Here is a 46,500-nt window from a genome sequence, read left to right on the forward strand (position 1 = left end):
TGTGGGAGCGGCCCCCGACCGCGAACCGAGCCGAAGGCGAGGCGGACCTAACAGCGCCGATTCGCGGTCAAGGACCGCTCCCACAAAAGACCCCGCCAATCCGGCACAAGCCCCGCTACAGAGCCGCTGTGGGAGCGGTCCCCGACCGCGAACCGAGCCGAAAGCGAGGCGGACCTAACAGCGCCGATTCGCGGTCAAGGACCGCTCCCACAAAAGACCCCGCCAATCCGGAACGAGCCCCGCTACAGCGCCGCTGTGGGAGCGGTCCCCGACCTCGAACCGAGCCGAAAGCGAGGCGGACCTGGCGGTGCCGATTCGCGGTCAAGGACCGCTCCCACAAAAGACCCCGCCAATCCGGAACGAGCCCCGCTACAACGCCGCTGTGGGAGCGGTCCCCGATCGCGAACCGAGCCGAAGGCGAGGCGGACCTGGCAGCGCCGATTCGCGGTCAATCAAACCCCGGCGCGAGCCCTGTTCCCTTCATCCCGTTTCCTGCTCCCTGCTCCCCCATCAAGCCCCAAAAAAAAGGGCACCCGAAGGCACCCTTTTCCTATCCGACTGACGGTTACTTCTTCAGTTCGGACATGCGGTGCAGAACCACTTTGCCGTCTTTGACCTCGGCGATTTGCGGATCGGCGTTCAGGTCGCCCTGAGCGGAGATCTCGTGCACGTCGTAGGGGTTGAACTCGCCGGGCAGCTTGTTGAGCGCGGCGGGGATGGCGGCGCGGATCTTGGCGGCGTCATCAACGCTGCCGGCTTCCTGCATGGCCTGGGCGATCAGGTGCAGCGCGAAGTAGTTGTAGGCGGTTTCGGAAGTGGCCACGTTTTTGTGGTCCTTCTTGTACTTCTCTACAAACTGAGTCGCGCCTTTGGTGTCGTAATCGGCCAGCGGAACCACGCCCACGGAGCCTTCCAGGGATTCAATACCGCCGGAAACCTTGGCGACTTCGTCGATCTTGGCCTGGTCCATCAGGATGAAACCACCCTTGAAGCCCAGTTCGCGGGCCTGACGGGCCACCAGACCGGTGGGCTCGGAGGCGCCACCAATGAACATGACGTCCGGGTTGGCGGACAGCGCCTTGCTCACGCCGGTGTAGAAGTCGGCGGACTTGTTGTAGTCCATCGCGTTGTTGGAAACCACTTCACCACCGAGCTTTTCCCAGGCCGGAACGAATTCCTTGGTCCAGTATTTGGCGTAGTCGTGGGTGGCGTTGGCCACCGCCAGTTTCTTGCCGAAACGCTCCATGGTGATCTTGGAGAACGGCTCGATGTAGTCGGTGAAGTTGGGCGGGATCTTAACGGTGAGCTTGTTGCCCTTGGCGGTTACCGCCGGCACCGAGGTGTAGGACATGACGATAAAGCCGTCACGCTCGTTGAACGCCTGCAGCGCGAAGGTGCCGCCGGAGTGCGGGGTAAAGATCACCGGTGACTTGTACTGCTGCACCAGACGCTTGCCGTTCACGGCCGCCTGGCTGGGCGAGTATTTGTCGTCCAGGCTCACCAGGTTAATGGTGTAGGTCTCGCCGTCGACTTTGAAGCCGCCAGCGTCGTTGATGTCCTTGGCGGCCATTTTCAGGCCTTCAAGGGTGTTTTCACCGTACAGCGCGGCGCCGCCGCTGAGCGGGCCGGTGAAACCGATGGTGACTTCTTCGGCGGCCTGCGCGGCACCGCTGATCGTCAGGGCAATGGCGCTGGCCGCGGCCAGACGTCGGAACGTTTTCATCAGGGTCATGGATACTCTCCCACTTGTTGTTGTTCGAACCAGTTGTAATAAATCAACTATCGACGGATAAGGAAACATCTTGAACATATCGTTGGTCCGTTTCCTCATTTTTTTCTCTTTTCGGGTCAAGCGCCGATGTAGGCCTTGCGCACCGCTTCGTTGCCGAGCATGGCGTCACGGTCGCCTTCCATCACCAGGCGACCGTTTTCGATCACGTAGGCGCGGGTGGCGATTTTCAGGGCAGCGAAGGCGTTCTGCTCGGCGAGCAGCACCGTGGTGCCTTCCTTATTGATTGCCTGAACCGCCTCGAACACCTGCTTGACCACCAACGGCGCCAGACCCAGCGACGGCTCATCCAGCATCAGCAGCTTGGGCCGGCCCATCAGGGCACGGCCGATGGCCACCATCTGTTGCTGGCCACCACTGAGGGAACCGGCGGCCTCGTCCTTCTTCTCTTGGAGAATCGGAAACATCTCCATGACGTGGCCAAGGGTCTTTTTCATGCCGGCTTTGTCGCGGCGGTGCACATAACCGCCCAACATCAGGTTCTTCATCACCGACATTTCGGGAAACAGCTTGCGGCCCTCCGGGCACTGCACCACCCCGGCTTCCACCAGCGACGACGGTTTCTTGCCGGTCACGTCCAACCCGTTCAAGGACACCTTGCCGGCGGAGGGCTTAAGCAACCCGCTGATGGTGTTGAACAGGGTGGTCTTACCGGCGCCATTGGCGCCCAGCAGCACCACCAGTTCGCCCGGCGCCACCTGCATGGACACGCTGTCCAGCGCCTTGAAGCTGTCGTATTTGGCGTCGACGTTTTCAAGCTTCAACATCTTGATCGCTCCCCAGGTAGGCTTCGATAACCACCGGATCGTTCTTGATCTGATCGGGGGTGCCTTCGGCGATTTTCTCGCCGTGGTCCAGCACCAGGATCTTGTCCGCCAGACTCATGATCATGTCCATCTTGTGCTCGATCAGACAAACGGTGATGCCGTGATCCACCATCTTGCGGATCAGCGCCGCCAGATTCACGGTCTCTTCCGGGTTGATACCGCCGGCGGGCTCGTCCAGCAGCACCAGTTCCGGGTCGGTGGCCATGGCCAGGGCAAAGGCGACCCGCTTGCGCTCTTCCTGGCTGATGTCGGCGATGTAGCGATCAGCGATGTGGCTCAGGCCGACGAAATCCAGGGTTTCCCGGGCCTTGGCGCGGCATTTCTCTTCTTCCACGCGCAGGCGCTTGGAGTTGATGATGACGTCCCACAGGCGCGATTGGGTGCGCAGGCGGTGGCCAACGATCAGGTTGTCCAGCACCGTGGATTTGTCGAACAACATGGTGGTCTGGAAGGTCCGCGCCACGCCCAGGCGGGCGATGCGGTCCGGGGCCAGGCCGGTGATGTCGACACCGTTGAACTCGATGCTGCCCTCGGTGGGCGGCATGGCACCGGCGACCAGGTTGAAGAAGGTGGTCTTGCCGGCGCCGTTGGGGCCGATGATGGCGTTGATCTGGTTAGCGGGGAATTCCACGCTGACATTGTTGACCGCCGCCAGACCGCCAAACCGTTTGGTCAGATTATTGATCTTAAGCATTGTTGCCGGCCTCCCGGTTCTTGTCGTCCTGGTCGTCCTCGGTGACCCGGGACAGGGTTTTGTGCGCCGGCGAACGGCGCGCCGCGCGACGACCGCGCCAGGACAGGAACGAGCCGATAATGCCCATCGGGAAGAAAATCACCAGCAGCACCAGCAGCGGACCGAACACGATCATGCGGTACTCTTCCAGCGACTGCAGGAACTGGGTCAGCCACATGATGATCAGGGTGCCCAACAGCGGCCCCATCAGGGTGCCGATACCGCCTACCAGCATGTAGGTGATCAGATCGAAAGTGTGCTGGATTTCCGCCTCGGCGGGGCCGATAAAACGCACCACGCCGGCGTACAGGCCACCGGCGCCGGCGGCGTAGACGGTGGAAAGCACGAACGCCAGCACCTTGTTGCGCATCAGGTTGATGCCCAACGATTGCGCCAGATCGTCGCTGGTGCGGATGGCGCGGAAAGTGCGGCCCACCAGCGAGTTGGAAATGCGGCTGCACAGCCAGATCGCCAGTACCAGGAAGAACAGCACCAGGTAATAGAAGGGAATGGTTTCGGTGAAATCGATCAGCCCGAAGCCTTCCGGCGGCGTGATGTTAATGATGCCCAGGGAACCGTGGGTGACTTCTTCCCATTTATCCAGCAGCAGGTAAATGATGTAACCCACGCACAGGGTAAAGATGGCGAAATAGTGTTCCTTGAGGCGCAGCGACACCACGCCCACCAGGAAGCCAAACACCGCGCCGGCGACCATCGAGGCCACGAAAGCGGGCCAAAATGCCCAGCCGTGATCGACGGTCAGGATCGCCACCACATAGGCGCCAATGGCGAAGAAGCCACCGTGGGCCAGGTTCAACTGGCCGCAATAGCCGGTGATGATGTTGAAGCCGTAGGCGGCGATGGCCCAGATAAACGCCAAAGCCATGACATAGATCTGGTACTCGTCGCCAGCGACGAACGGAAACACCAGCGCCAGCGCGATCAGCAGGATCTTCATGGCGGGGCTGACGAGAAACTCAACCAGGCGATTCATCAGCGCACCCCCTTGGTGAACAGGCCGGTGGGTTTAACCGAGAGGATAAACACCAACAAAGCGAAGGCGATCAGGTCCTTATAGGTGCCGGAAATGTAGAAACCGCCAAGCGCTTCCGCGAACCCGATGATCAGCGCACCAATGATGGCGCCAGGGATGCTGCCCATGCCGCCGAGAATAATGATCACGAACGCCTTGGTCAGCAGCAGGTGCCCCATCGCCGGGTACACCAGGTTGATCGGCGCGAACAGGCTGGCGGCCACGGCAGCCAGGCCACCGGCAATGGCGAACGTCATCATCGCCACCCGGTTGGCGTTAATGCCGACCAGGAACGCCCCTTCGCGGTTCTGAGCCATGGCGACGATGGTCGAGCCGGTCATGGTTTTCTTCAGATACAGGTGCAGCAGCCCCATCAGGCTGAACGCGGCGACGATGATCAGCAGACGCTGGGCGGGCAGCGTGATGTCACCGAAGTGCAGGATCGAGGTGTAAGGCGTGGGCATGCGGCGGAAATCCGCGCCCCAGTGCATCTGCACCACCGCCTCCAGAAACAACATCACGCCGATGGCGGCGATCTTGTCGTGGATCGGCGGTGCGTGCCGCAACGGGTGAAAAATAAGGCGTTCGCAAAGAACGGAAATCAACGCCACCACACCGGCGGCGGCGATCATGGCAACCCAATAGTTGAGCCCCATATCCACCATCACGAAATAGGATATGTAAGCCCCCACCATATAGAGCGCGCCATGGGCAAAGTTGGGAACGTGCAAAATGCCATACACCAAGGTCAGACCCAGGGCCACGAGCCCATAGATACTGCCCAGGGTGAGGCCATTGAGCACTTGCTGGAAAAACAGGTCCAAGGCTGAGCCTCCTGTAGTTGTTATGAGCCAGCCCACCGAACAGCGATGAACGACCCATGAAAAACGGACCAGGGTCCCATCCACGGCAGCCGGCCGCCGTGAGGTCCGTTTTCTTTCTGCGTTGTTATAAAAAGGCGCCCAAAGCGGGGCGCCCAGTGCTCTCCCGAACGTCTATACAGAACGTTTCAGAGTGGGAGACGCTAACAGTGGCGACCATTAGCGTCAATATGCGAAATAACATTCCATTTTTTGGACTTTATCTGGCCTCAAATGACCGGAAACGCCCCATAAGAATGGCAAACGAGTCGGACCTCGGAGACCGGGGCGGACGCCGAATAACGATGCACCCGATCAGCGCCCACCCTTGCCTCCACGGCCACCTTCAGGCCTGCTTCTCTTGCTCGGCCCACTCCTGCTCCTGCATCGCCCGCCACATCACCTTGCCGGTGGGCGAACGGGGCAGCTCATCGCGAAACTCGACGATCTGCGGGACTTTATAGGCGGCCATCTGCTCTTTGCACCAGTCGATGATGTCCTGCTCGGAGACCTTCCCTTTCTCGCTGCTGGTCAGCACCACACAGGCTTTCACGGTCTCGCCACGGCGCTCGTGGGGCGAGGAGATCACACAGCTTTCCTGGATCGCCGGATGCCGGTACATAAGGCTTTCGACCTCAGCGGGCCAAACCTTGAATCCGGAGGCGTTGATCATGCGCTTGACGCGATCGACGATGAAGAAATAGCCCTCTTCGTCGTAGTAGCCCATGTCGCCGGTGCGGAAGAAGCTTTTGCCGTCGATCTCGATGAAGGCTTTCTTGGTTTCCATCGGCCGGTTCCAGTAGCCCTGGAAGATCTGCGGCCCATGGGAGACGATCTCCCCGACTTCGCCCACGCCCATCTCTTTACCGCTGTCCACGTCGACAATACGGGAATCGACATCGAACACGGGGATGCCCAGACACTGTTTCTTGGGCTTGTCGGACGGATTGATGTGGGTGGCGGCGATGGTTTCGGACAGGCCATAACCCTCGATGTAACGCAGCCCGGTCAGCTTGAACAGCTTGTCGGACACCGCTTCCGGCATGGCCGCGCCGCCACCGCCGATGTTCTTCAGGCTGGAGAGATCAAACGATTCCACATCCGGGTCGGAGAGCAGGTCAATCGCCATGGTGACGATGTTGGTCCAGCTGGTGACCCGGTAGCGGCCGATCAGCTTGGCGGCGGTGCGGCGGTCCCAGCGGGTCATCAGCACAATGCAGGAGCCCATGTAGATCGGGCCGTTCATGGCGCCCTGCATGCCGGTAACGTGGAAGTAAGGCAGGGTCGACAGGGTCACCCCTTCACGGCCGCCGCCGCTGCGCCATTCGGCGCCGTGCACGCAGGTGGCCATCACCGAACGATGGGTATGCATGCAGCCCTTGGGCGCGCCGGTGGTGCCGGAGCTGTAGGGAAACACCGCCAGGTCATCCGGGCCCACCAGCAGCTCGCCCGGCGCGTGGCCGGCATTGAGGGCGTCGTTCCAGGCGATCACGCCCTTGCCGGACACCGGCTCGGCCGGGGCCTGCACTTCCGCGGGCAGAGTCAGGTCGGTGTCGCTGGCGATGTAGTCGCTGTAAGCGGCCACGATCACATGTTCCAAGCGCTCATGGCCGATCAGCGTTTCGATCTGGGAGAACACTTCCTGGCTGCACAGGCAAACGCCGGCCTGGGTATCTTCCAGATAGTGCTCCAATTCCGCTGTGCGGTTCATCGGATTGATAGGCACAACAATCGCGTTGGCGCGCAGAATCGCGTAATAGCCGATGATGAACTGGGGCGCGTTCTGCATAAACAGCAAAACGCGGTCACCCCGCTCCACGCCGAGATGCTGAAGCTCACCGGCCAGAGCATCGACCTGGCGCTTCAATTCGCCGTAGGTAATCGGCTGATCGTAGTAAATGATCGCGTTCTGATCCGGATAGCGCAGCGCGGAAATATCCAGGTTGCTATAGAGGCTGGTTTCCGGAAGCGTCAGCTGATGGGGCAACCCCTCCGGCCAGACGGCAAAATGCCGATCAAACATGCCTTTACTCTCCCTTATTAGCGTTAGGGCGTGCCCTGGTTAGTCGCGTCGGTTAGCGTCGGAGGCGACCAGAGCCGCTTTATTGCGCCCCGTGGCGCAGACCGCCACCGCGAGTGGGCGCTGGTGAAAACACAAACACAAAGAAGGAGGCCACGCCGAAGCCCCGCTCCGGCCTGTCTCCAGGGGTTTATCCAGGGAACCAAAGCGACCGTCAGTGAGGCGACGCTGCGGGGCCGCAGGTTCGGCGGTCAATCTGACACGGCACCCGGAGAGCGTCAATACTATTTCGGAATATGGTTTCATTTCCGACGGATCCCGGCGCGCAGCCGGGATCGGCGGTGAAATCGCGGAGACGATGCCCTGACACTACCCCATCCGGGCGGCTTTGCATTGTATAAAACAGCCGCGCTCGCCGGAGCGGGAAGTTGGGTAAAGCCGATTCAGGATTCAGGTGCAGGATACAGCGCGGAAGGGGCGCGGTGTACGAGAGACCGTGCCCGCGTTGCGACACTGGCAAAGAGCAGGCCCAGCCAGCGCCCTGCTTTGATTTTCATGTGAGAGCGGCCCTGACCGCGAATGGCGCTATTAAGCCCGCCTCGCCTTACAGGCTCGGTTCGCGGTCAAGGACCGCTCCCACAGCGGCGTTGTAGCAGGGTTTGGTCTTATTCTGAACACTGAAAACCGATCACCTCCTCCCTACAACCGCAGCTCACCCGCCTGGAAGCCGCTGTCGGCGAGGTTGTCGTCGCATCGGGACGGATGCAGCGGCATGACCGAGACATAGCCGTCGCGCAGGGCCACCACGTCGGATTGCGGGTCGGTGATGGCGCTCGGGTCGCGCTCGAACGACAACCAGCGGTAGGGCAGACCACGGCCGTCCGTGCCGGCCACCAGGCGCGGGCCGACAATACCGCCGCCAATCTGCCGGGTGATGCGGCCGCCGTGGATCTGCTCGATGGGCAGTTCCGGATAATTGATGTTCCAGCAGGCTCGGCTGTAGCCGGTGCGATCGGCGCCCTGCTCCCACAAATCGCGAATCAGACCCGCGGAATAATGACGGGTGGGGGTGAAGTCCACTTGGTCGCGATCGCGGAAGGCCTGGCTCAGGGCGATGCCGGGCAGCCCCAGGTGGGCGGCCGCCAGCACCGCGCCCACGGTGCCGGAATACATCACCGAATCGCTCAGGTTGGCGCCGCAGTTGACGCCGGAGAGCACCAGATCCGGCGCCGATTCGGAGAACCATTCCGCCATCGCGAACATCACGCAATCCGCTGGCGTGCCAGACACCGCGAAGCGACGCTCGCCATGGTGATAGGCGCGCAGCGGCGTGTGCAGGGAAATGCCCTGCCCGACCCCGCTCTGATCGTGCTCCGGCGCCACCACCCAGACTTCGTCGGCCAGCTCCGCGGCGATTTGTTCAGCGATCAACAGCCCCGGCGCGGCAATGCCGTCATCGTTGGTCAGCAGGATTTTGCGGAAGGGTTTGGACATGATGATTCTCTCGATTCGTTTCTAGCGTCATGGATGTTATGAGTTGAACGTTACAAGTTAAAAGTTGAAAGGGCGGCTTCGGTGCGGCGTTTGTGCGTGGACACCGCGATCAATGGGGCTGCCCACTGGGCTCGCGTTTCAACTTTCAACCTTCAACTTTCAACTGGCTCTATTTATACGCCCTGGCGATCTGCCAGCCGCGTTCGGCCATCAGGCCGGCGCGTTTGCCCACTTCCAGGGCGTCGCGGTTGCTGGCGTTGCCCTGCAAGGCGCGGGCGTATACGCCTTGCAGAATGGCGGCGGTGCGGAACAGGGCGAAGGCCAGGTAGACCGGCCAATCGCTGATGCCGTCCCGGCCACTGCCGAGGCAATAACGTTCCAGCAGGCTGCGCTCGTCCGGGATGCCGCGCGCCGACAGGTCCAGGCCGTCGAGCCCGCGCACGCCCTGAATGCCGTGGGGCAAATGAAACGGCAGGCAATAGTAGGCCAGGTCGGCGAGCGGGTGGCCGATGGTGGCCAGCTCCCAATCCAGCACCGCCACTACTCGGGCGGAATCCCGTGCCACCAACAAATTGCCCAGCCGGTAGTCGCCGTGGGCGATGGCGGCGGAATCCTCGGCGGGAATGTGCTCTTGCAGCCAGTCGATCAGATTGTCCATGGCTGGCAGCTGGTCGGTTTGCGAGGCCTGGTACTGGGCGCTCCAGCGCTTCACCTGACGCGCCACGTAGCCCTGCGGGCGGCCAAAATCACCGAGGCCGGCGGCCTGATAATCCACCCGGTGGAGCTTCGCCAGGGTGTCGACACTGGAATGGTAGAGATCGGCGCGCTGCTCTTTGGGCAACGCCTCCAACTGCGGGTGGCTGTAGACCCGGCCGGGCACGAAATCCATTACGTAAAAGCTGGTGCCGACCACGTCCTCGTCGTCGCTGAACAAGCGCATTCGCGGCACCGGCACGTCGCTGTGCTCGCCGAGCGCCTTCATGACCCGGAATTCGCGGTCCACCTGATGGGCGGAAGGCAGCACCTTGCCCGGCGGCTTCTTGCGCAGCACGTAACGGCGCTCGCCGCTCTCCAGCAAATAGGTGGGATTGGACTGGCCACCCTGGAATTGCCGCACCTTGAGCGGGCCATCGAGCAGATCTTCCCGCCCCAGACAGTCCGCCAAACGCCCCTCATCAATGCGGTGCGCCTCCAGAACGGGCACCAGCTCCGGCTGACCTTCCATAAGAACCTCGAACACAAGTTTAAAGTGGAAAGTTAAAAGTTGAAGGACAGACTGGTCTTTGCCCCTTTCAACTTTTCACTTTCTTCTTTCAACTTTGTTTAACAAATCGTCTCGCCACCGTCGGCGACGATGGTCTGGCCGGTGACATAGCCACTGGCGGCGCTGGCCAGGAACAGGGCCACGCCGGCGATGTCCACCGGCTCACCGATGCGGCGCACCGGGGTGCGCTCTTCGGCGCGCTGCCGGCGGACCGGATCGTCGGTCAGTGCCTTGGCGAAATCGGTGCGCACCAGGCCGGGGGCGATGCTGTTGACGCGAATGTTGCGCGGGCCCCACTCCACCGCCAGGTTGCGGGCCAGCGCCGCCTCGGCGGCCTTGGACACACCGTAGGCGCCAATCACCGTATTGCCACGCAGACCGGCGATGCTGGAAATAATGATCACGTTACCGCCGCCGACTTTGTCCATCTCGGGCAGTACCCGGTTGCACAGCCAGAAGGTGCCCTTGGCGTTGGTGTCCATGATTTTGTCCCAGGCCTCGTCGGTGAGCTCGGCGGTGGGGCCATAGACCGGGTTGGTGGCGGCGTTGCACACCAGAATGTCGATGCGGCCGAACGCGGCCAGCGTCTCGTCGACCAGGTTCATCAAATCGTCTTTGTTGCCCACGTTGCAGGGCACGGCGATGGCTTCATGGCCTTCCGCCTTGATCGCCTCGCACACTTGGTGACACGGCTCCGGTTTACGGCTGGAAATCACTACCTTGGCGCCGGCGCGGGCCATTTCCTCGGCGATCGCCTTGCCAATACCCTTGGTGGACCCGGTGATCAATGCCACTTTACCGGTCAGGTCGAAAAGTCTGCTCATTTTTTTTCTCCTTCGGAGAGCGACAAGCTTCAGGCCGAGACCAATCAGCTTGTGGCTTGTGGCTTGTCGCTGGCTATCGTTTTCCAGAAACGCTGCATCGTAGTAAGGTCGGCGTTGCCGTTGTCGGCAATGCGCATACGACGCGCACGGGCGGAACATTACGCCGTGCGAGGGGTCAAGGAATGTGCCATGACCGGCGGGTCGCGTCAATTATCTGGAATCCGATTCCGCAATTGCGCCGAACCCGCGCGAAGTGCCGTCAGGGGCCGGCGATCGAGGGACAATGAGTCAGCGAGTTGATGTAACAATCGACGAAATTCGCCGCCTCCGCCTGTAAATCAAAGGCCTCGGGCAGCAACAGCCAGACATACAGCAGGCCGGTCATTTGCACATGCAACTGCACCACGGCGCGCTCGATGTCCAGGGACGCCGGCAACTGCCCCCGGGCAATGGCATTGCGGAAGGTGCGCCGGGTGCGCTCGGAGCCGTCCAGGAAGGCCTCTCTCTGACGCTCCATCAGCGGGTCGGTTTCGGCGGTGAATTCGCACTTGTGGAACATGATTTCGAACACACGACGGCGCCCCGGATCGAGCACCGTCTGGCACAGCACATAGATCATGGCTTCACGAAACTTTCCCAGCGGGTCGGTTTCATTAGGGTCTTCGGCCCGATTGGCCATCGATTCCATGGGCAGCCGCTGGCGCTCGAACATGGCAGCGAAGACATCGTGCTTGTTCTTGAAGTGCCAATAGATGGCACCACGGGTTACGCCAGCCTCTTTGGCGATGTCATTCAGCGAGGTGCGCGATACGCCCTTGTCATGAAAAACGCGCTCGGCGGCGTCGATAATCCGTTCGCGGGTTTCTTGCGCCTCGGCCTTGGTTCTTCGCACCATAGGCGGCTCCTGTGGAAAAACGGTAGAAATACGGTAACGGCAATGGTTGTTTTACTATACATACGTTTCTGAATGTATGTATACTGATTTATTCTCGTTCGCTGGCCGCCGAGGGTACCGGCCCCGCCCTTTTCAGGGTCCGCCAGACGTTATTAACCCATTGATACTAAAGAAGACCGAGGTCTCCATGCGCACAGGTTCGGTTCGTTTCCCACTGATGATACTGATGATGACGGCCCTGGCGGCCTGCGGCAAAGAGCAACCCCAGGCGGGCGCTGGCGGTGCCCCCGAAGCCGGCTTTATCACCGTCAAGGCGGAGCCCTTCACTCTGGTCACCGAATTGCCCGGGCGCACCACCGCCCACCAGATCGCCGAGGTCCGGCCGCAAGTCAACGGCATTATCGAGGAGCGCTTGTTCAAGGAAGGCGAGGAAGTGAAAGCCGGCGAGGCGCTCTACAAAATCGACGACAGCCTTTATAAGTCCGATCTGGAAAGCGCCAAGGCCAACCTGGCCTCGGCCCAGGCAACGCTCAAGTCGGTGAAATTGCGCGCTGAACGCTTCGGCAAACTGATCAAGAGCAACGCGGTCAGCCAGCAGGAAGTGGACGAAGCGCAAGCCGCCTACGGTGAAAGCCGCGCCCAGGTGCAAGCCGCCCAGGCCGCCGTGGACACCGCCCGCATCAACCTCGGCTACACCACCATCAAGGCGCCGATCAATGGCCGCATTGGCCGTTCCGCGGTCACCGCCGGGGCGCTGGTCACCGCCAATCAGTCGGTGGCGCTGTCCACGATTCGCGAGCTGGACCCCATCTACGTGGATCTGACCCAGTCGTTCAGTACCTTGCGCGAACTGCGCTCGGCGATGGAAGCCGGCAAGCTGCAAAAACTCGGCGACGACAAAGCCCGAGTGACCCTGGTGATGGAAGACGGCACCGAGTACAAACAGCCCGGCAGCCTGCAGTTTTCCGAGTATTCAGTGGACGAAACCACCGGCTCGGTGACCTTACGGGCGTTGTTCCCGAACCCGGATGGCGATCTGCTGCCCGGCCAGTTCGTGCGCGCCCGCCTGCCGCAGGGCGAACGCCAGAACGCCATTCTGGTGCCGCAGAAAGGCATCACCCGCGAGCCCAGTGGTGATGCGTCGGCGCTGGTGATCGGCGCGGACAACAAGGTCGAGAAGCGGCAGGTCACCACCGAACGGACGGTGGGCAATCAATGGCTGGTCAGCGACGGTTTGAACGCCGGCGACAAGCTGATCGTGGACGGTTTACAGAAACTCGCCCCCGGCGCGCAGGTGAAACCGGTGCAAATGGACGAAGAGAAAGTTACCGCGCCCAAGGGCGAGCCCAAGGACGCCGAAGGCGAAGATGTGGCCCCCGAGGACGCGCAACAAAACGGTAACGGCCAATCTCAACAGGGCGCGCAGTCCGGTGCCGGTAACGGCGCGGCGTAACGGGGAGCATCATGGCCAATTTTTTTATTGATCGACCGATCTTCGCCTGGGTGATCGCCATCGTCATGATGATGGCGGGCGCGCTGGCTATCCAGAGTCTGCCGGTAGAGCAATACCCCACCGTGGCGCCGCCGGAGGTGACCATCCAGGCCACCTACCCGGGCGCCTCCGCGAAAGCGGTGGAAGACTCGGTCACCCAGGTGATCGAGCAACAAATGAACGGCATCGACAACCTGCTCTATATCAATTCAAAGAGCGACTCCTCCGGCACCGCGCAGATCATCTTGACCTTCGCAGCCGGTACCGATCCGGATATTGCCCAGGTACAGGTGCAGAACAAGCTGCAACTGGCCACCCCGCGCCTGCCCTCGGTGGTGCAACAACAGGGCGTGGAGGTGTCCAAATCGTCGGACACCTTCCTGATGGTGCTGGCGTTCACCTCCAAGGACGGCACCATGTCGCGGGCGGATCTCGCCGATTACGTGGCCGCCAACGTCCAGGACCCGATCAGCCGGGTGCAGGGCGTGGGCCAGGTACAATTGTTTGGTGCCCCCTATGCCATGCGCATATGGCTGGATTCCCACAAGCTCACCGAATTCGGGCTGACACCGCTGGATGTGTCGCAAGCGATTCAGGTGCAGAACAATCAGATTACCGGCGGCCAGCTGGGCGGCACCCCGGCGGTGGCCGGCCAGCAGTTGAGCGCCTCGATCGTGGTGCAGACGTTGCTGGAGACTCCGGAAGAGTTCGGCAATATTCTGCTGCGCGTCAATGAGGACGGCTCCAAGGTGCGGGTTCGCGACGTCGCCAAGGTGGAGTTGGGCGCGGAAAACTACGCCATCGAGGGGCGCTTTAACGGCAGACCCGCCGGCGGCCTGGGCATCAACCTGGCAGCCGGCGCCAACGCGCTGGACACCGCCGACGCGGTGCGCGCGCGCATCTCCGAGCTGGAAAAATTCTTCCCCGACAATCTGGAAGTGGTGCAATACCCCTACGACACCACGCCGTTCGTGAAGATTTCCATTGAGGAAGTGGTGCACACCCTGATCGAGGCGATCATCCTGGTGTTCCTGGTGATGTATCTGTTCCTGCAGAACTTCCGCGCCACCTTGATCCCCACCCTGGCGGTGCCGGTGGTGTTGCTGGGGACCTTTGGCATCCTGTTCGCCTGCGGCTATTCGATCAACACCCTGACCATGTTCGGCCTGGTGCTGGCCATCGGCCTGCTGGTGGACGACGCCATCGTGGTGGTGGAAAACGTGGAACGGGTGATGGAGGAAGAAGGCCTCGGGCCCCGCGAGGCAACGCGTAAATCCATGGGCCAGATCACCGGCGCGTTGGTGGGTATCGCCCTGGTGCTCTCGGCGGTGTTCGTGCCGATGGCGTTCTTCCCCGGTTCCACCGGTGCCATCTATCGCCAGTTCTCGATCACCATTGTGTCCGCCATGGCGCTGTCGGTGCTGGTTGCGCTGATCCTGACGCCGGCGCTGTGCGCCAGCCTGCTGAAAAAGTCCGACGCCGATCACGGCGGCGACAAGAAAGGCTTCTTCGGCTGGTTCAACCGCTCTTTCAACAAAGCCAGTGATCGCTACCAGGGCCGGGTGGAAAAAATTCTCGGCCAGCGTGGCCGCCATATCTTTATCTACGTGGTGATCGTCGGCGTTCTGGTGTTTGCGTTCATGCGGTTGCCGGCGGCGTTCCTGCCCGATGAGGATCAGGGCATTCTGCTCAACCAGGTGCAGTTGCCGGTGGGTTCCACCCAGGAACAGACCATCGAAGTGCTGAAAAAGATGGAGCACTACTACCTGGAAGAAGAGAAAGGCGTGGTGCAGTCCATGTTCGCGGTCGCCGGCTTCAGCTTCGCCGGGCGCGGCCAGAACTCAGGGATCGCGTTCGTGCGGCTTAAGCCGTGGGAAGATCGTGACCTCAGCCAGGACGGCGTGCAGCAGATCATTGGCCGTGCCATGGGCTATTTCTCCACGGTGCGCGAAGGCATTATTTACGCGCTCAACCCGCCCGCCATTCCGGCGCTGGGCGTGGCCAGCGGCTTTAACTTCCAGCTTCAGGACCGAAGCGGCCTTGGTCACCAGGCGCTGGTGGACGCCAGCAACAAGCTGGTCGGCATGGCCAACCAGGACCCGGCGCTCAGCCAGGTGCGCTTCAATGGCTTGCCCGACGCGCCCCAGTACCGGGTCGAGGTGGATCAGCAGAAAGCGCAGGCCATGGGGCTCAGCATTGAGGATATCAACCGTACCCTGTCGGTGGCCTGGGGCTCGAGCTACGTGAACGACTTCCTCGATCGCGGCCGGGTCAAACGGGTGTATCTGCAGTCGCAGGCGTCGGATCGCATGCTGCCTGAAGACATCGATGACTGGTACGTGCGCAACAGCGCCGGCGAGATGGTGCCGTTCTCGAGTTTCGCGGAAGGCAAATGGGATTACGGCGCCCAACAGTTGGAGCGTTACCAGGGCGTCTCGTCGATGAACATCCAGGGCAACGCCGCCGAAGGCTACAGCACCGGTGACGCCATGGACGCCATGGCCCGGCTGGCCGGCGAGCTGCCCACTGGCATGGGGTTCGAATGGACCGGGCTGTCCTATCAGGAGCAGGAAGCCGGCAACCAGTCCACGGCGTTGTATATCCTGTCGCTGATCGTGGTGTTCCTGTGTCTTGCTGCTCTTTATGAGAGCTGGTCGATCCCGTTCTCGGTGATGCTGGTGGTGCCGCTGGGTGTGATCGGCGCGGTGCTGGCCGCCAACTTCCGCGGGCTCGATAACGACGTGTTCTTCAAGGTCGGCCTGCTGACCACCGTCGGGCTATCGGCGAAGAACGCGATCCTGATCGTGGAATTCGCCAAGGACCTGGAAGACGAGGGCTATTCGTTGCTGCGCGGCACGCTGGAGGCGGTGCGCATGCGATTGCGCCCGATTCTGATGACCTCGCTGGCGTTCATGCTCGGCGTGACCCCGCTGATGCTGAGCACCGGCGCCGGCTCCGGCGCGCGCAACGCGATCGGCACCGGGGTGTTCGGCGGCATGCTCACCGCCACGGTACTGGCGATCTTCTTTATTCCGCTGTTCTACGTGCTGGTGCGCCGCATTTCCGGCGTGCCGCTGGGCGAGCGCCACCAAGGCCCGGCGCAAGCCAACGACAGCCATTCCGGGGAGAATCAATGAGCAAGCATTCCACCCTGCCCCTCATCGCCGCCGCCCTGCTGGTGGGCGGCTGCACCCTGATCCCGGACTATCAAAAGCCGGCCTCGCCGGTGCCCGAGCGGGTCGGCGAAAGCCCGTTCAGCGCCGACCAGGTGGTGCTGCCGGGTTGGCGCGCCATGTTCGCCGAGCCGGAACTGCAGCAACTGATTCAGACCGCGCTCACCAACAACCGGGATCTGCGGCTGGCGATGCTGGATGTGGCCGCCGCCCGCGCCCAATATCAGATCGAAGGCTCGGCGCTGCTGCCCGGGGTGTCGGTGGACGGCAGCGGCACCCGGCAACGCACCCCCGGCGACCTTTCCTACAGCGGCGAATCGACCATCAACAGCGAATACCGCGCCCAGGTCGGCATTACCTCGTACGAGCTGGATCTGTTCGGCCGCGTGCGCAGCCTCAAGCAATCCGCCCTGGAGAGCTACCTGGCCACGGTGGAAGCGCAGCGCGCCGCGCACATTACGCTGGTCTCCGAGGTCGCCAACGCCTACCTGGCACTGCTCGCCGACCGGCAACGGCTGCACATCGCCGAAGACACCCTGAACGCGCAGCAGGAATCGCTGCAATTGACGCAAAGCCGGTTCGACCTGGGCCTGGGCTCGGAACTGGACGTGCGCCAGGCGCAAATTGCCCTGGAAACCGCCCGCGCCAACCGCGCCAGCTTTTTGCGTCAGGTCGCCCAGGACAAGAACGCCCTGGCAATGATGGTGGGCGCGCCGCTGCCGGCCCTGGCCGGCGACGACCTCACCGGCCCCGGCCTGGCGGTGCTGCCGGAACCGCCGGCCGGTTTGTCGTCCCAGGTGCTGCTGCAGCGGCCCGACTTGTTGCAAGCCGAGCACAACCTGAAAGCGGCCAATGCCAACATCGGCGCCGCCCGCGCCGCTTTCTTCCCGCGCATCAGCCTGACCGGCGCCTACGGCAGCGCCAGCTCGGAGCTCTCCGGTCTGTTCGACGGCGGTTCCGAAGCCTGGTCGTTCAGCCCCAGTGTGTCGCTGCCGATCTTTACCGGCGGCAGCAACAAAGCCAACCTGGATCTGGCCAAGGTGCGTCGCGACCAGAACGTGGCCCGCTATGAAAGCACCATTCAAACCGCGTTCCGGGAAGTGGCCGACGCGCTCGATTCGGTGGACGCGCTGAAACAACAGGAGCAAGCGCAAAGCGCCCTGGTGGAGGCCACGCAGCGGTCCGTGGAGCTCTCCGAGCAGCGCTATCAGCAAGGCGCCGACGATTACCTGGCGGTGCTGGATGCCCGCCGCGAGCTGCTCAGCGCCCGCCAGAACCTGGTGGCGGTAACCCTGCAAAAGCTCAACAATCGCATCGGCCTGTACCGCGCTCTCGGCGGCGGCGGCCTGCCCGACCAGCCCACCGTGATCGGCCGCACCGACACGCCAGCGAAGCCGGCGGCGGCGCCTCAGTCCTGAGGCGCTGAACGTCGGGGGGGCGGACGCCAGACGCTAAAATCAAAACCGTCGCTGGCGGGCCTGCTCCTACCAACCATCGCTACGAAGCAGCCCGTTCCCTATTCCCGCCCACCCCACTGAACACTGAAAACTGAACACTGAAAACTAACCCCCCCTTCCGTAAAAAGATGTGGCAAGCGCCCCGTCCGCGACCTGCCCCCTGGAAACAGGCCAACCGCGATGACACACTTTGCTGCCCTCGCTGTTACCGCTATCGCTCGACCAGGAGTTCCCATGTTCAACGAAATGATGGCCGCCCTTGTTTACACCTTGCCCAGTGCCATCCCCATGGTGCTGGGCTTTATTTTCGGGGGCATCCTGTTCAATCGGGCGCGCGGCGCGGCGGTGCTGCTGCTGATCGGTTCGACGCTGATCCTGTTGCAGGGCGTGTTCCAGGTGATCTCACAGACCTGGCTGCTGGCGCTCGCCCGCGACGGCGTGATCAGCCTTTCCGCCTACGGCGTGGCCACGGGCATCGTCAACACGCTGTTGTACATCGCGATCCTGATATTCCTGATGTGCGCCGCCTTTGCCGGTCGGCGACCCGCGGCGGCGTCGGCGATGGCAACGGATTATCCCTCGCCCCCTCCGCTCGACGGGCAGACAGTGAAACCGGCTCGCGGCAGCATGGTGCTGGCACTGGGCCTGGTGGGCATTGTGTTGTTCGCGCCGTTGGGGATCGCCGCGTGGATCATTGGCCTGAAGGATTTGAGCGCCATGCGCGCCGGGCGCATGGACCCGGCGGGCCGAAGCCTGACCATCACCGGCACGGTATTGGGCATCGTCGCCACCTTGATCATGCTCGTGGCGGCGGTGTTGTTTGTGTACGCGCTCAGCCAGATGAACTTCGCCCCTCACTGATCCGGCACGACCGGCCGGCGCTCAAGCCGGCGGCCTGCCCGTCGGCGAAATTATTTGAGATGCAGTTCAGTGGCCCGGGCGATCTGGTCCACGCTGGCTTTGGTCAGGTCCTTATCGACTTCACGGATCACCGCGTTACGGGTGGGTGTGTCCAGTTTCTGGCGCAGCACGCCCAGAAAACGGGGCTCGGCGATCAGCATCAGCCGGTCCGCCTGGGCCGAGGCGCGGGCGTCCTTGAGGTATTCCGCCACCTCCGAGGCGAAGAAGGCGGCGTGCTTGTCGGAGGTCGCCTGTTGGTTGCCGGTGGCGCGCTGGGGAGCGTCGGAAGGGCCGCCACTGCGGGTCCCTTTGCCGCCGGTTCTCAGGTCACCGGTGTGCATCTGGCTCTGTGGATGCTCAAGCCGGTCGATTTCCCGCAATACGCCGATTTCATGAGCGAAAACGCGAGCGTGAGCGGCGTTACTGGCAACGATATAAGTGGTCATGGCGCTCTCCTTGCTGATGCTTTGCTGACAGGGACTTGATCACGGGCGCCGTGCCCGCGGCCCTGTGTTTGCACTGGGGACGGAGATCGCCGGGATCAAGCCACTGAATGAGCAGCCGGTCACAGATGGGTGGCGGGAATCCCTCGGGGATCGTCGCAGCCGCTGCGCAGCCGGAAGGTGCCTTCGCCGAAGGCGAGCAGGCGATCGGTTTCATCGACGATGTCGACGCTGGTGTTGTAGATGCGGCTGCCGCCAGCGCGCCTGGTGCCAATAGCGCGGATGTAACCACCCCGGGCCTGGCCGGTGAAGGTGGTGGTCATCGACAGGGTCAGCGCCTTGCGAATGCGGCCCGGATAGGGGCAAAAGGTGCCTGGGCAGGCACCGGCGATATCCAGCAGGGTGGCCAGCACGCCGCCGTGGATGGCGCCATGCAGATTCAGGTGCCGGTCCTGAACCTGCAGGCCCAGCAGCACATGGCCATCGCGCCATTCAAGAAATTCAAAGCCGATCAGGGCGGGAAATCCAATGGAAAATTTTTCGTTGGCCATCGCCATGGTGTATTCAGGAACCGGTTCCAGGCTGCTCATTCATGCTCTCTGTTTTCGCGTATTACACAGGGCGCGGCCTGGCCCGGCCGGGAGAAGCTCCCGGCCCGAATGCGGCTCAAACCTCGCTGCCCTGCACCATCTGGCGGACCTGCTCGACCACCTCCTTAAGGCGCGGCCCCAGGTTCTCGACCAGAATGCGGCGGCTCAGGCGCAGCGATGAACCTCCGCAATTAAACGGCACCACCTGGGCACCGTTGTCCAGAATCAGCGGCACCGCCACGCCACTGACATCGCGGTTCCATTCTCCATCGGAGGTGCAGAACCCGTATTTCAGATATTCCTTGTAGGCGCGCTCCAGGCCTCGCTCCACCTCCGGCCAGTGGTCCGGGTCATGGGCCCGGATCGCCTGATAATGAGGTTCGCGCTGGGCCGGCGCGAGCGCCGCCAGAAAAGCACGGCCGGCGGCGGAGGTGCCCATCGGCACCCGCGAGCCCACGCTTAACCGCAATACCAGCGGGCCGGAGCCCTGGCACGCCTGTATATAGGTGATCGCGGCACCGTCGGGCGCGCCGATCGCCACCAGGCAGTCGGTGGCGTCGGAGAGCTCCTGCATAAAGGGGCGGGCGATGTCGCGCACCCCTTCGCTGGCCAGGTAGCGATAGCCCAGGTCGAGCACCCCCGGGCCAAGCCGGTATTTCTCGATATTCTCGGCGTAGCGCAGATAGCCAAGCTGGGTCAGCGTGGCGGTCATGCGCGATACGGTGGGCCGGGGGATATTGGTGCGCTTGGCCAGTTCGGCGTTACCCAGGTACTCATCGGAGGGCCCGAAACAGCGCAGCAGCTCCAGGCCCCGTGCCAGGGCGGTCACAAAATTCCGGTCTTTGTCCGCGGCGTCCTTTCCTACTACGGCTCGTCGCATGTCGGTTGTCCTCGGGTCAGGCTTCGGGATTGAGGGCTGATGTCGGTGTCGCCCCTCGTTGCTATTTTTGTATGCGTCATGTTTTCTTTTTTTATGCACGGCAGAGCCGTCAAACAAAGGCTGAATATAGCAAAAAGCCGACTTTTAAAGCAGACCGCCGGCCTGCTTTAAAGATCGCAGGGCATCGTTCCTAGTGCTTCATGCCCGGCAGATTGAGCGACGCGGTGTTGCCGCCGTCCACCGCCAGCGCCTGGCCGGTGATGTAGCTGGCGTCGTCGCTGGCCAGAAACGCCATGGCGGCGGCGATTTCCTCGGGCCGGCCATAGCGGCGCAGCTCGCAGCGGCTGCCCAGTTTGTGCTCTTTTTCGTTGCTGCGAGCGTAATCGAACACCGGCTTGGTCATGCCGGTTTCAATCAGCCCCGGGCACACCGCGTTGACCCGCACATTGTACTGGCCCAGATCGCAGGCGGCGGTCTTGGTCAGGCTGATCACGCCAGCCTTGGAGGCGCTGTAAGCGTTGCCGCCAGCGCCGGAACGAATGCCCGCCACCGAGGCGGTGTTGACAATGGCACCGGCCCCCTTGGCCTGCATGTGTTTGCCCACCGCGCGAATAAAGAACATCGGCCCCATCAGATTGACCGCCAGAATCGCCTGCCAGGTTTCCGTGCTGTTGCCGGTCACCGGCGCGTAGTCGCCGCCGGCGATGCCGGCGTTGTTGACCAGTGCGTGAATAGTGCCGTGGGAAGCGATCACTTCATCCACCAGCGCGTTCACCGCGTTCTCGTCGGAGACATCCACGGGCCGCAATGTCACCTCGGTGCCTTCGGGCAACGTGGCGGCGGTCTCGTTGAGGCCCTGCTCGTTGCGATCCACCAGTACCAGGCGCGCGCCCTCCGCGGCGAAGCGTGCGGAGGCGGCGCGGCCTATGCCACTGCCGGCTCCGGTAATCAATACGGTACGTTGGTCGAAACGATTCATTATTCTCTCCTGTATGGGCGCTTTTTTTGGCAAGATGACATGAGGCGCCACACCGGTCAAGATTTCGGAATAGCGTTTCATTAAACAGTGAACATCCGGACAAGGCGGCGCGGATCGCCGAGCCGCCCGTTCGTGATGGTACTGATAGTGCTGATGGTGCCGGCGCGGCATCCGCCTTCACTCCGGCGGCGCCCTGCCCGGCGCCAGGCTGGCGGCCAGGGCTGTTTCTTTACATTAAGCACGGTTGAAAGTGGTGCCCGTTAGCGCAACGTCTGAGGCAGGACCCGACGGGCTCACCGACCAGAACAGCGATTGACGGTGGCACCGATCCCACTCATTTCAAACCACGGCATTTCTCGGGAGATTAATCAGATGAACAACCTAGCCAAGTTCTACATCAACGGCGCCTGGGTAGCGGCCAGCGACGACGCCCGCCTTCACCCGGTCACCAACCCGGCCACCGAGGCCTCCGAGGGTGATATCTCCCTGGCCGGCAAGAAAGACGTGGACCTTGCCATTCAGGCGGCGCGCGACGCTTTCGAATCATTTTCGCAAACGCCGCTGGACGAGCGCCTGAAAATGCTGGCGCGGATATTGGAAGTGTATCAATCCCGTCTGGACGATATGGCGGACGCGATCAGCCGGGAAATGGGCGCGCCACGTCACACCCTGGCCGCCAAGGTGCAGGCGCCGATGGGCATGGGCCACGCCCAGACCACGCTGGAGGCGGCCAAATCGTTTGAATTCGAACAGCAACTGGGCCGCGCCCGTGTGCGCCGCGAGCCGGTCGGCGTGGTGGCCATGATCACCCCCTGGAACTGGCCCATGAATCAGGTCATGTGCAAGGTTGCCCCGGCCATTGCCGCCGGCTGCACCATGGTGCTCAAACCCAGTGAATTCGCGCCGCTGTCCGCCCATGTGCTGGCCGAAATCATTGACGAAGCGGGCCTGCCCAAGGGCGTGTTCAACATGATTTATGGCGATGGCGCCGAGGTCGGCCCGATGCTCTCTTCCGATGCGCGCGTGGACATGGTCTCGTTGACCGGTTCCACCCGTGCCGGCGCGTCGGTGAGCAAGGAAGCGGCGGACACCTTCAAGCGTATTTCCCTGGAGCTGGGCGGCAAGTCCGCCAACGTCCTGCTGCCCGATTGCGACCTGGAAAAAGCCGTGACTCACGGTGTGCAGTCGATGATGAACAACACCGGCCAGAGCTGTAACGCACCGTCACGCATGTTGGTTCAGGAAGGTCAGCTCGAACAGGCCGAGGCCATCGCCGCCAAGGTCTGTGAAAGCATCACCGTGGGCGACCCCCAGGATAAGAACAACCGCCTGGGCCCGATCGCCAACGAGCGTCAGTTCAAGCGGGTGCAATCAATGATCGAAAAGGGCATCGAAGAAGGTGCCAAACTGGTGTGCGGCGGGCCCGGCAAACCGGAAGGCCTGGATAAGGGCTTCTACGCCCGGCCGACGGTGTTCAGCGCGGTCAACAACGACATGGTGATCGCCCGGGAGGAAATATTTGGCCCGGTTCTGGTGATGATTCCCTACAAGGACGTGGACGACGCGGTGAACATCGCCAACGACACCGAGTACGGGCTGTCCGGCTATGTCTATGGCGCCACCGAAGAGGACGCCGCCAAGATCGCCACCCGCCTGCGCACCGGCATGGTCCACCTCAACGGCGCCCAGCTTGACCTGCCCGCCCCGTTCGGCGGCTACAAGCACTCCGGCGTCGGCCGTGAGTGGGGCGTGTACGGGCTTGAGGAATTCCTTGAGACCAAATCGGTGTTTCATACCGCCTAGCAGGGAAAATTGAAAGTTAAAAGTTGAAAGTTAAAGGCGGCTCCGTTGCGACGACATAGCTACCGGGCCGCCCCTTTTGACTTGCAACTTTCAACTTGCAACTGCTTTTCTATTTATTCAAAAAATTCAACGCCAGGCCGGGCCGTTCCCAGGGCATGGACACCAGTTTGCCGGCGCTGGAGAGCGTGATGTAGGCGGTGCGCAAATCCTTGCCGCCGAAACAGATGTTGGTGGTGACCAGATCGTCGGTGGGCACGTGGCGGATGCTGCTGCCGTCCGGGGAGAAAATGGTGATCCCGGAGTGGTAGATGGTGGCTACGCAGATGTTGCCGTCGGCGTCCACGGCGAGGGAATCGAAGTAGCTGAATTCGGTGGGCTGGCCCACCAGGCGCCCGGGCATGCGCGGCCCCGGCGGGCGCGCCACTTCGCCTTCACCGACGATGTCCATGGCCCAGAGGCGGCCCGGCAGAGTGTCCGCCACGTAGACGGTTTTTTCGTCCGGCGACAGGCCCACGCCATTGGCGGTGGGAATCGGGAACACCGCTTCCCGGATCAGGGAGCCGTCGATTTTGGCGTAATACAGCCCGCCCCGGTCCTGGCTGCGACCACGCCCTTTGCCCAGGTCGGTGAACCAGAAACCGCCGTTTTTATCGAACACGATGTCATTGGGGCCCTTGAGCGGCTCGCCATTGACCTCGGTATAAAGCACTTCCACCTTGCCGGTGTTCAGATCGATGCGCTCAATGCGTCCGCCGGAATAATCCTCCGGCATATCACCGGGCAACAGCAGCCCGTCTTTCTCGTGAAACTGCATGCCACCGTTGTTGCACACGTAGCAGGCACCGTCCGGGCCGATCGCGGCACCGTTGGGCCCGCCACCGGGCTCGGCGATGATTTCCTTGGCGCCGTCGGGCAGCACCCGGGTCAAACGTCCGGCGGCGATTTCCACCACGATCACACTGCCATCCGGCATCGCGATCGGGCCTTCCGGAAACTTCAAACCGTCGGTAATCACTGAATACTCGGACATCTGGCTCTCCCGTTATTTTTTTGCCGCTGGACGCCTGAAAAGGGCCCCTTGCTTGAAGCTACAAGCTCCAAGCTTCAAGCTACAAGCTACAAGCTACAAGGCGGCGCTGTAGCTTGGAGCTTGTAGCTTGTCGCTGTTGTAGCTTGTCGCTGTTACGGATTTTCGTTGAACATGGCGATGCGGCCGCCGTCAACGATCAGGTCGTGGCTGTTGATGAACGAGCCTTCGTCGCTGGCCAGGAAGATGGCGGCGAAGGCGATGTCGTCGGCCAGCCCGGAGCGCGGCAGCGGCGTGGCTTTGGCCAGGTTGGCTTGCAGCTTGGCCATTTTTTTGTCGTTCTCTTCATCGCTGAGGGATTGCGCGCGCTGGGAGCCGCCCCAGAAGATCGGTGTGGCCACCGCACCGGGGGAAATCGCGTTGACGCGAATGCCATAGGGGCCCAATTCCGCGCCGGCCAGGCGGGTCATGTGCGCCACCGCCGCCTTGGCGCCGGAGTACAAGTAACCACCCTGGTTGCGTCGATGGCCGGCGATCGAGGCGTTGTTGATGATCGAGCCGCCGCCGCCGTCTTTCATCACCCGCGCCGCGTGCTTGATGCCAAACGCCGGGGCGCCCACCAGCAAGCGCATGATGCGGGCGAACTCATTCTCGTCAAAGGATTCACTGCTGGTGCGATCACCGGCCCCGGCGTTGTTGAACAGGCTGTCCAGACGGCCGTACTTTTCAACGGTGAAGTCCACCAGCGCGGCGATGTCCTCTTCTTTCATCACATCGGTGCACTTGAACACCGCGCGCTCGCCCAGCTCCTTCGCCAGCGCCTCGCCCTTCTCCTCGGAACGACCCGCCAGCACCACGGTGGCGCCTTCTTCGATATAACGCCGCGCCGTGGCTTCACCAATGCCGCTGGTGGCGCCGGTGATGATGGTAATTTTATCCGCCAAACGATTAGTCATGATTATTCTCCAAATAGAAAGCGGCAAGCTACAGGCTACAAGCCCCAAGCCCCAAGCCAGATCAACGCACGGCCGGCCTGTCGCTTGTAGCTTGCAGCTTGTCGCTAAAAAGCCGAAACACCGCCGTCCACGGCGATGGCCTGGCCATTCATATAAGTGTTCGCCGGCGACAACAACATCATCATCACGGCGACGATTTCCTCGGGTTGGCCGACCCGTTTCATGGGTGAGCCGGCGGCCATCATCGCCAGGGTCTGGGCGGCGCTTTCATCGGAGGCCAGACCGTTGTTGCCTTCCAGCATTGGCGTCAGAGTGTAGTACGGGCACACCGCGTTGACGCGAATGTTCTTACGCCCGTATTCCACCGCGGCGGTGCGGGTCAGCCCGATCACCGCGTGCTTGGCGGCGGCGTAGGCACCGATCTTGGGCGCCGCGCCGAGGCCCGCCATGGAGCTGGTGTTGACGATGGCGCCGCCACCGTTGTTTTTCATCGCGGCGATCTGATACTTCATGCCGTACATCACGCCTTTCACGTTCACGTTGATCTGCTGATCAAGCAGTTCGCCGGTGAGCTCATGAATCGGCACGAAACCGTGGGCGATGCCGGCGTTGTTGATCGCCAGATCCAGACGGCCGTACAGTTGCACGGCGGTGTCCACCAGCGCCCGGCAATCCTCTTCGCTGGACACATCGCAACACCGCGCGGCGGCGCTGATGCCCTGCGCTTCCAGGTCGGCGGCGACCTTGTCCAGCTCGGCGGCATTGATGTCACCGATCACCACACGGGCGCCGCGCACACCCAACTCCCGCGCCAACAACTTGCCAAAACCACTGGCCGCGCCGGTGATCACGGCCACCTTATCGGTGAAATCCAGTAGTGGGTCCATGCAGACTCTCCGAATCAGGGTTGAACGCGGCTGCAGCGAGCGCGCGCCTTAAAGCCCTTCTTGCAGAGTTGAAAGGAGAAAGTTAAAAGTTGAAGCGGCCACGTGACCGCCCTTTAACTTTTAACTTTTAACCTTCAACTCGCCGTTAGATCGTAAACCCACCATCGACGACCACACACTCGCCGGTGACGTAGCTGGACGCTTCGGACACCAAATACAGAACCGTGCCGGCCATTTCCTTGGGTTCGGCGTGGCGGTGCATGGGGATCTGGGCGATGGCGGATTTGTAGATGTCGTCCTGTTGGAACAGGGCGCCGGCAAACTTGGTTTTGGTCAGGCCGGGCAGCAGCGCGTTGACGCGAATATTGAAGCCGGCGCACTCCTGGGCGAACGACTTGGTCATGTTGATCACCGCCGCCTTGGAGATGGAATACACCCCCTGGTTCATGCCCGGGGAAAGACCGTTGATGGAAGCGGTGTTGACGATCGCCCCGCCGCCGTTGTCCTTCATGATCTTGGCGCCTTCCACGGTCATGTAGAAATAGCCGCGCAGGTTAACGTCCACGGTCTTGTCGAAGGCACTCACCGGGGTGTCGAGAATGTGGCCGAAGTACGGGTTGGCGGCGGCGTTGTTGACCAGGATATCCAGCTTGCCGTGGTTGTCCTTGATGTGCTGCATGATCGCTTCGATCTGCGCCATCTCACCGATGTGGCAAGCGAACGCCTCGGCGCTGCCGCCGGCGCTCTTGATGGCCTCCGCCACGGTCTGGCAGTCATCGATCTTGCGGCTGGACACGATCACATGCGCGCCCTGCTCGGCCAGCAGCTTGGCGATCTCTTCGCCGATACCCCGGCTGGCGCCGGTCACCAGCGCGATTTTTCCGTTCAGATCAAACAGGTTGGTGCTCATTGACACTCTCCAAAACAAGTTCAAGGTTGAAAGTTAAAAGTTGAAACGCAGGCGAGTTCGTGCCACTCGGCAGACGTATCGCCCGCGCTTCTTTGCTTTCAACTTTTCACTTTTAACTTTTCACTTCTCGTCTTATGCCCCTTCGCGCACGATTTGCATGGCCATTTGCGAGAGCGGTTCCACCACCTGGCCGGCCCAGCTTGCTTTTTTGCTGGAGGCGTTGCCGTCCAGGGCGCGTTTGGCCACGCCCTGGGCGATGGCGGCGAGCCGGAAGAAGCTGAACGCCAGATAAAATTCCCAATGGTCAATGTGGCTGATGCCGCGCCGTTCACAGTAGGCCGCCACGTACTCTTTTTCCGTGGGGATGCCCAGGGACGCGCGGTCCTTGCCTTGAAGGCCGGACAAATTACCGCCCTCCGGCGGCATGCGCAGCTGCATGCACTGGTAGGCCAGATCGGCAAGCGGATGACCGAGCGTCGACAGCTCCCAATCCAGCACCGCGATCACGCGCGCTTCGCTGGGGTGCCACATCATGTTGTCGAGCCGGTAGTCGCCGTGCACCAGGGAGATCTGGCCATCGTCGGCGGGCTGGTTCTGCTCGAGCCAGACCATCAGGTCTTCCATGGCCTGAATGTGCCCGGTCTCCGAGGCGCGGTACTGCTTGCTCCAGCGGCTCATCTGCCGTTCGAAATAGCTGCCCGGCTTGCCGTAGTCGGCCAGGCCCACGGCGTCCACGTCGACACCGTGCAGCGCCGCCAGCACCCGGTTCATTTCCTGGTACATGGCGGTGCGCTGGGCGTTGTCCACTTCGGGAATCGCCGCGTCCCAGAAGATGCGGCCCTGGCAAAATTCCATGATGTAGAACATCGAGCCGATCACATCACGGTCTTCGCACAGATGATGCACCACCGGCACCGGCACATCGGTGTCACGCAATGCGTTCATGACCCGGTATTCCCGATCCACCGCGTGCGCGGATTTAAGCAGCTTGCCCGGCGGTTGCCGACGCAGCACATACTCGCCGGAGGCCGCCTTGAGGCGGAAGGTGGGGTTGGACTGCCCGCCTTCGAATTTGTCCGCGCTGAGCGGCCCCTTGAAGCCGGGCACGTGCTGTTCCAGATAAGCCGCGAGGCGTTCAGTATCCAGGGTATCCACCTGGGACATGGGTTAAACCTCCTTGAAACGAAAGTTGAAAGTGACAAGTTAAAAGTTAAAACGCGCGCACACGGTTGAGGATGCATCCTCAACCGTGTGCGCGCTTTGGTTTTCTTGCAACTTTTAACTTTTAACTTTCAACGGGTTCTATTCGTACCGCTTCGCCACGTTACGACCAAGCTGCATCATATGCACCTGATCCGGGCCGTCGGCCAGGCGCAGGGTGCGGGCGTAGGCGAAGAAGCCGGCCAGGGGCGTGTCCTGGCTGAGGCCCACGGCGCCGTGGATCTGCATGGCCCGGTCGACCACGCGCAGGGTCATGTTGGGCACCGCGATCTTGATCATGGCGATCAGTTCCTTGGCTTCCTTGTTGCCGTAGCGATCCATGTGATCCGCGGCTTTCAAGGTCATCAGACGGGCCTGCTCCACTTCGCAGTAGCTCTTGGCGATGTCTTCGCGCACCGAGCCGTGCTTGATCATCGGCTGACCAAACACTACCCGGCTGTTGGCGCGTTTGCACATCAATTCGAGCGCGTGCTGAGCGGCGCCGATCAAACGCATGCAGTGGTGAATACGGCCCGGCCCGAGGCGGCCCTGGGCGATCTCGAAACCACGGCCTTCGCCGAGAATAATGTTTTCCGCCGGCACCCGCACGTTATCGAAGATCACTTCGGCGTGGCCTTCCGGAGCGTCCACGGAGCCCAGCACTTGCATGGCGCGCTTGACGGTTACTCCCGGGGTGTTCACCGGCACCAGGATCTGCGATTGCTGCTCATGGCGGTTCGGGTTGTCCGGGTCGGTCTTGCCCATCACGATCATGATTTCGCAGGTTTTGCGCATCGCGCCGCTGATGTAGAACTTGCGGCCGTTGATCACGTATTCGTCGCCGTCACGCTTGATCGAGGTTTCGATGTTGGTGGCGTCGGAAGACGCCACGTCCGGTTCGGTCATCGCGAACGCGGAGCGAATCTTGCCTTCCAGCAGCGGCTCGAGCCATTCTTTCTGCTGCTTGGCGTTGCCGTATTTGGCCAGCACTTCCATGTTGCCGGTGTCCGGCGCGGCGCAGTTGAACACCTCGGAGGCGAAATGATAGCGGCCCATCTCTTCGGCCAGCGGCGCGTATTCCAGGTTGGTCAGGCCGGCGGTGAAATCGCCGTGTTCGCGGGGCAGGAACAGGTTCCACAGCCCTTTGGCCTTGGCCTTGGCCTTCAGCTCGTCGAGAATCGGCGGCGTTTCCCACGGGGTGTTGGCGACCTGCTCGTGGTAGGCGTGCTGGGCCGGCACGATTTCCTTTTCGATAAAGGAACGAACCTGGTTGAGCAGGTCCTGGGTTTTTTCCGAATACTGAAAGTCCATCTTATTCTCCCTTGAGGGAACCGGGTTCCCAGTCTGTCAGCAATGTGTGGGTCGATTAACTGTAGGTAATGGCGTCCAAGCGGTCGTCGCGCTCCAGGTGTGGCACCTGGTTGAACACCGAAAGACGGTAGACGTGTTGGTTGAAGAACCCCTGCGTCACGCTGGAGTTGCGAATTTGCAGGTTCAACTCGACAACGGTGTCGTCGGCGGTATTGAGCATGTGGCGCATCCACATGGCGATGGCACCGCCGGAACTGACCACCAGCACCCGCTCGCGGCCGGCGTGCCGCTGGCGAATGTGCTCCATGGCGGCGGCGACCCGGTCGCAAAAGTCGCGCCAGCTTTCTGGCAGGTTGCCCTGCAGCTGATCCCGGCGCCAGCTCTGCATGGCGCTTTTCAGAACCCGGTAAAACGCCGCCACCGGCGCGCCGGCGGGCGGTGCCTGATCCGGGTAAGCGCTCAGATAAGCGTCCACGATGGAGTGAAAATGGAATTCGTTGAGGCCGGGGTGCAGCTCCGCCTTGAGACTGGAGCCCAGGCCCTCCTGGATGCCCGCCCCGGTTTCCACGTGGCGCACCAGATCGCCGGTCACCAGCGCATCGAAGGTCAGCCCCCGCTCACGGTAATGTTCACCCAGCCAGCGCGCCTGCTGGTGGCCCAACTGCGAAAGCTTGTCGTAGTTGGCGGCCCCGAAGGAAGCCTGACCGTGGCGAATAAGATAAAACTGCCCCATGCCGTTCTCATTACTGGCGAAATCGATGCAGGACAGCCTAGAGCACCCACCCAAGTTAGTGAAATTGATATTCTGAATCCCGAACTATGCACGGCATTTATGAAGAAGGGGCCGGGAAATAACCGTAGGCCTTACCGGGACGGGTGCTTGCGCGTCGTCGATGGGACAGGCTTCAGGCTTCCAGCTACAAGCCAAACCGTGCTGCGGAGCCGCCCTTGCCGCTTGAAGCTTGCAGCCGCTCTCCTTTATTTCGAAACCCGATTCCGATATTTTCGATCACCTTGATAACAATCCGAAATCCGGCACGGGGAGAAAACGATGAGTGAACTGGACCTGAAAAGCGGCTTTATCCGCGTTACCGAGCACGGCAAGTTGCTGGAAGCGACCCTCGACCGGGCCGATAAGCTGAACGCGCTGACCCTGGAGATGTATCGCGATCTGAGCCGGGTGGTGGACCATTTCCAGGCCCGCGACGACCTGACCGCCCTGCTGATCGATGGCGAGGGCCGCTCGTTCACGGCCGGCAACGACCTCAAGGATTTCCGCAACGCCGACCCGAAAACCCGCGAGAACGGCAAGCTGAGCCCGGCGATGGACTTCGTGTTCCGCTTACGGGCGTTGGATAAGCCGGTGATCATGGCGGTGCACGGCAACGCCACCGGCATCGGCACCACCATGCTGCTGCACTGCGACCTGGTGATCGCCGCGGAGAACACCCGCTTCTACACCGCGTTCATCAATCTGGGCCTGGTGCCGGAAGCCGGTTCCAGCTTTTTGCTGCAAACGCTGGTCGGCCGGCAAAACGCCAACCGGCTGCTGCTCGCCGGCGATACCCTGAGCGCCGAGGAAGCCGAGCGCATGGGCCTGGTCGCTTATCGGGTGGCCGACGATCAATTGCGTGAAAAAGCGCTGGAACTGGGCCAGACCCTGGCCGCCAAACCGCCCCAGGCGATCGCTTACACCAAGCAACTGATGCGCCTCCACGACGACGCGGTGAAAGCGCAGATCGAAGCGGAATCGAAACGCTTCGCCGAGCGCATGTTCAGCGATGAAGTGCGGGCGATTTTTGATAAGTTTTTGAATAAGAAATAAACACGCGGAACAAAGCGAGGCTACAAGCCACAAGCTACAAGCCAAACAGCGCTACGTAGCCGCCCTTGCCGCTTGAAGCTTGCAGCTTGTAGCCGCTTATCACCGACGGCATGGCCTACGCTGTTCCCTTCACCACGCCGCGCAGGGCAACGTGCACCACGTCCTCGACGATGTCCTGGCGGGCGCCAGGGTGGTCTTCGTAGCGGATGTGGTACCAGTTGATCACCGAGTTGAGGGCGCCGAGCATCGGTTTAATCACGATGCGCGGCCGCTCGGCGTGCATTGAACCTTCAGCGATGCCCTCTTCGAGCACGCCAAGAAACACGTCCTCGTAACGCCGGCGGCGGTTTTGCAGGCGGGTGAGCTGGGCACGCTGAGCGGCGGTGGTGTTGATGCGCAGGTGCATTTGCACCCCTTCGGCCACGGCGCGCTGGAAATGCTGGGTCTCGATCAGGGTGTGCACATGGCAAAGCGACATGCGGGTTAGCCGCTCCAGGGCCGGCGCCAGACGCCGGCACTCCGGCTCCACGGTGGCGAACAGGGCGTCCATGCCGCGCTGGTGAATCTGGAAAAACAACTCCGCCTTGGAGTCGAAGTAGTGGTAGACCATGCCCTTGGTGGCGCCAAGCTGACGGGCGATGTCGTCGATGCTGGTGGCTTTGAAGCCCCGCTCCATGAAACAGCGCGCCGCCGCGTCGAGGATCACCTCACGGGGTTCGGCTGGCGGCGCCACCTTTACTTGCTCCATCAAAGATCCTCGAATCCCGGCCCGGCAATGGCCAATAAATTGCACCGATCGTGGTCGATTTCGCGCCCTCGGCGCGACGCTGCGAATGCGGCTTTTTCAACCCGGAATTGTGACAGCCGCCCGCGCCAAAGCCATTGACCGATTGTGCCTCGAAGTGGGGCGTTGATGACACAACTGCCGCTAACCATGCCGCTTTTCACACTGGACGCCCCGGCGGGTGGCCAACATACTTGCCGCATTAAATGAAAGTCTATTTCAATAACAGCCTGCTGGCCGGATGCCCCAACCCCGGCCCGGCGGGGTGCCGAGGAGGTAATAATGTCGGATCTTGAACAGTTCCGCGCCGAAGCCCGGGAGTGGTTGCAAGCCAACTGCCCCGAGGAAATGCGCCAGCCGCTGAAAAGCCAGGCGGATCATTGCTGGGGTGGCCGCAAATGGAAATTCCAGTCCGAAGCCCAGAAGGTGTGGATGGAGCGGATGGCCGAAAAAGGCTGGACCGCCCCGCAGTGGCCGAAAGAGTACGGCGGCGGCGGGTTGAGCCCGGAACAAGGCGAAATCCTCAACGAAGAGATGCAGCGCATCAACGCCCGTACCCCGGTGAGCAACTTCGGTTTCTGGATGCTCGGCCCGGCGCTGCTGAAATTCGGCAGTGAAGAACTGAAACGCGAGCACTTGCCGCCGATTTGCCGTGGCGAGATCCGCTGGTGCCAGGGTTATTCCGAGCCGAACGCCGGTTCCGACCTGGCCAGCCTGCAAACCCGCGCCGAGGACAAAGGCGACCATTTCCTGGTCAACGGCCAGAAGATCTGGACTTCGTATGCGGACAAAGCCGACTGGATCTTCTGTCTGGTGCGCACCGACCCCAGCGCCACCAAGCACAACGGCATCTCCTTCGCCCTGTTCGACATGGACACCCCGGGTGTCACCACCCGCCCGATTGAGCTGATTTCCGGTGAGTCGCCGTTCTGCGAGACCTTCTTTGACGACGTCAAAGTGCCCAAGCACCAGGTGGTCGGCGAGCTGAACCGTGGCTGGGACGTGGCCAAGTATCTGCTTACCCATGAGCGCAACAACATCGGCGGCCAGCCCCCGGGTTACCTGCGCGGCCGGGCCCTGGGCCCGCTGGCCGCCGAGCACGTCGGCACCGAACACGGCAAACTGGCGGACGCCGCCCTGCGCGCCGACATCGCCAATCTCGAGATCGACAACCTGGCGTTCCAGGCTTTGCTCGGCAAGATCCGCGCCGAAGCGGAAGCCGGCCAGGGCGTGGGCGCCCAGTCCGCGGTGCTCAAATATTACGGCACCGAGCTCAACAAGCGCCGCTACGAACTGATGATGGACGCGATGGGCGCCGAAGGTTTGGAGTGGCAGAGCGAACGCACCCGTGGCGGCATGTTCGCCCGCGAATGGTTGCGCTCCAAAGGCAACTCCATCGAAGGCGGCACCTCCGAAGTGATGCTCGGCATCGTCTCCAAACGCCTGCTTGGCCTGCCAGACGCTTAAGGAGTCCTGGATTATGAAACTCAACGACGAACAACAGATGCTGCAGGACTCCGTGGCGCGGCTGATGGCCGACAAGGGCCCGGTGTCCCGCCTGCGCGAACTGCGCGACAGCAACAACGAAAAGGGCTATGACGAGCCGCTCTGGAACGCCATGGTGGAAGCCGGCCTGACCGGCATTGTGGTGCCCGAAGAGCACGGCGGTATTGGTTTTGGTCTGGTTGGCGCCGGTCTGGTGGCGCGCGAGATCGGCCGCAACCTGTCGGTGACGCCGTTCTTCTCGACCTCGGTATTGGCCGCCACCGCGCTGGCCACCGGCGGCAGCGACGAGCAGCGGCAACAGTGGCTGCCGAAGATCGCCGAGGGCAGCGCCATCGTCGCCCTGGCCGTGGATGAAGGCGCCAAGCACCGCCCGGACAACCTGAAAGCGACCGTCGAAGGCGGCACGCTCAATGGCGACAAAGTGCTGGTGCTGGACGGCCACGTCGCCGATCTGTTGCTGGTGGCCGCCGGCCAGGGAGACCAGGCGGCACTGTATCTGGTCGACCCGAAAGCCGAGGGCGTGAGCATCGAGCGCACGGTGATGGCGGACAACCGCAATGCCGCCCGGATCAGCTTCAAGAATGTGGCCGCCGAGCCGATGGCGAACGGCACCGGCGCTCTGCAAGCCGCCCTGCGCGCCGGCCGCGCGGTGCTCGCCGCGGAACTTTCCGGGCTGTCCAAGGAAGTGTTTGAGCGTACCCTGGGCTACCTGAAAGAGCGCAAGCAGTTCGGTCGCCTGATCGGCACGTTTCAGGCGCTGCAGCACCGCGCCGCGCAGCTCTCCGCCGACGTGGCGATGAGCGAAGCGCTGGCTCTGCAAGCCCTGGACGCCTGCGATGGCAACGCCGACGACGCCGACATACAGGTGTTCGCCGCCAAGGCCAAGGCGGCCCGCGTGGCGCTGCTGGCCGGCCAGGAAGGGGTGCAGATGCACGGTGGCATCGGCATGACCGATGAATTCGACATCGGCTTCTTCCTCAAGCGCGCTCGCGCTGGCGGTGAAACCCTGGGCGACGCCAACTACTGCGCCGACCGCTTCGCCACCCTGGGCGGTTATTGATCCGCTTCGTTTCATTGTTCAGGGGGCGGCCCCGCCGCCCCCTGACCGGGAGAACAGCATGACAAGAAAAACCATCGCCCTGGACGATCTGCTGGCCAAACAGGGCCAGGACATTGGCGTTTCCGGCTGGCACGAAGTGCCGCAGGAGCGCATCAACGAATTCGCCGATCTCACCGCCGACCCGCAGTGGATTCACATCGACGAAGCGCGCGCCGCCAAAGAAAGCCCGTTCGGCGGCACCATCGCCCACGGCTTTCTGACGCTGTCGTTGCTGTCGGCCATGGCCATCGACGTGTTGCCGACCATCGAAGGTCAGGCCATGGGCATCAACTACGGTTTCGACAAAGTGCGCTTTCTCAACCCGGTGCGCGCCGGCTCGAAAGTCCGTGGTCACTTCAAGCTGCTCAGCGCCGAACGCCGCAACGACAACCAGGTGCTGTTCCGTTACGGCATCACCGTGGAGATCGACGGCGTCGATAAGCCGGCTATTGCTTGTGAGTGGCTGAGCCTGGCGATTCTGGGATAACAGCGAGTTAAAAGTTAAAAGGGCGGCTACGTAGCCGCCTTCAACTTTTAACTTGTCACTTTCAACTCTCCAAAGGAGAGATTATGAGCATCAATTTCGATGGCCGCGTGGCGATCGTGACTGGCGCCGGCAACGGGCTGGGTAAATCCCACGCCGTGGAGCTGGCCCGGTTGGGCGCCAAGGTGGTGGTCAACGACTTCGGCGGTGCCCGCGATGGCAGCGGCGGCTCCAGTGAGGCCGCGGAGAAGGTGGTGGCGGAGATCATCGCCGCCGGTGGCGAGGCAATCGCCGATGGCGCCGATGTGTCCAACCGCGAGCAGGTCAACGCTCTGGTCAAGACCACTGTGGACAAATGGGGCCGCATCGACATCCTGGTCAACAACGCCGGTATCCTGCGCGACAAAAGCTTCGTTAAGATGAGCGACGACGACTGGGACAAGGTGGTCGCCGTTCATCTGACCGGTTCCGCCCTTTGCAGCCACGCGGTGTGGCCAGTAATGCGCGAGCAGGGCTATGGCCGCATCGTGATGACCACTTCCACCTCGGGCCTGTACGGCAATTTCGGCCAGGCCAATTACGGCGCCGCGAAAATGGCGGTGGCCGGTTTGATGAATACCCTTCACATCGAAGGCGAAAAGTACGACATCCGGGTAAACTGTGTGGCGCCAACCGCCGCCACGCGCATGACCGAGGACCTGATGCCCAAGGAAGTGCTGGCCCTGCTGGAACCTGGTGAAATCACCCCGGCGGTGCTGTTTCTGGCCAGTGATCAGGCGCCCTCGCGGCGCATTATCCTGGCCGGCGCCGGTTGTTATGCCATGGTTCGACTGATGGAAAGCGAAGGCATCTATCTGGATCGTGATCAGCGCACTCCGGACGCCATCGCGGCTCAGTTCGAGCAGCTCGGCGACATGAGCAACGCCCGTGAAATGCTCACCGGCGGTGACCATGTCACCAAAATCCTGACCAAGGCCGCGCAGGCCAAAGGTATCAAGTTAGGGGGACGCTAGACGCTGGACGCCAGACGCTGGACGCTTCAACCCTGCCCTGAGGTGAATGGCGTGTTTTTCTGTCCGACTGTCGCAGGAAACACACCTGACCTTCCCGGCTACAGATTTTGCGTCCGGCGTCCGGCGTCGAGCGTCAAGCGCTCTTCCCTAATAACCGACACCAACAAGCGAGACCCATCATGAGAGAAGCCGTCATTGTTTCCACCGCCCGCACCCCGATCGGCAAAGCCTACCGGGGCGCGTTCAACGATACCCAGGGCCAGGCGCTGGGCGCCCACGCCATCAAGCACGCCGTGGAGCGCGCCAAGATTGATCCGACCAGCATCCAGGACGTGATCATGGGGGTTGCGCTGCAGCAGGGCAGCACCGGTGGCAACACCGCGCGTCAGTGCGCCCTGCGCGCCGGCCTGCCGACCACCATCGCCGGCATGACCATCGACCGCCAGTGCTCCTCCGGCCTGATGGCGATCGCCACCGCCGCCAAGGAAATCATTGTCGATAACATGGACGTGGCCGTGGCCGGTGGCCTGGAGTCGATCTCGCTGGTTCAGAACGACAAGGTCAACAAGTTCCGCGCCGCCGACCCGTGGCTGGTGGAGCACCGCCCGGACATCTATATGTCCATGCTGGAAACCGCCGAAGTGGTCGCCGACCGTTATAACGTGTCCCGCGAAGCCCAGGACGAATACGCCTACCAGTCCCAGATGCGCACCGCGAAAGCGCAACAGGAAGGCAAGTTCGACGACGAAATCGTGCCCATGACCACGATCATGAAGGTCATGAACAAGGAAACCAAAGAGATCTCCGACCAGGAAATCACCCTCAGCAAGGACGAAGGCAACCGCCCGCAGACCAAGCTGGAAGACCTGCAGAAGCTGCAACCGGTGTTCAAGGACGGCCAGAACATCAAAGAAGGCCGCTTTATCACCGCCGGCAATGCCTCCCAGCTTTCCGACGGCGCCAGCGCTTGCGTGCTGATGGAAGCCAAGGAAGCCGAGCGTCTCGGCCTGCAGCCCCTGGGCGCCTACCGTGGCATGGCCGTGGCCGGCTGCGATCCCGACGAAATGGGCATCGGCCCGGTGTTCGCGGTGCCGAAGCTGCTCAAGCGTTTTGGCCTGACCGTCAATGACATCGGCCTGTGGGAGCTCAACGAAGCGTTCGCCAGCCAGTGTCTGTACAGCCGCGACAAGCTCGGCATCGACCCGGAGAAATACAACGTCAACGGTGGCGCCATCTCCATCGGCCACCCGTACGGCATGTCCGGTGCGCGCATGACCGGCCACGCGCTGATCGAAGGCAAGCGCCGCGGCGTCAAATACGTGGTGGTGACCATGTGCGTGGGCGGTGGCATCGGCGCCGCCGGCCTGTTCGAAGTATTCTAAAACCGGTTGTATCGCCGGGCGCGCTGCGCGCCCGGCACCGGCTTGCCGCGTCAGCACTGGGCCGCGCCGCCCCAAACGGCACGACCGAACAAAACGATGGTGGTCGCGTCATTCGACGCCCCTTCCCCGTATCCACCATCGATGAGGGCCGCTGACGCGGCCTTTTTTATTTGAAGCCGCGACACGCTGGCACGAGCGGTCCTTGACCGCGAATTGGCCGCCAGGCTGGCCTCGCCTTTCAGGCTCGGTTCGCGGTCGGGGACCGCTCCCACAGCGGCGCTGTAGTGGCGGTGGGCGTTCTGAGGAGCGATACAGGATTCAGGATACAGCGCGGGGAGAGGCCGTAGCGGGGCCCGGGCCGTGCCCGCGTGGCGGGGCCGGGAAAATCAAAACCGTCGCTTCCTACAAACCCCCAACCCTCTTTACAGCGCCGCGTGGGAGCGATCCTTGATCGCGAAATCTTTTGGCCGAATGGCACAGCGCTTTTGCCCCGCACCTTACCAGGCCGGGACAGGGAACAGCAGGCCTGCACCGAGGTTGATTTCTGGTGTAGGAGCGGCCCTTGACCGCGAATCAGTTCCGCCAGCCTACCGCCTCACCTTTCAGACCTGCCGGTCGCTGCCGCGCTGCTCGCAGATCTCTTTGATGCCGGCGGCCATGAACGCGGCCATGCGTTGTTTGACGGCGGCGAAGTCGTCCGAGCGGCACAGGCCGCCGGAGAGCTTGTCGATGCGGCCGGTGCGGGCCAGCGTCAGCACCAGGGCGCCGGTGACAAAATGGTAGCCCCAGAAAATGTCTTCTTCATTGGCGTCGGGGAGCGCTTTTTTTAAAAGACCGATCAGACGCAGTACCACCGGATCGAAGTGCTGGTCCATCATTTCCGCGCCCCATTCCGGGGTGTTCGCCACCTGGGCGGCGAAGGCGGCGTAGTTGCGCCAGCCCTCGCCACCCTGGATGTAAAGATCCAGATCGGTATCCAGGTAGGTGTGCAGCGCGCCTTCCACGCTCGGCTCGCCGCCGCAGGCGCGCTCATAATCGTCCAGGGCCTGCATGCGACGGCCGCTGGTTTCCACCGCGCGGCGGGCGAACACCGCGTCGAACAGCTGTTTTTTGTCGTCGAAGTAGTAATTGATCAGCGTGTGGTGCACACCAATGCGCTTGGCCACATCTTTCAAGGTGACGCCATAGAGCCCGTGCTTGGAGAACAGGTACTCCGCGGTATCCAGAATTTTTTCGGTGGTCTCCGCGCGACGTTCCGCCTGGGTGGGTTTTTTACGCGTGGATTTCGCCGCTTGTGCCGCCGGCGATGACTCGGGTTTCATGGGTGGCTGTGCTCCAGTCTCAAACGCATCTTGTCGATCTTTCCAGTCGCCGCCAACGGCATGGTCGCCAGACGAATCACCTGGTCCGGCATCCACCAGGGTGCCACGCGCCCCCGCAGTGACGCCAGCAGTGCGTCATCACTGATGCTCTGTCGCGCGAGCAGTTCCACCAGCAGCACCGGGCGCTCGCCCCACTGCGGGTCCGGCCGCCCGATGACCGCCGCCTGCGCCACCTGAGGCAGGGCGCCGACGATGGCTTCGATCTCGGCGGGGTTGATCCACTCGCCACCGGACTTGATCAAATCCTTGGCGCGGCCGGTGATGGTCAGGTTGCCGCGTTCGTCCAGGCGCGCCAGGTCGCCGGTTTCAAACCAGCCGGCGGCGTCGGTGGCGGGCGTTGCGTGGCCGAAATAGCGTTCCACCACGGCCGCGCCGCGCACCCGCAGGTGCCCTTCCACACCGCGTTGTTCGGGCAAGGCGTGGCCCTCGGCATCGGTGAGCAGCAAGTCCACGCCCACCGAGGGACGGCCGGACACCGCCGCGGTGCGATTCTCATCGTTGGCGGACATCATGGTACCCAGTGGCGACAGTTCGGTCATGCCCCAACTGGTCTGCACAATCACGCCCAGGCGTTTCTCAAGACGCGCCATCAGCGCCGCCGACAGCGGCGCGCCCCCCACCATGATGCGGCGCAGCGACGGCAGCTCGCCACCGTGTGTCTCCAGATGCTCAACCAGCCCCAGCCACACCGTCGGCACGCCGGCCGCCACCGTTACGCCTTGCCCGGCGATCAACGCCGCCAGGCTGGCGCCGTCGAGCTGCCGGCCGGGCAACACCAGGCGCGCGCCCACCGCCGGCGCCGCGAACGGCAAACCCCAGGCGTTGGCATGGAACATGGGCACCGCCGCCAATATTGTATCGGCGGCGCCCAGGCCGATGGCGTCGGCCTGCAGCATCTGCAAGGTTTGCAGATAACTGGCACGGTGGGTGTAGGTGACGCCCTTGGGATCGCCGGTGGTGCCGGAGGTAAAACACAACCCGCAGGCGGCGGTTTCCTCGAAGCCGCCCCACGGCAACGGCTCGCGGGTGTCGGCGAGCAGCGCTTCCAGCGCCGCCACCGTCACCGCCCCACCCGGCTCCGGCCAGGCATCGGCCTGACCATCGATGATCAGCACCCGCCTGAGCGACGGTGTCCGGGCGGCGAGCTCGGCGGCCAACGGTGCCAGATCAGCGCTGACGATCAGCACACTGGCGGCGGAGCGCGCCAGCATGGCGGCGCTGCGCTCGGCGGTAAGACGCGGATTGAGGGTATGGCAGGCCGCGCCCATGCCCATGATCGCGTACCACGCCTCCAGGTGTGCCTGGCTGTTCCACGCCAGGGTCGCGACCCGTTCGCCCGGGCGCACGCCCAGCCCGGCCAGCACGGTGGAGAGGCGCGTGGCGCGCTCGCGCAGGGCGGCGTAGCCGATCCGTTCAATGGCCCCACCGGAACCGGCGGTGACGACCTCCGCGCGCGGGTGCCATTTGGCGGCGTGATCGAGAAATTTATCCAGGGTCAGCGAGAAGGACTGCATAGCGCCGTCGGTCATGGTGTCTCCGAAGTCAGTGGCGATAAGAGGGCGGAAACGATGCCCGCGTCGCAGCGGCAGCGGCGGGTTCCCGCCAGGCGCCGGGCCGTTCCATCAAAGAAAAAAAGGCGAAAAAAAAGCCCGCCAGCGCGGGCCAGCACAGTGCCGGTAAAATTCGTTCAGACTTCCAGCCATTCCTTGCGCACGTCATCGTTGGCGCGCAATTGTTCCGGGGTGCCTTCAAAAACAATCTGGCCGTGCCCCATCACCGACACCCGATGGGAAATGTCCAGGGCGATGGAGAGCTTCTGCTCCACCAGCAGAATCGCCACGCCGGCGTCGGCGATCTGAGCGATCAGCTCGCCGATCTGCTTCACGATCAACGGCGCCAGGCCTTCGGTGGGCTCGTCGATCATGATCAGTCGCGGATCGCCCATCAGCGTGCGGCACATGGTCAGCATCTGCTTTTCGCCGCCGGAGAGCACCCCGGCCGGCGCATCCGCGCGGCGCGCCAGGTTGGAGAACATGTCCAGCATCTGTTGCACGGTCCATTTGCCGGGCTTGCGCGTATTCTTGATGCCCAGTTCCAGATTCTGGCGCACCGTCAGGGTCGGGAACACGTCGCGGTCCTCGGGCACATAGCCGAGCCCGAGGCGCGCGATGCGGTGGTTGGGAAAACCGGCGATTTCCTGGCCACGAAAACGCACCGAGCCGATCGGCGGCACTTCCCCCATGATCGCCTTGACGGTGGTGGAGCGGCCGACGCCGTTGCGGCCCAGCAGTGCCACCACTTCGCCTTCCTGGATGGACAGATTGACACCATTGAGGATGTGGCTTTTGCCGTAATAGGCGTGCAGATCCTTTACTTCCAGCATTACGCCGCCTCCTCGCCCAGATAAGCCTCTTTAACTCGCGCGTCGTTGCGGATCTGCTCCGGTGTGCCGGTGGCGACCACTTCGCCGTACACCAGCACGGAAATGCGATCGGCGAGCTCGAACACCACCCCCATGTCGTGCTCGACGATCATCAGCGTGCGCTCACTGGCGACCTGGCGGATCAGCGCGATGGCCTGGCTGGTCTCGCTGTTGCTCATGCCCGCGGTGGGTTCGTCGAGCAACACCACGTCCACCTCGCAGGCGATGGTCATGCCGATCTCCAGGGCGCGCTGGCTGGCGTAGGGCAAGGCCCCCGCCGGAGCGTCGCGCAGCGCCTGCAGGCCGATCATTTCAAGCACCTGTTCGGCACGCTGGTTCACCCGTTTTATGCCGTCGGCGGCGCGCCAGAATACGTAGCCGGCGTGCGCGCTCTTGAAGCAGGCGCAGCGCAGGTTTTCGAACACCGACAAATTGACGAACACATTGCTGACCTGGAACGAACGGGACAGCCCGCGTTGCTGAATTTTGTCCGGGCCGAGGCCGTCGATGCGCTCGCCATTAAGATGAATCTCGCCGCTGCTCGGCGCGAACGCGCCCGAGAGCAGGTTAAAGAAAGTGGATTTACCGGCCCCGTTGGGGCCGATCACGGCGTGGATCTCGCCTTTCTCCACTTCCAGATCGACACCCCGAATCACCTCGGCGGGCCCGAAATTCTTTTTCAATCGACGAATGGAAAGAGTGGACGTCATTCGCTGGCCTCCCGATAGTGTGCGCTGAAACGATGCAGGCCATAGCCGGTGGCGAGCAGAATCACCACGGCGGCCCAACCCCAGGGGGCGCTCGGATCAACATCGATGCCCAGAATGTGCGCGAACTGATCCCGGCCATGACGCACCTGGTAGACCAGCTCGACCAGAGCGATCAGCCCGATTGACATCAATGCCACCGCGCCGGCGCCGCCCAACCAGCCCGGCAACCGGCGGCGCAGATCGCCGTCATGCCAGGCCTGGCGCACCTGCTCGACGCCGCCACCCAGCCCGCGGGGCGCGAACATCACCACGGCCAGGAACACCAGGCCCACGTACAGCACCGACGCTTCGGTGAAGTCGATCAGCAGGGAATTCATCAGGGTCACCAGGATGGCGCCGATAATCGGGCCGTAGAACACCCCCAGCCCACCCACGGCGGCCATCAACAAGGCCAGCCCCGAGGGCACCAGGCCAAGGGATTCCGGCGTCACGATTTCGTAGTTGACCGCCGCCATGCCACCGGCCAGACCACCGAAGGCGCCGGACGCAATCAGCACCATGAAGCGCACGTTGCGTGGCTGGTAGCCGATGAATTGCAGGCGCTCGGCGTTGTCGCGCACGGCATTGGAGAGCCGCCCCAGCGGCGTGCGTGTGAACGCCCACATGGCAAACACCGCCACCAACACCCAAAACACCATGAACCAGTACACGTCGGCGGGTTGCGCCAGCTCCGGGCCGAATACCTGGGGGCCCACCATGCGGTCGCTGAACACGCCCGACTCACCACCGAACACCGACGGAAACATTTGCGCGCTGGCGGCCACCAGCTCGCCCAGCCCCAGGGTAATCATGGCGAAGGCGGTGCCGGCACGGCGGCAGAACGGCCAGCCGATCACCAGCGCGGCGAGGCCGCCGGCGGCCATCCCCACCAGCGGCAACGCCAGCACCGGAACGTGCGCCCACAGGCCTTCACCCGCGTAGGAGGCATCGCCAATGGCGTTCATGGCGTGGATGGCGGCGTAGCTACCCAGCCCGAAAAACACCGCATGGCCGAACGAGAGCATGCCGCCCTGCCCCAACAGCATGTTGTAGGACAGCGCGAACACGATATTGATGGCAATCACGTTAACGATGGTGAACACGGTGCCGCTGCTGGTCAGCAGCGGCAGCACCAGCAACGCGGCCAGACTGATCAGCCACGGGGCGAATGCTCGCCAGCCCGGGCGGGCACGGCGGCGCGGCAAAGCCTGTGCGTCACTCATATTCAAGCTCTCCCATCAGGCCGCGTGGCCGGAAAATCAGAATCAGCACCAGCAGAATAAACGGCGTCATCGGGGCAATGTTGGCCAGGGTGATGCCGGTGACTTCACCATAGGGGTCCACACTGAAGCCCACCGTATTGAGCATCTCGCCAATGGACACATCGATGGCAACGAAAAAAGTCTGCAACAGGCCGATCAGCAGCGAAGCGTAAAACGCGCCGGGCAACGACCCCATGCCGCCCACCACCACCACCACGAACACAATCGGCCCGAGGGTGGCGGCCATGCCCGGCTCGGTGTTGAGCAGCGGGCCGCCGATCACCCCGGCCAGGCCGGCCAGGGCGCAGCCGAAGCCAAACACGCCCATGAACAGGCGCGGCACGTTGTGGCCCAGGTGGCCGACCATCTGGCCATGGGTGAGCGCCGCGCGGATCATCATGCCGACGCGGGTTTTCTTAAGCAGGAACCAGAGCGCCGCGAACATCAGAATCGCGATCAGCATGGCGACACCCCGGAACAGGGAATAATCGGTGCCAAACAGGGTAAACAGCGGAGCCTGCATGGATTCCGGCGCCAGATAGGCGACCGGCACCGAGCCCCACACCAGACGCACCAACTCATCGATCACGTAAGCCAGCCCGAAGGTGAACAACAATTCGGCGACGTGGCCGTTGGCGTGCACGCGGCGCAGCCCGTAGCGTTCCACCACGGCGCCAATGGCGGCCACCAGCAACGGTGAGAGCAGCAGCGCCGGCCAGAAGCCGACATGCATGCCCAGGCTGTAGGCGAAGTAGGCGCCCAGCATGTAGAAACTGGCGTGGGCGAAATTGAGCACGCCCATCATCGAGAAAATCAGGGTCAAACCGCTGGACAGCATAAACAGCAACAGGCCGTAGAGAACGCCGTTCAGCGTGGAAAAGACGATGACTTCAAGCACGAGAAGACTCCCGCGGCAGCGGAATTCCGCTGCCGCCCAATCTCATTGAAAAATCCGGAAAGAATTTACTGCTTGGGGCGCCGCATGCGGCATTCCGCCGGCAAGGTGGTGTCTTCGGCTTTGTAGCCAGCCACTTCATGGAAGTTGAAATCGGTGCCCTCGGCGCCGTACTTCATGCCGTCCTTGAGCACGGACATGTACATCGGCATCTGGATCTGGTGATCCTCGGCGCGCATCGTGGTCTTGCCGCCGGGGCCTTCGAAGCTGAGACCTTCCAGCGCCATCGCCACCTTGAACGGCTCGATGCTGTTGGCCTTGTCGCCGGCCAGCTTCACCATTTCCAGCATGCCGGCCACGCGCGGGTAGTAATCCCAGCCGGTTTGCTTGTACAGCGCCACTTCACGCTCGGCCAGTACCGGGTCGGTAAAGTCGCCGTGCAGTTCGGACATCAGATAGACGCGGTCCACACCCTTTTTACCGACCTGGGTGATGGTGCCCGGAGTGCTGCCGTAGTAGGTGAGAAACGGCACATCGACGCCGTAGTCGGCGGCCGCTTTGATCAGCAGGTTAATGTCCTGGCCCCAGTTACCGGTGATCACCACATCGGCATCGGCGCCACGGATCTTGGAAATATAGGGCGAGAAATCCTTCACCTTACCCAGCGGGTGAAACACGTTGCCGACGATTTCAATGTCGGGACGCTTTTCTTTCAGCATTTTGATGGCGCCGTCGGCCACCGCATGACCAAAGCTGTAATCCTGGTTGATCAGGAAGACCTTCTTGAACTCCTTATGAGAGGCGATCCAATCGGTCATCAGATTCATCTTCATGTCGGAGTGCGCGTCGAAGCGGAAGTGCCAGAACGAGCAGCGCTCATTGGTGAACGCCGGGTCCACCGCCGCGTAGTTCAGATACAGCACGCGGTCTTCCGGGTTGCGCTGGTTGTGCTTGTTGATGCCGTTGAGCAGCGCCGAGCCCACCGAGGAGCCGTTGCCCTGGATGATGAAACGCACGCCATCGTCGATGGCTTTTTGCAGTTGAACCAGGCTTTCCTGGGGATTGATCTTGTTGTCCAGACCGATGATTTCGATCTTATGGCCGGCCATGCCGCCCTCTTGGTTCAGGCGTTCGGCGGTGAATTTCAATTGCGCCAGGGCCGGCTGCCCCACCATCGCCATCGGCCCGTTAAGCGGGTCGATCAACGCCATGCGCACCGGAGCCGGCTCCGCCGCGCTGGCCACGCTCGCCAGTACCACGACTGAAGCGGCGAGAGAGTTAAAGAGGGTTTTCAGCATAATGCTCTCCACGTTGTTGTTGTCATGCCGATCAGGTCGACACCGTCACAAGGAAGGCCGCTCGCCAGGCGAGCGGCCCCGAATTTCTGACTGTCTTTTTCCAGGGTGGGCGTCGGCGCCACCTTGCACTCAGCCGGAAGCACCACGTCACCGTGGCGTCCAACTTATTCACGCTCAAGATAGTTAGTTAGTATGTTGGAGAGAGAAACATCCTGTCCAGCCTCGATTGCCGACACCCCGGCTCCGCTCAAAAAAGCCGCGATCATTTCTTTTCGGAAGAGCTTAAACGGTTGTTTTAATGGGATTTTTCCCATTCCTAAAGAAGCGCCCTCGAGCGCCCTTTGCCCACCCGGGAACGGCGCCATCGCACCGCCGACGCCAACGCGTCGATAGGGCCAAGGCGCTATCTGTTACTCGACGTAACACCACGGCGAGCCGTGGAGGTTGGAGGGGGGGACGTTGGCTTGGGTTTTCAGTGTTCAGTGTTCAGTGTTCAGATGGGGCAAGCAGGCCGTGGCGGGGTTTGATTTTGATCTTGGCGTCTGGCGTCTGGCGTCCGGCGCCACCAAAAATAGGTTCATCGTTCTTTAGCGGGAATTGTCTTTTGGGATCGTGTCCGGGTGGTGCTATTGAGGACGCGGGACAAGGGCGG

40 protein-coding genes are annotated in these 46,500 nt (G+C 62.4%); 11 read left to right on the top strand and 29 right to left on the bottom strand.

Translation table 11 applies throughout. The annotated features are described in order from the left end of the window. Positions 1-565: 565 nt before the first annotated feature. The 10 genes from CGS25_RS16225 to CGS25_RS16270 all read right to left on the bottom strand — a co-directional run bounded on the left by CGS25_RS16225 (position 566) and on the right by CGS25_RS16270 (position 11,739). Positions 566-1,732 carry an ABC transporter substrate-binding protein gene (locus tag CGS25_RS16225; RefSeq protein ID WP_101676104.1) on the bottom strand — a complete coding sequence of 389 codons (1,167 nt, stop codon included), beginning with the start codon at positions 1,730-1,732 and terminating at the stop codon, positions 566-568. Between the two features lie 116 nt (positions 1,733-1,848). Then, on the bottom strand, positions 1,849-2,556 hold the full coding sequence (locus CGS25_RS16230; protein ID WP_089031690.1) for an ABC transporter ATP-binding protein: 708 nt from the start codon (positions 2,554-2,556) through the stop codon (positions 1,849-1,851). Beyond that, entirely contained in the window at positions 2,543-3,310 is a 768-nt protein-coding gene (locus tag CGS25_RS16235; RefSeq protein WP_089034464.1) for an ABC transporter ATP-binding protein, read from the bottom strand. The genes CGS25_RS16230 and CGS25_RS16235 overlap by 14 nt, the downstream gene beginning before the upstream one ends. Beyond that, positions 3,303-4,343: a branched-chain amino acid ABC transporter permease gene (locus tag CGS25_RS16240; protein WP_089031689.1), complete on the bottom strand. Its 1,041-nt coding sequence runs from the start codon at positions 4,341-4,343 to the stop codon at positions 3,303-3,305. The genes CGS25_RS16235 and CGS25_RS16240 overlap by 8 nt, the downstream gene beginning before the upstream one ends. Next, a complete protein-coding gene (locus CGS25_RS16245) occupies positions 4,343-5,206 on the bottom strand; it encodes a branched-chain amino acid ABC transporter permease (protein WP_089031688.1) in 864 nt (287 codons plus the stop codon). The genes CGS25_RS16240 and CGS25_RS16245 overlap by 1 nt, the downstream gene beginning before the upstream one ends. A gap of 382 nt (positions 5,207-5,588) precedes the next feature. After that, the gene (locus tag CGS25_RS16250) at positions 5,589-7,265 is read right to left on the bottom strand and encodes a long-chain fatty acid--CoA ligase (protein ID WP_089031687.1); all 1,677 of its coding nucleotides are present in this window, start codon (positions 7,263-7,265) and stop codon (positions 5,589-5,591) included. Between the two features lie 696 nt (positions 7,266-7,961). Beyond that, positions 7,962-8,756 (bottom strand): 5'/3'-nucleotidase SurE, encoded by a 795-nt coding sequence (gene surE, locus CGS25_RS16255; RefSeq protein WP_089031686.1) that lies wholly within the window; start codon positions 8,754-8,756, stop codon positions 7,962-7,964. A 169-nt stretch (positions 8,757-8,925) separates the two neighbouring features. Next, a complete protein-coding gene (locus CGS25_RS16260; RefSeq protein WP_089031685.1) occupies positions 8,926-9,981 on the bottom strand; it encodes a phosphotransferase family protein in 1,056 nt (351 codons plus the stop codon). A gap of 98 nt (positions 9,982-10,079) precedes the next feature. After that, positions 10,080-10,844, bottom strand: coding sequence for an SDR family NAD(P)-dependent oxidoreductase (locus CGS25_RS16265; RefSeq protein WP_089031684.1), 765 nt, complete (start codon positions 10,842-10,844; stop codon positions 10,080-10,082). 259 nt (positions 10,845-11,103) lie between these two features. Then, complete coding sequence (locus tag CGS25_RS16270; protein WP_089031683.1) at positions 11,104-11,739, bottom strand: TetR family transcriptional regulator; 636 nt, start codon at positions 11,737-11,739, stop codon at positions 11,104-11,106. Positions 11,740-11,926: 187 nt separating this feature from the next. Here CGS25_RS16270 and CGS25_RS16275 point away from each other — a divergent pair, with 187 nt between their 5' ends. The 4 genes from CGS25_RS16275 (at position 11,927) to CGS25_RS16290 (ending at position 18,722) form a co-directional block, all read left to right on the top strand. Continuing rightward, a complete protein-coding gene (locus tag CGS25_RS16275) occupies positions 11,927-13,192 on the top strand; it encodes an efflux RND transporter periplasmic adaptor subunit (protein ID WP_101676105.1) in 1,266 nt (421 codons plus the stop codon). An 11-nt stretch (positions 13,193-13,203) separates the two neighbouring features. Next, on the top strand, positions 13,204-16,368 hold the full coding sequence (locus CGS25_RS16280; protein ID WP_101676106.1) for an efflux RND transporter permease subunit: 3,165 nt from the start codon (positions 13,204-13,206) through the stop codon (positions 16,366-16,368). Continuing rightward, the gene (locus tag CGS25_RS16285) at positions 16,365-17,822 is read left to right on the top strand and encodes an efflux transporter outer membrane subunit (protein ID WP_101676107.1); all 1,458 of its coding nucleotides are present in this window, start codon (positions 16,365-16,367) and stop codon (positions 17,820-17,822) included. The genes CGS25_RS16280 and CGS25_RS16285 overlap by 4 nt, the downstream gene beginning before the upstream one ends. Positions 17,823-18,095: 273 nt before the next feature. Then, positions 18,096-18,722, top strand: a complete 627-nt coding sequence (locus tag CGS25_RS16290; RefSeq protein WP_089031679.1) for a hypothetical protein — start codon at positions 18,096-18,098, stop codon at positions 18,720-18,722. 50 nt (positions 18,723-18,772) lie between these two features. On the opposite strand, the gene CGS25_RS16295 is transcribed toward CGS25_RS16290, so the two are convergent. The 4 genes from CGS25_RS16295 to CGS25_RS16310 all read right to left on the bottom strand — a co-directional run bounded on the left by CGS25_RS16295 (position 18,773) and on the right by CGS25_RS16310 (position 21,653). Continuing rightward, on the bottom strand, positions 18,773-19,207 hold the full coding sequence (locus CGS25_RS16295; protein ID WP_089031678.1) for a host attachment protein: 435 nt from the start codon (positions 19,205-19,207) through the stop codon (positions 18,773-18,775). A 119-nt stretch (positions 19,208-19,326) separates the two neighbouring features. Then, positions 19,327-19,794, bottom strand: coding sequence for a PaaI family thioesterase (locus CGS25_RS16300; RefSeq protein WP_101676108.1), 468 nt, complete (start codon positions 19,792-19,794; stop codon positions 19,327-19,329). A gap of 76 nt (positions 19,795-19,870) precedes the next feature. Then, positions 19,871-20,674, bottom strand: a complete 804-nt coding sequence (locus CGS25_RS16305) for an IclR family transcriptional regulator (protein WP_101676109.1) — start codon at positions 20,672-20,674, stop codon at positions 19,871-19,873. A gap of 190 nt (positions 20,675-20,864) precedes the next feature. Then, on the bottom strand, positions 20,865-21,653 hold the full coding sequence (locus CGS25_RS16310; protein WP_089031675.1) for an SDR family NAD(P)-dependent oxidoreductase: 789 nt from the start codon (positions 21,651-21,653) through the stop codon (positions 20,865-20,867). A gap of 372 nt (positions 21,654-22,025) precedes the next feature. Between CGS25_RS16310 and CGS25_RS16315 the strand changes: the two genes are divergently transcribed. Continuing rightward, positions 22,026-23,456, top strand: a complete 1,431-nt coding sequence (locus CGS25_RS16315) for an aldehyde dehydrogenase family protein (RefSeq protein WP_089031674.1) — start codon at positions 22,026-22,028, stop codon at positions 23,454-23,456. 109 nt (positions 23,457-23,565) lie between these two features. On the opposite strand, the gene CGS25_RS16320 is transcribed toward CGS25_RS16315, so the two are convergent. From CGS25_RS16320 to CGS25_RS16350, 7 genes are all read right to left on the bottom strand, one after another. Continuing rightward, positions 23,566-24,486 carry an SMP-30/gluconolactonase/LRE family protein gene (locus tag CGS25_RS16320; protein ID WP_089031673.1) on the bottom strand — a complete coding sequence of 307 codons (921 nt, stop codon included), beginning with the start codon at positions 24,484-24,486 and terminating at the stop codon, positions 23,566-23,568. Between the two features lie 152 nt (positions 24,487-24,638). Then, positions 24,639-25,439: an SDR family NAD(P)-dependent oxidoreductase gene (locus tag CGS25_RS16325; RefSeq protein WP_101676110.1), complete on the bottom strand. Its 801-nt coding sequence runs from the start codon at positions 25,437-25,439 to the stop codon at positions 24,639-24,641. A 104-nt stretch (positions 25,440-25,543) separates the two neighbouring features. Then, a complete protein-coding gene (locus tag CGS25_RS16330) occupies positions 25,544-26,326 on the bottom strand; it encodes an SDR family NAD(P)-dependent oxidoreductase (protein ID WP_101676111.1) in 783 nt (260 codons plus the stop codon). A gap of 145 nt (positions 26,327-26,471) precedes the next feature. Further along, positions 26,472-27,236, bottom strand: a complete 765-nt coding sequence (locus CGS25_RS16335) for an SDR family oxidoreductase (RefSeq protein WP_101676112.1) — start codon at positions 27,234-27,236, stop codon at positions 26,472-26,474. 132 nt (positions 27,237-27,368) lie between these two features. After that, positions 27,369-28,400: a phosphotransferase gene (locus CGS25_RS16340; protein WP_089031669.1), complete on the bottom strand. Its 1,032-nt coding sequence runs from the start codon at positions 28,398-28,400 to the stop codon at positions 27,369-27,371. Positions 28,401-28,538: 138 nt separating this feature from the next. Further along, positions 28,539-29,747, bottom strand: coding sequence for an acyl-CoA dehydrogenase family protein (locus CGS25_RS16345; RefSeq protein WP_089031668.1), 1,209 nt, complete (start codon positions 29,745-29,747; stop codon positions 28,539-28,541). A gap of 55 nt (positions 29,748-29,802) precedes the next feature. Further along, positions 29,803-30,480 carry a histidine phosphatase family protein gene (locus CGS25_RS16350; RefSeq protein WP_101676113.1) on the bottom strand — a complete coding sequence of 226 codons (678 nt, stop codon included), beginning with the start codon at positions 30,478-30,480 and terminating at the stop codon, positions 29,803-29,805. Positions 30,481-30,798: 318 nt separating this feature from the next. Between CGS25_RS16350 and CGS25_RS16355 the strand changes: the two genes are divergently transcribed. After that, positions 30,799-31,572 carry an enoyl-CoA hydratase/isomerase family protein gene (locus CGS25_RS16355; protein WP_101676114.1) on the top strand — a complete coding sequence of 258 codons (774 nt, stop codon included), beginning with the start codon at positions 30,799-30,801 and terminating at the stop codon, positions 31,570-31,572. Positions 31,573-31,687: 115 nt separating this feature from the next. Here the strand turns inward: CGS25_RS16355 and CGS25_RS16360 are convergent, their stop codons facing one another. Beyond that, positions 31,688-32,320 (bottom strand): TetR/AcrR family transcriptional regulator, encoded by a 633-nt coding sequence (locus CGS25_RS16360; protein WP_089031665.1) that lies wholly within the window; start codon positions 32,318-32,320, stop codon positions 31,688-31,690. Between the two features lie 318 nt (positions 32,321-32,638). Here CGS25_RS16360 and CGS25_RS16365 point away from each other — a divergent pair, with 318 nt between their 5' ends. From CGS25_RS16365 to CGS25_RS16385, 5 genes are all read left to right on the top strand, one after another. Continuing rightward, on the top strand, positions 32,639-33,823 hold the full coding sequence (locus CGS25_RS16365) for an acyl-CoA dehydrogenase family protein (protein WP_089031664.1): 1,185 nt from the start codon (positions 32,639-32,641) through the stop codon (positions 33,821-33,823). Positions 33,824-33,836: 13 nt separating this feature from the next. After that, positions 33,837-34,922 carry an acyl-CoA dehydrogenase family protein gene (locus CGS25_RS16370; RefSeq protein WP_101676115.1) on the top strand — a complete coding sequence of 362 codons (1,086 nt, stop codon included), beginning with the start codon at positions 33,837-33,839 and terminating at the stop codon, positions 34,920-34,922. A 58-nt stretch (positions 34,923-34,980) separates the two neighbouring features. After that, positions 34,981-35,448: a MaoC family dehydratase gene (locus tag CGS25_RS16375; RefSeq protein WP_089031662.1), complete on the top strand. Its 468-nt coding sequence runs from the start codon at positions 34,981-34,983 to the stop codon at positions 35,446-35,448. A gap of 83 nt (positions 35,449-35,531) precedes the next feature. Continuing rightward, on the top strand, positions 35,532-36,458 hold the full coding sequence (locus tag CGS25_RS16380) for an SDR family oxidoreductase (protein ID WP_089031661.1): 927 nt from the start codon (positions 35,532-35,534) through the stop codon (positions 36,456-36,458). 179 nt (positions 36,459-36,637) lie between these two features. Further along, positions 36,638-37,840 (top strand): acetyl-CoA C-acyltransferase, encoded by a 1,203-nt coding sequence (locus CGS25_RS16385; RefSeq protein WP_089031660.1) that lies wholly within the window; start codon positions 36,638-36,640, stop codon positions 37,838-37,840. 602 nt (positions 37,841-38,442) lie between these two features. On the opposite strand, the gene CGS25_RS16390 is transcribed toward CGS25_RS16385, so the two are convergent. The 7 genes from CGS25_RS16390 to CGS25_RS16420 all read right to left on the bottom strand — a co-directional run bounded on the left by CGS25_RS16390 (position 38,443) and on the right by CGS25_RS16420 (position 45,848). Further along, complete coding sequence (locus tag CGS25_RS16390) at positions 38,443-39,162, bottom strand: TetR/AcrR family transcriptional regulator (protein ID WP_089031659.1); 720 nt, start codon at positions 39,160-39,162, stop codon at positions 38,443-38,445. Next, positions 39,159-40,751 carry an AMP-binding protein gene (locus tag CGS25_RS16395; RefSeq protein WP_089031658.1) on the bottom strand — a complete coding sequence of 531 codons (1,593 nt, stop codon included), beginning with the start codon at positions 40,749-40,751 and terminating at the stop codon, positions 39,159-39,161. Before CGS25_RS16395 ends, CGS25_RS16390 begins: the two co-directional genes overlap by 4 nt. Before the next feature lie 158 nt (positions 40,752-40,909). Continuing rightward, positions 40,910-41,605 carry an ABC transporter ATP-binding protein gene (locus tag CGS25_RS16400; RefSeq protein ID WP_089031657.1) on the bottom strand — a complete coding sequence of 232 codons (696 nt, stop codon included), beginning with the start codon at positions 41,603-41,605 and terminating at the stop codon, positions 40,910-40,912. Then, complete coding sequence (locus CGS25_RS16405; RefSeq protein WP_101676116.1) at positions 41,605-42,354, bottom strand: ABC transporter ATP-binding protein; 750 nt, start codon at positions 42,352-42,354, stop codon at positions 41,605-41,607. Before CGS25_RS16405 ends, CGS25_RS16400 begins: the two co-directional genes overlap by 1 nt. Further along, positions 42,351-43,616, bottom strand: coding sequence for a branched-chain amino acid ABC transporter permease (locus CGS25_RS16410; protein WP_101676117.1), 1,266 nt, complete (start codon positions 43,614-43,616; stop codon positions 42,351-42,353). Before CGS25_RS16410 ends, CGS25_RS16405 begins: the two co-directional genes overlap by 4 nt. Next, positions 43,609-44,553, bottom strand: a complete 945-nt coding sequence (locus tag CGS25_RS16415; RefSeq protein WP_089031654.1) for a branched-chain amino acid ABC transporter permease — start codon at positions 44,551-44,553, stop codon at positions 43,609-43,611. Before CGS25_RS16415 ends, CGS25_RS16410 begins: the two co-directional genes overlap by 8 nt. A gap of 65 nt (positions 44,554-44,618) precedes the next feature. Continuing rightward, complete coding sequence (locus CGS25_RS16420) at positions 44,619-45,848, bottom strand: branched-chain amino acid ABC transporter substrate-binding protein (RefSeq protein ID WP_101676118.1); 1,230 nt, start codon at positions 45,846-45,848, stop codon at positions 44,619-44,621. Positions 45,849-46,500 lie beyond the last annotated feature (652 nt).

This window comes from Alloalcanivorax mobilis (genome assembly GCF_002864685.1).
In the GTDB taxonomy this organism is placed as follows: domain Bacteria; phylum Pseudomonadota; class Gammaproteobacteria; order Pseudomonadales; family Alcanivoracaceae; genus Alloalcanivorax; species Alloalcanivorax mobilis.

Excerpts from the sequence above, each read along its gene's own strand:
- CGS25_RS16225 (WP_101676104.1), bottom strand. The coding sequence starts at position 1,732 with ATGACCCTGATGAAAACGTTCCGACGTCTGGCCGCGGCCAGCGCCATT.
- CGS25_RS16230 (WP_089031690.1), bottom strand. The coding sequence starts at position 2,556 with ATGTTGAAGCTTGAAAACGTCGACGCCAAATACGACAGCTTCAAGGCG.
- CGS25_RS16235 (WP_089034464.1), bottom strand. The coding sequence starts at position 3,310 with ATGCTTAAGATCAATAATCTGACCAAACGGTTTGGCGGTCTGGCGGCG.
- CGS25_RS16240 (WP_089031689.1), bottom strand. The coding sequence starts at position 4,343 with ATGAATCGCCTGGTTGAGTTTCTCGTCAGCCCCGCCATGAAGATCCTG.
- CGS25_RS16250 (WP_089031687.1), bottom strand. The coding sequence starts at position 7,265 with ATGTTTGATCGGCATTTTGCCGTCTGGCCGGAGGGGTTGCCCCATCAG.
- surE (WP_089031686.1), bottom strand. The coding sequence starts at position 8,756 with ATGTCCAAACCCTTCCGCAAAATCCTGCTGACCAACGATGACGGCATT.
- CGS25_RS16260 (WP_089031685.1), bottom strand. The coding sequence starts at position 9,981 with ATGGAAGGTCAGCCGGAGCTGGTGCCCGTTCTGGAGGCGCACCGCATT.
- CGS25_RS16265 (WP_089031684.1), bottom strand. The coding sequence starts at position 10,844 with ATGAGCAGACTTTTCGACCTGACCGGTAAAGTGGCATTGATCACCGGG.
- CGS25_RS16270 (WP_089031683.1), bottom strand. The coding sequence starts at position 11,739 with ATGGTGCGAAGAACCAAGGCCGAGGCGCAAGAAACCCGCGAACGGATT.
- CGS25_RS16275 (WP_101676105.1), top strand. The coding sequence starts at position 11,927 with ATGCGCACAGGTTCGGTTCGTTTCCCACTGATGATACTGATGATGACG.
- CGS25_RS16280 (WP_101676106.1), top strand. The coding sequence starts at position 13,204 with ATGGCCAATTTTTTTATTGATCGACCGATCTTCGCCTGGGTGATCGCC.
- CGS25_RS16285 (WP_101676107.1), top strand. The coding sequence starts at position 16,365 with ATGAGCAAGCATTCCACCCTGCCCCTCATCGCCGCCGCCCTGCTGGTG.
- CGS25_RS16290 (WP_089031679.1), top strand. The coding sequence starts at position 18,096 with ATGTTCAACGAAATGATGGCCGCCCTTGTTTACACCTTGCCCAGTGCC.
- CGS25_RS16295 (WP_089031678.1), bottom strand. The coding sequence starts at position 19,207 with ATGACCACTTATATCGTTGCCAGTAACGCCGCTCACGCTCGCGTTTTC.
- CGS25_RS16300 (WP_101676108.1), bottom strand. The coding sequence starts at position 19,794 with ATGAGCAGCCTGGAACCGGTTCCTGAATACACCATGGCGATGGCCAAC.
- CGS25_RS16305 (WP_101676109.1), bottom strand. The coding sequence starts at position 20,674 with ATGCGACGAGCCGTAGTAGGAAAGGACGCCGCGGACAAAGACCGGAAT.
- CGS25_RS16310 (WP_089031675.1), bottom strand. The coding sequence starts at position 21,653 with ATGAATCGTTTCGACCAACGTACCGTATTGATTACCGGAGCCGGCAGT.
- CGS25_RS16315 (WP_089031674.1), top strand. The coding sequence starts at position 22,026 with ATGAACAACCTAGCCAAGTTCTACATCAACGGCGCCTGGGTAGCGGCC.
- CGS25_RS16320 (WP_089031673.1), bottom strand. The coding sequence starts at position 24,486 with ATGTCCGAGTATTCAGTGATTACCGACGGTTTGAAGTTTCCGGAAGGC.
- CGS25_RS16325 (WP_101676110.1), bottom strand. The coding sequence starts at position 25,439 with ATGACTAATCGTTTGGCGGATAAAATTACCATCATCACCGGCGCCACC.
- CGS25_RS16330 (WP_101676111.1), bottom strand. The coding sequence starts at position 26,326 with ATGGACCCACTACTGGATTTCACCGATAAGGTGGCCGTGATCACCGGC.
- CGS25_RS16335 (WP_101676112.1), bottom strand. The coding sequence starts at position 27,236 with ATGAGCACCAACCTGTTTGATCTGAACGGAAAAATCGCGCTGGTGACC.
- CGS25_RS16340 (WP_089031669.1), bottom strand. The coding sequence starts at position 28,400 with ATGTCCCAGGTGGATACCCTGGATACTGAACGCCTCGCGGCTTATCTG.
- CGS25_RS16345 (WP_089031668.1), bottom strand. The coding sequence starts at position 29,747 with ATGGACTTTCAGTATTCGGAAAAAACCCAGGACCTGCTCAACCAGGTT.
- CGS25_RS16350 (WP_101676113.1), bottom strand. The coding sequence starts at position 30,480 with ATGGGGCAGTTTTATCTTATTCGCCACGGTCAGGCTTCCTTCGGGGCC.
- CGS25_RS16355 (WP_101676114.1), top strand. The coding sequence starts at position 30,799 with ATGAGTGAACTGGACCTGAAAAGCGGCTTTATCCGCGTTACCGAGCAC.
- CGS25_RS16360 (WP_089031665.1), bottom strand. The coding sequence starts at position 32,320 with ATGGAGCAAGTAAAGGTGGCGCCGCCAGCCGAACCCCGTGAGGTGATC.
- CGS25_RS16365 (WP_089031664.1), top strand. The coding sequence starts at position 32,639 with ATGTCGGATCTTGAACAGTTCCGCGCCGAAGCCCGGGAGTGGTTGCAA.
- CGS25_RS16370 (WP_101676115.1), top strand. The coding sequence starts at position 33,837 with ATGAAACTCAACGACGAACAACAGATGCTGCAGGACTCCGTGGCGCGG.
- CGS25_RS16375 (WP_089031662.1), top strand. The coding sequence starts at position 34,981 with ATGACAAGAAAAACCATCGCCCTGGACGATCTGCTGGCCAAACAGGGC.
- CGS25_RS16380 (WP_089031661.1), top strand. The coding sequence starts at position 35,532 with ATGAGCATCAATTTCGATGGCCGCGTGGCGATCGTGACTGGCGCCGGC.
- CGS25_RS16385 (WP_089031660.1), top strand. The coding sequence starts at position 36,638 with ATGAGAGAAGCCGTCATTGTTTCCACCGCCCGCACCCCGATCGGCAAA.
- CGS25_RS16390 (WP_089031659.1), bottom strand. The coding sequence starts at position 39,162 with ATGAAACCCGAGTCATCGCCGGCGGCACAAGCGGCGAAATCCACGCGT.
- CGS25_RS16395 (WP_089031658.1), bottom strand. The coding sequence starts at position 40,751 with ATGACCGACGGCGCTATGCAGTCCTTCTCGCTGACCCTGGATAAATTT.
- CGS25_RS16400 (WP_089031657.1), bottom strand. The coding sequence starts at position 41,605 with ATGCTGGAAGTAAAGGATCTGCACGCCTATTACGGCAAAAGCCACATC.
- CGS25_RS16405 (WP_101676116.1), bottom strand. The coding sequence starts at position 42,354 with ATGACGTCCACTCTTTCCATTCGTCGATTGAAAAAGAATTTCGGGCCC.
- CGS25_RS16410 (WP_101676117.1), bottom strand. The coding sequence starts at position 43,616 with ATGAGTGACGCACAGGCTTTGCCGCGCCGCCGTGCCCGCCCGGGCTGG.
- CGS25_RS16420 (WP_101676118.1), bottom strand. The coding sequence starts at position 45,848 with ATGCTGAAAACCCTCTTTAACTCTCTCGCCGCTTCAGTCGTGGTACTG.